Annotated in this window: 56 protein-coding genes; 26 read left to right on the forward strand and 30 right to left on the reverse strand. The window is 73.1% G+C overall.

Going from position 1 to position 55,569, the window contains the following annotated elements; translation table 11 throughout:
* Positions 1-222: 222 nt before the first annotated feature.
* Together ABD211_RS21980 and ABD211_RS21985 are read right to left on the reverse strand one after the other, a co-directional pair.
* A complete protein-coding gene (locus tag ABD211_RS21980) occupies positions 223-351 on the reverse strand; it encodes a hypothetical protein (protein WP_344135070.1) in 129 nt (42 codons plus the stop codon).
* Complete coding sequence (locus tag ABD211_RS21985; protein WP_344135073.1) at positions 333-1,187, reverse strand: alpha/beta hydrolase; 855 nt, start codon at positions 1,185-1,187, stop codon at positions 333-335. Before ABD211_RS21985 ends, ABD211_RS21980 begins: the two co-directional genes overlap by 19 nt.
* A 178-nt stretch (positions 1,188-1,365) precedes the next feature.
* Here ABD211_RS21985 and ABD211_RS21990 point away from each other — a divergent pair, with 178 nt between their 5' ends.
* Genes ABD211_RS21990 through ABD211_RS22000 form a run of 3 tightly spaced genes read left to right on the forward strand, consistent with a single transcriptional unit; the run spans position 1,366 to position 4,868 of the window.
* A complete protein-coding gene (locus ABD211_RS21990; RefSeq protein ID WP_344135076.1) occupies positions 1,366-1,920 on the forward strand; it encodes a TetR/AcrR family transcriptional regulator in 555 nt (184 codons plus the stop codon).
* A gap of 30 nt (positions 1,921-1,950) precedes the next feature.
* On the forward strand, positions 1,951-2,367 hold the full coding sequence (locus ABD211_RS21995) for a hypothetical protein (protein ID WP_344135079.1): 417 nt from the start codon (positions 1,951-1,953) through the stop codon (positions 2,365-2,367).
* Positions 2,367-4,868: a DUF7737 domain-containing protein gene (locus ABD211_RS22000; protein WP_344135228.1), complete on the forward strand. Its 2,502-nt coding sequence runs from the start codon at positions 2,367-2,369 to the stop codon at positions 4,866-4,868. Before ABD211_RS21995 ends, ABD211_RS22000 begins: the two co-directional genes overlap by 1 nt.
* On the opposite strand, the gene ABD211_RS22005 is transcribed toward ABD211_RS22000, so the two are convergent.
* From ABD211_RS22005 to ABD211_RS22015, 3 genes are all read right to left on the reverse strand, one after another.
* Complete coding sequence (locus ABD211_RS22005) at positions 4,852-5,706, reverse strand: HEAT repeat domain-containing protein (protein WP_344135081.1); 855 nt, start codon at positions 5,704-5,706, stop codon at positions 4,852-4,854. The genes ABD211_RS22000 and ABD211_RS22005 overlap by 17 nt on opposite strands.
* Positions 5,707-6,086: 380 nt before the next feature.
* On the reverse strand, positions 6,087-7,874 hold the full coding sequence (locus tag ABD211_RS22010) for an ATP-binding cassette domain-containing protein (protein ID WP_344135083.1): 1,788 nt from the start codon (positions 7,872-7,874) through the stop codon (positions 6,087-6,089).
* Positions 7,874-9,727 (reverse strand): ABC transporter ATP-binding protein, encoded by a 1,854-nt coding sequence (locus ABD211_RS22015; protein ID WP_344135085.1) that lies wholly within the window; start codon positions 9,725-9,727, stop codon positions 7,874-7,876. The genes ABD211_RS22010 and ABD211_RS22015 overlap by 1 nt, the downstream gene beginning before the upstream one ends.
* A gap of 256 nt (positions 9,728-9,983) precedes the next feature.
* On the opposite strand from ABD211_RS22015, the gene ABD211_RS22020 reads away from it, so the two are divergent.
* Together ABD211_RS22020 and katG are read left to right on the forward strand one after the other, a co-directional pair.
* Positions 9,984-10,400, forward strand: coding sequence for a Fur family transcriptional regulator (locus ABD211_RS22020; RefSeq protein ID WP_344135087.1), 417 nt, complete (start codon positions 9,984-9,986; stop codon positions 10,398-10,400).
* Positions 10,401-10,434: 34 nt separating this feature from the next.
* On the forward strand, positions 10,435-12,654 hold the full coding sequence (katG, locus tag ABD211_RS22025) for a catalase/peroxidase HPI (protein ID WP_344135089.1): 2,220 nt from the start codon (positions 10,435-10,437) through the stop codon (positions 12,652-12,654).
* Positions 12,655-12,701: 47 nt separating this feature from the next.
* Here the strand turns inward: katG and ABD211_RS22030 are convergent, their stop codons facing one another.
* Positions 12,702-13,190, reverse strand: coding sequence for a VOC family protein (locus tag ABD211_RS22030; RefSeq protein WP_344135092.1), 489 nt, complete (start codon positions 13,188-13,190; stop codon positions 12,702-12,704).
* Positions 13,191-13,410: 220 nt separating this feature from the next.
* On the opposite strand from ABD211_RS22030, the gene ABD211_RS22035 reads away from it, so the two are divergent.
* Positions 13,411-14,109: a helix-turn-helix domain-containing protein gene (locus ABD211_RS22035; protein ID WP_344135231.1), complete on the forward strand. Its 699-nt coding sequence runs from the start codon at positions 13,411-13,413 to the stop codon at positions 14,107-14,109.
* Positions 14,110-14,165: 56 nt separating this feature from the next.
* On the opposite strand, the gene ABD211_RS22040 is transcribed toward ABD211_RS22035, so the two are convergent.
* Positions 14,166-19,079, reverse strand: coding sequence for a hypothetical protein (locus ABD211_RS22040; protein WP_344135095.1), 4,914 nt, complete (start codon positions 19,077-19,079; stop codon positions 14,166-14,168).
* A gap of 185 nt (positions 19,080-19,264) precedes the next feature.
* Here ABD211_RS22040 and ABD211_RS22045 point away from each other — a divergent pair, with 185 nt between their 5' ends.
* Complete coding sequence (locus tag ABD211_RS22045) at positions 19,265-19,642, forward strand: ADP-ribosylation/crystallin J1 (RefSeq protein ID WP_344135098.1); 378 nt, start codon at positions 19,265-19,267, stop codon at positions 19,640-19,642.
* On the opposite strand, the gene ABD211_RS22050 is transcribed toward ABD211_RS22045, so the two are convergent.
* Positions 19,611-20,321 carry a DUF4386 domain-containing protein gene (locus ABD211_RS22050; protein ID WP_344135101.1) on the reverse strand — a complete coding sequence of 237 codons (711 nt, stop codon included), beginning with the start codon at positions 20,319-20,321 and terminating at the stop codon, positions 19,611-19,613. The genes ABD211_RS22045 and ABD211_RS22050 overlap by 32 nt on opposite strands.
* 102 nt (positions 20,322-20,423) lie before the next feature.
* Between ABD211_RS22050 and ABD211_RS22055 the strand changes: the two genes are divergently transcribed.
* Positions 20,424-21,131: a TetR/AcrR family transcriptional regulator gene (locus ABD211_RS22055; protein WP_344135104.1), complete on the forward strand. Its 708-nt coding sequence runs from the start codon at positions 20,424-20,426 to the stop codon at positions 21,129-21,131.
* Here the strand turns inward: ABD211_RS22055 and ABD211_RS22060 are convergent.
* Positions 21,128-22,093, reverse strand: a complete 966-nt coding sequence (locus tag ABD211_RS22060; RefSeq protein ID WP_344135107.1) for a helix-turn-helix domain-containing protein — start codon at positions 22,091-22,093, stop codon at positions 21,128-21,130. The two genes, ABD211_RS22055 and ABD211_RS22060, sit on opposite strands and share 4 nt — an antisense overlap.
* 125 nt (positions 22,094-22,218) lie before the next feature.
* Between ABD211_RS22060 and ABD211_RS22065 the strand changes: the two genes are divergently transcribed.
* Positions 22,219-23,013: an alpha/beta hydrolase gene (locus ABD211_RS22065; RefSeq protein ID WP_344135110.1), complete on the forward strand. Its 795-nt coding sequence runs from the start codon at positions 22,219-22,221 to the stop codon at positions 23,011-23,013.
* Complete coding sequence (locus ABD211_RS22070; RefSeq protein WP_344135113.1) at positions 23,010-23,801, forward strand: MBL fold metallo-hydrolase; 792 nt, start codon at positions 23,010-23,012, stop codon at positions 23,799-23,801. The genes ABD211_RS22065 and ABD211_RS22070 overlap by 4 nt, the downstream gene beginning before the upstream one ends.
* Positions 23,802-23,879: 78 nt before the next feature.
* Here ABD211_RS22070 and ABD211_RS22075 read toward each other — a convergent pair whose 3' ends face one another.
* The gene (locus ABD211_RS22075; protein ID WP_344135116.1) at positions 23,880-24,617 is read right to left on the reverse strand and encodes a class I SAM-dependent DNA methyltransferase; all 738 of its coding nucleotides are present in this window, start codon (positions 24,615-24,617) and stop codon (positions 23,880-23,882) included.
* Positions 24,618-24,743: 126 nt separating this feature from the next.
* On the opposite strand from ABD211_RS22075, the gene ABD211_RS22080 reads away from it, so the two are divergent.
* Complete coding sequence (locus tag ABD211_RS22080) at positions 24,744-25,730, forward strand: hypothetical protein (RefSeq protein ID WP_344135119.1); 987 nt, start codon at positions 24,744-24,746, stop codon at positions 25,728-25,730.
* On the forward strand, positions 25,727-26,995 hold the full coding sequence (locus ABD211_RS22085; protein WP_344135122.1) for an ABC transporter substrate-binding protein: 1,269 nt from the start codon (positions 25,727-25,729) through the stop codon (positions 26,993-26,995). The genes ABD211_RS22080 and ABD211_RS22085 overlap by 4 nt, the downstream gene beginning before the upstream one ends.
* 4 nt (positions 26,996-26,999) lie before the next feature.
* On the opposite strand, the gene ABD211_RS22090 is transcribed toward ABD211_RS22085, so the two are convergent.
* The 5 genes from ABD211_RS22090 to ABD211_RS22110 are packed head-to-tail and all read right to left on the reverse strand — an operon-like array spanning position 27,000 to position 28,893.
* Positions 27,000-27,245, reverse strand: coding sequence for a hypothetical protein (locus tag ABD211_RS22090; protein WP_344135125.1), 246 nt, complete (start codon positions 27,243-27,245; stop codon positions 27,000-27,002).
* Entirely contained in the window at positions 27,242-27,649 is a 408-nt protein-coding gene (locus ABD211_RS22095) for a MerR family transcriptional regulator (protein ID WP_344135128.1), read from the reverse strand. Before ABD211_RS22095 ends, ABD211_RS22090 begins: the two co-directional genes overlap by 4 nt.
* Complete coding sequence (locus ABD211_RS22100) at positions 27,646-27,969, reverse strand: hypothetical protein (RefSeq protein WP_344135131.1); 324 nt, start codon at positions 27,967-27,969, stop codon at positions 27,646-27,648. The genes ABD211_RS22095 and ABD211_RS22100 overlap by 4 nt, the downstream gene beginning before the upstream one ends.
* Positions 27,970-28,019: 50 nt before the next feature.
* Positions 28,020-28,589, reverse strand: coding sequence for a mycothiol transferase (locus ABD211_RS22105; protein ID WP_344135135.1), 570 nt, complete (start codon positions 28,587-28,589; stop codon positions 28,020-28,022).
* Positions 28,590-28,605: 16 nt separating this feature from the next.
* Positions 28,606-28,893 (reverse strand): DUF1905 domain-containing protein, encoded by a 288-nt coding sequence (locus tag ABD211_RS22110; protein WP_344135138.1) that lies wholly within the window; start codon positions 28,891-28,893, stop codon positions 28,606-28,608.
* A gap of 39 nt (positions 28,894-28,932) precedes the next feature.
* On the opposite strand from ABD211_RS22110, the gene ABD211_RS22115 reads away from it, so the two are divergent.
* Positions 28,933-29,916: an aldo/keto reductase gene (locus ABD211_RS22115; protein ID WP_344135141.1), complete on the forward strand. Its 984-nt coding sequence runs from the start codon at positions 28,933-28,935 to the stop codon at positions 29,914-29,916.
* Positions 29,913-30,098, forward strand: coding sequence for a rhamnogalacturonan lyase family protein (locus ABD211_RS22120; RefSeq protein WP_344135234.1), 186 nt, complete (start codon positions 29,913-29,915; stop codon positions 30,096-30,098). The genes ABD211_RS22115 and ABD211_RS22120 overlap by 4 nt, the downstream gene beginning before the upstream one ends.
* 172 nt (positions 30,099-30,270) lie before the next feature.
* Here ABD211_RS22120 and ABD211_RS22125 read toward each other — a convergent pair whose 3' ends face one another.
* Complete coding sequence (locus tag ABD211_RS22125) at positions 30,271-30,801, reverse strand: GrpB family protein (protein WP_344135144.1); 531 nt, start codon at positions 30,799-30,801, stop codon at positions 30,271-30,273.
* Between the two features lie 122 nt (positions 30,802-30,923).
* On the opposite strand from ABD211_RS22125, the gene ABD211_RS22130 reads away from it, so the two are divergent.
* Genes ABD211_RS22130 through ABD211_RS22145 form a run of 4 tightly spaced genes read left to right on the forward strand, consistent with a single transcriptional unit; the run spans position 30,924 to position 34,177 of the window.
* Positions 30,924-31,697, forward strand: coding sequence for a DsbA family protein (locus ABD211_RS22130; RefSeq protein WP_344135147.1), 774 nt, complete (start codon positions 30,924-30,926; stop codon positions 31,695-31,697).
* On the forward strand, positions 31,697-32,308 hold the full coding sequence (locus ABD211_RS22135) for a vitamin K epoxide reductase family protein (RefSeq protein ID WP_344135150.1): 612 nt from the start codon (positions 31,697-31,699) through the stop codon (positions 32,306-32,308). Before ABD211_RS22130 ends, ABD211_RS22135 begins: the two co-directional genes overlap by 1 nt.
* 43 nt (positions 32,309-32,351) lie before the next feature.
* The gene (locus tag ABD211_RS22140; protein ID WP_344135154.1) at positions 32,352-33,230 is read left to right on the forward strand and encodes an aminoglycoside phosphotransferase family protein; all 879 of its coding nucleotides are present in this window, start codon (positions 32,352-32,354) and stop codon (positions 33,228-33,230) included.
* Positions 33,227-34,177 (forward strand): aminoglycoside phosphotransferase family protein, encoded by a 951-nt coding sequence (locus ABD211_RS22145; RefSeq protein WP_344135157.1) that lies wholly within the window; start codon positions 33,227-33,229, stop codon positions 34,175-34,177. The genes ABD211_RS22140 and ABD211_RS22145 overlap by 4 nt, the downstream gene beginning before the upstream one ends.
* Here the strand turns inward: ABD211_RS22145 and ABD211_RS22150 are convergent.
* Positions 34,110-34,994, reverse strand: a complete 885-nt coding sequence (locus tag ABD211_RS22150) for a DMT family transporter (RefSeq protein ID WP_344135159.1) — start codon at positions 34,992-34,994, stop codon at positions 34,110-34,112. The two genes, ABD211_RS22145 and ABD211_RS22150, sit on opposite strands and share 68 nt — an antisense overlap.
* A gap of 472 nt (positions 34,995-35,466) precedes the next feature.
* Here ABD211_RS22150 and ABD211_RS22155 point away from each other — a divergent pair, with 472 nt between their 5' ends.
* On the forward strand, positions 35,467-36,387 hold the full coding sequence (locus ABD211_RS22155; RefSeq protein ID WP_344135162.1) for a hypothetical protein: 921 nt from the start codon (positions 35,467-35,469) through the stop codon (positions 36,385-36,387).
* On the opposite strand, the gene ABD211_RS22160 is transcribed toward ABD211_RS22155, so the two are convergent.
* The 6 genes from ABD211_RS22160 to ABD211_RS22185 all read right to left on the reverse strand — a co-directional run bounded on the left by ABD211_RS22160 (position 36,373) and on the right by ABD211_RS22185 (position 42,379).
* Positions 36,373-36,921, reverse strand: coding sequence for an NUDIX domain-containing protein (locus ABD211_RS22160; protein WP_344135164.1), 549 nt, complete (start codon positions 36,919-36,921; stop codon positions 36,373-36,375). The genes ABD211_RS22155 and ABD211_RS22160 overlap by 15 nt on opposite strands.
* Position 36,922: 1 nt before the next feature.
* Positions 36,923-37,729 carry a sigma-70 family RNA polymerase sigma factor gene (locus tag ABD211_RS22165; RefSeq protein WP_344135167.1) on the reverse strand — a complete coding sequence of 269 codons (807 nt, stop codon included), beginning with the start codon at positions 37,727-37,729 and terminating at the stop codon, positions 36,923-36,925.
* A 9-nt stretch (positions 37,730-37,738) separates the two neighbouring features.
* Positions 37,739-38,875, reverse strand: coding sequence for a DUF5925 domain-containing protein (locus tag ABD211_RS22170; RefSeq protein ID WP_344135170.1), 1,137 nt, complete (start codon positions 38,873-38,875; stop codon positions 37,739-37,741).
* A 115-nt stretch (positions 38,876-38,990) separates the two neighbouring features.
* Positions 38,991-40,208 (reverse strand): ATP-binding protein, encoded by a 1,218-nt coding sequence (locus ABD211_RS22175; protein ID WP_344135173.1) that lies wholly within the window; start codon positions 40,206-40,208, stop codon positions 38,991-38,993.
* The gene (locus ABD211_RS22180; RefSeq protein WP_344135176.1) at positions 40,205-41,410 is read right to left on the reverse strand and encodes a tetratricopeptide repeat protein; all 1,206 of its coding nucleotides are present in this window, start codon (positions 41,408-41,410) and stop codon (positions 40,205-40,207) included. Before ABD211_RS22180 ends, ABD211_RS22175 begins: the two co-directional genes overlap by 4 nt.
* Before the next feature lie 51 nt (positions 41,411-41,461).
* Positions 41,462-42,379 carry an EamA family transporter gene (locus ABD211_RS22185; RefSeq protein ID WP_344135179.1) on the reverse strand — a complete coding sequence of 306 codons (918 nt, stop codon included), beginning with the start codon at positions 42,377-42,379 and terminating at the stop codon, positions 41,462-41,464.
* A gap of 71 nt (positions 42,380-42,450) precedes the next feature.
* Between ABD211_RS22185 and ABD211_RS22190 the strand changes: the two genes are divergently transcribed.
* Positions 42,451-43,347: a LysR family transcriptional regulator gene (locus ABD211_RS22190; protein ID WP_344135182.1), complete on the forward strand. Its 897-nt coding sequence runs from the start codon at positions 42,451-42,453 to the stop codon at positions 43,345-43,347.
* Position 43,348: 1 nt separating this feature from the next.
* Here ABD211_RS22190 and ABD211_RS22195 read toward each other — a convergent pair whose 3' ends face one another.
* Positions 43,349-44,143 carry a class I SAM-dependent methyltransferase gene (locus ABD211_RS22195; protein ID WP_344135185.1) on the reverse strand — a complete coding sequence of 265 codons (795 nt, stop codon included), beginning with the start codon at positions 44,141-44,143 and terminating at the stop codon, positions 43,349-43,351.
* Between the two features lie 52 nt (positions 44,144-44,195).
* Here ABD211_RS22195 and ABD211_RS22200 point away from each other — a divergent pair, with 52 nt between their 5' ends.
* On the forward strand, positions 44,196-44,999 hold the full coding sequence (locus tag ABD211_RS22200) for a putative protein N(5)-glutamine methyltransferase (RefSeq protein WP_425560489.1): 804 nt from the start codon (positions 44,196-44,198) through the stop codon (positions 44,997-44,999).
* Positions 44,996-45,475: a class I SAM-dependent methyltransferase gene (locus ABD211_RS22205; protein ID WP_344135191.1), complete on the forward strand. Its 480-nt coding sequence runs from the start codon at positions 44,996-44,998 to the stop codon at positions 45,473-45,475. Before ABD211_RS22200 ends, ABD211_RS22205 begins: the two co-directional genes overlap by 4 nt.
* 163 nt (positions 45,476-45,638) lie before the next feature.
* Here ABD211_RS22205 and ABD211_RS22210 read toward each other — a convergent pair whose 3' ends face one another.
* Positions 45,639-46,574, reverse strand: coding sequence for a S66 peptidase family protein (locus ABD211_RS22210; protein WP_344135194.1), 936 nt, complete (start codon positions 46,572-46,574; stop codon positions 45,639-45,641).
* On the opposite strand from ABD211_RS22210, the gene ABD211_RS22215 reads away from it, so the two are divergent.
* From ABD211_RS22215 to ABD211_RS22230, 4 genes are read left to right on the forward strand one after another with little or no spacing between them, the layout of a single operon-like run.
* Positions 46,573-47,385 carry a type 1 glutamine amidotransferase gene (locus tag ABD211_RS22215; RefSeq protein WP_425560490.1) on the forward strand — a complete coding sequence of 271 codons (813 nt, stop codon included), beginning with the start codon at positions 46,573-46,575 and terminating at the stop codon, positions 47,383-47,385. The genes ABD211_RS22210 and ABD211_RS22215 overlap by 2 nt on opposite strands.
* Positions 47,386-47,387: 2 nt before the next feature.
* A complete protein-coding gene (locus ABD211_RS22220) occupies positions 47,388-50,357 on the forward strand; it encodes a bifunctional [glutamine synthetase] adenylyltransferase/[glutamine synthetase]-adenylyl-L-tyrosine phosphorylase (protein ID WP_344135200.1) in 2,970 nt (989 codons plus the stop codon).
* A gap of 9 nt (positions 50,358-50,366) precedes the next feature.
* Positions 50,367-51,035 (forward strand): DNA alkylation repair protein, encoded by a 669-nt coding sequence (locus ABD211_RS22225; RefSeq protein WP_344135203.1) that lies wholly within the window; start codon positions 50,367-50,369, stop codon positions 51,033-51,035.
* A 43-nt stretch (positions 51,036-51,078) separates the two neighbouring features.
* Complete coding sequence (locus ABD211_RS22230) at positions 51,079-52,032, forward strand: acyltransferase domain-containing protein (RefSeq protein WP_344135206.1); 954 nt, start codon at positions 51,079-51,081, stop codon at positions 52,030-52,032.
* Here ABD211_RS22230 and csrA read toward each other — a convergent pair.
* From csrA to flgN, 5 genes are read right to left on the reverse strand one after another with little or no spacing between them, the layout of a single operon-like run.
* Positions 52,021-52,248 carry a carbon storage regulator CsrA gene (gene csrA / locus ABD211_RS22235; RefSeq protein ID WP_344135209.1) on the reverse strand — a complete coding sequence of 76 codons (228 nt, stop codon included), beginning with the start codon at positions 52,246-52,248 and terminating at the stop codon, positions 52,021-52,023. The genes ABD211_RS22230 and csrA overlap by 12 nt on opposite strands.
* Before the next feature lie 10 nt (positions 52,249-52,258).
* Positions 52,259-52,687, reverse strand: a complete 429-nt coding sequence (fliW, locus tag ABD211_RS22240) for a flagellar assembly protein FliW (protein WP_344135212.1) — start codon at positions 52,685-52,687, stop codon at positions 52,259-52,261.
* Positions 52,688-52,698: 11 nt separating this feature from the next.
* Positions 52,699-53,592: a flagellar hook-associated protein FlgL gene (gene flgL, locus ABD211_RS22245; protein ID WP_344135215.1), complete on the reverse strand. Its 894-nt coding sequence runs from the start codon at positions 53,590-53,592 to the stop codon at positions 52,699-52,701.
* A 17-nt stretch (positions 53,593-53,609) separates the two neighbouring features.
* Entirely contained in the window at positions 53,610-55,001 is a 1,392-nt protein-coding gene (gene flgK, locus ABD211_RS22250; protein WP_344135218.1) for a flagellar hook-associated protein FlgK, read from the reverse strand.
* Positions 55,001-55,483 (reverse strand): flagellar export chaperone FlgN, encoded by a 483-nt coding sequence (flgN, locus tag ABD211_RS22255; RefSeq protein ID WP_344135222.1) that lies wholly within the window; start codon positions 55,481-55,483, stop codon positions 55,001-55,003. Before flgN ends, flgK begins: the two co-directional genes overlap by 1 nt.
* Between the last annotated feature and the right edge of the window lie 86 nt (positions 55,484-55,569).

The raw sequence follows: 55,569 nt of genomic DNA on the forward strand, positions 1-55,569 counted from the left end.
ACCCCACCACTTGATCACGAAAAGTGCGAAAGTCGAGACGTTGCTATGGCAGCACTTTCGTCCCAAGGTCTACTGTGCGTGCGGCGGGTTGGATGGGGATTTCCAGGGTGGTGGCGCGGGTACCGTCGGCGTCCGTCAGGTGTTCCTCCAGCGTTGGGCCCGCGACCGTCAGGTGCCGGTGATGGAGCCAGGCGAACAGATCGCGGCCCGTGCACCTGCCGGTCATGGCGTGGTGGGCGGTCGTGGCAGTCCGAGCAGCTCGCGCGCGTCCGCCCCGAGCCCGGTGATAGTCGCCCCGCCCGCGACGCCGGGCCAGTCCGCGCGGCGCAGCGTCAGGTTGACCTGCTCCACGCATCGGCCCTCGGCCGCCCGGGTGGTGGTGCCGTTGGGTTGGTAGCCCAGGGCGCGTCCCCGACGAGGACCAGCTTCTTGGCGGGCGCCTCGACGTCGTCGAAGAACTCCACCGCGGGGCCGGTCAGCGTGACCACGTCGCTCGCGCCCTGGACCAGGTGGAACGGCACCTCGAAGCGGGTGCCGAGCGAGCGCGCGTCGAATGCCATGAACTGCTCGAACATCGCCTGGTTGATCGCGCCGAACCCCTTGAGCCAGTGCAACGCGTCCACGAGCGAGTAGTCCGGGTTGCGCAGCAGCAGCGGCATGATCAGCTTGACGACCATGTTGGGGCTGACCGGGTCGGTGCCCATCGACCAGCGCATGCGGGTGGTCCACTGCGCGAAGTCCCAGCGGGCCGGGTCCTCGTCGATGCCCTCGAGCGCGGCGACGCCGCGCCGGTTGCCGGCCGCGCGCAGCCGGTCGAGGGTGTCGCGCCGGCCGACGCGCTCGTTGTCGACCATGTTCACGTAGAAGTCCGTGCCGACGTAGGCGGCGAACAGGTCGGGGCGGCGCTGCGCCATCGGCAGGCCGATGATCGTCCCCATCGAGCCGGCCAACAACACGATCTTCGGAGTACGGAAGTGGTCGCGCAGGTACTCCGCGACCTCGATGCCGTCCTCGACCAGGCGGTCGAAGGTCAGCTCGTCGGCACCCGGGTGCCCGTTGCGGCGCCGCGTGCGGCCGCAGCCGCGCCGGTCCCAGTGCACGACGGTGAACTCCTTCTCCCATGCGCGCAGCACGGGCGTGAACACCGAGTACGGCGAGCCGGGGCCGCCGTGCACCACCAGCAGCACCGGGTTGGCCCGGTCCTCGCCGCGGATCTGGAGCCACTGCTCGACGCCACCGATGGGTGACGTACCGGTCGTCGCGGATCATCGCGTTCCTCCTCATCGAGGCGTGTGCCATCGATGGTACGAACGTCTTAGACATTTGTGCAAGACATATTTCTGAGACGGTGCTACGGTCCGACGCGTGGGCAATCGGGAGAAGCTTCTGGACGGCGCGCTGACCTGCCTCCTGCAGAAGGGGTACGCGCGCACGACCGCGCGCGACATCGCCACGACCGCCGGGGTGAGCCTGGCCGCGATCGGCTACCACTTCGGCACGACGGAGGCGCTGCTCAGCGCGGCGCTGTTCCAGGCGATGGGGCGCTGGGCGGAGCAGCTCGAACAGGCCCTTGTGGACGATGGCGACAAAGGGCTGCCGCCGGTCGAGCGCCGGGCGGCCGTCTGGCGGCGGGTGATCGACTCGGTGCGGGCCGACCCCGCGCTGTGGGCGGTGCAGTTCGAACTGGTCACCGAGATCCAGCGCCGGCCCGAGTTGCGCGAGCAGCTCGCGGGCGCCCAGGTGGCGGCCCGCGAGGGCCTGGCCGAGCTGTTCGAGGGCATCGACCCGGCCGCCGAGCCGGACCGCGCCCACCGCGTCGGCGCGCTCTACCAGGCGCTGCTCACCGGCGTCGTGGCTCAGCACCTGGTCGACCCGACGCACGCGCCCGGCGCGGCGGAGCTGGCGCGTGGGCTTCCGTGAATGTCGGTCAGGCGTCCTAAGGTGACGGTCGTGCGCACTGAGGTACGTTGCCGCATGCCGGGGCGCGACGCCGGCATGCCGACCGTGACGGTCGAGTTGGCGGAGGAGTCGACGACGCTGCGCGAGGTGATCCGCCTCGCGGTGCGCGAACAGGTGGCGTCGCTGGGCGACGACCAGGGTCGGTGCCGGTCGCTGCTCGATCGGCACTACCTGACCGAGGCGGAGATCCGGGCCGGCGCCGCGACGGGCGCCGTCAAGCTTCCGTCGCGCCTCGACACCCTGCCCGAACTGGACGCCGAGATCGAGCGCGCGCTGCGGGCCTTCGAACGGCGGGCGTTCGTGGTCTTCGTCGGCGGCCGCCAGATCGAGCGGCTGGACGACGCGGTGACCGTGCGTCCCGGCGAGCACGTGGTGTTCCTGCGGCTCGTCGCGTTGGTGGGTGGGTGATGGAGCCGCTGCTGCTGGACGTGCCGGAGCAGTTCCACGACGTCGTCCGGGCCGAGCGCGCCGTGCTGCGCGAGCTGGCCGACACCGCCTGCCGGTTGGCCGGCGACGGCGACCTCGACGCACTCCGGGCGCTGGCCGAGCAGATCCCGCCGCAGGTGACCGCCGGCGACCGGCGCTCAGGCGGTCACCTGCGCCGGCACTGGATCGACATCGAGTCGGTGCTGGACGAGCTGTTCGACAAGGTCTTCCCCATGCGTGACCCGACCGACCCGGCCGACGTGCTGGACGGGCCGTGGTCGACCCGGTCCCGGACGGTCGCGCTGACGCGGCTGACGGAGCGGTACACCTTCGGCCGGGATTCCCTGGTCGAGCGGGCCGTCGCCGCGGCCGACACGCGGCTGCTGCGGCTGGTCGTGCTCTCCCCGGTCGGCGGGGTGTCCCGGGGTGAGGTGACCCGGGCGCTGGACGCCCTGGCCGCCGCCGACGCGCTCGACGCCGAGGTCGTCGAGCACGCGTTCCTGGACGACCTCGCGCTGGGGTACGCCATCACCGGGCGGCGGCCGTACAGGACCGAGCAGGGCGAGCCGGCCGCGTGCGCCGAGGCCGTCCGGCCGTACTTCGATGAGCTTGTCTGGCGGCTGACCGGGGCGCCCGACGTCAGCATGGACGCGGTGCCCGGCGTCCTGGCGCCGCGAGGGCTGCGCTTCGTGCTGCGCGCGCTGACGTGGGCCGGCGACGCGCGGGTGGCCGGGTTCCTCGGCGCCGCGGACCTGACCGACACCGAGCGGCAGGCGCTCGCCCGGCACCTGCGCGACCGGCCCGTCGACGAGCGTCGGCGCGCGTTCGACCTGCGTGGCCCCGCCGGCGACGCCGAGGTGGTCCTGCCGCTGCTCGGGCTCGGGGACACCACCGCGCTGCTGCGGCTCGTGCGGGCCACGAGCGGCGACTACGGGGCGGTCCGGCTCGATCGCGCCGCCATCCTGGAGGCCGCCGCGCAGGCTGGTCCGAACGAGGTGCGCCGGCTGCTGCAGCTGAGCCCGAGCGAGCCGATCTCCGCCGCGTTGGGCCTCAACCGGCCCGCCGTCGAGAAGCGGGTCAAGCACAACGCGCTGGCCGGGATCGCCGCCTATGGCCTGCTGCCGCTGGCCGGCGGCGAGACGGCGCTCGACCGCTACCTCGCGCTGCGCGAGATCGGCAAGCGCGGCGCGAAGCTCGGCCCGAACCGCAAGATCAGTCACGCGGCGGCGGTCGACGTCGCCATCGACCATCTCGCGCAGGTGGTGGGCGTGGACCCCGGCCGCCTGGAGTGGGACTGCGAGGCGCGCATCGCCACCGAGGCCCCCGGCGAGTGGACCATCGACGGGTACACGGTCGCCGTTCGCGCGCAGGGGGCCGACGCGGTGATCAGCGTGAGCCGCGACGGCAAGGAGCTGCGGTCCGTGCCGGCGGCGGTGCGCGCCCATCCGTCCTACGTGGAGTGCCGCGAACAGCAGAAGCGCCTCAAGGCCCAGGCCGGACGCATGCGTACGCGGCTCATCGAGCGCCTCGTCGCCACCGGAGCCGTCGTCGAGCCCGACGAGCTGTCCCGGCTGCGGAGCCTGCCCAGCGGGGCGGCGATGCTGCCCGCACTGATCTGGCGCGACCTTGCGGGCACCGTCGGCCTGCTCGACGAGGTCGACTCGACCGGCCCGCTCACCGTCATGCACCCTCACCACCTGTTCGAACTGGGCCTGTTGGGCCACTGGCAGGCGGAGGTCGTGCGGCGGCGGCTCACCCAGCCCGTCAAGCAGGCGTTCCGGGAGCTGTATGTGCTCACCCCCGCCGAGCGGGAGGCGGTCGACGTGTCCGCGCGGTTCGCCGGGCACGTCGTCAACGGCAAGGTCGCGGCCCAGCTGCTCGGCGGACGCGGTTGGTCGGTGCTGGGGCAGGACGACGACCACCAGGCGACCCGGCCGCTGGCCGGCGGTCTGACCGCGGCCCTGCGCTGCGACGTGTACGGGTACTTCGGCATGGACAACGTGACCGTCGGCGAGGTCCGGTTCCTTGCCGGGCGGCGCGACGTCGTCCCGCTGGCCGACGTGCCACCCATCGCGTTCTCCGAGGCCATGCGGGATCTCGACCTCGTGGTGTCGGTCGCGAACACCGAGCCGGACGTGTACTTCTCGCCCACCCGCGCGGAGAGCCGGGCGCAGCTGCTCGGGGCGCTGGTCGGCGACCTCGGCCTGGCGCGCGTCACTGTCGAGGGCACCGCGGCCGTAGTGCGCGGCACGCGGGCGACGTACCGGGTGCATCTCAACAGCGGCAGCATCCACGTCGAGCCGGGCGGCTACCTCTGCGTCGTGCCCGCCACGTTCGGCACGACCGCCCACCGCCGGCTGTTCCTGCCGTTCGCCGACGAGGACCGGATGACGAGCGTCGTTCTCAGCAAGATCCTGCTGCTCGCCGAGGACGAGAAGATCACCGACCCGTCGATCCTGTCCCAGCTCAACCGGCTGGGCTGACCGCCGCGCAGCGGGCCATGGCGGCCCGCAGATCCGTGGGCAGCTCCTCGTAGGGGCAGTCGGCGAGCCAGGCGACCCGCCGCGCCTCGACGTGGGGGCACAGGCGCGGGTCGCCGGTCGACGCGACGAGGACGAACAACGCCTCGTCGACGAGATTGCCATCGACGTCCCCGTCCGCCGCGTCGAGCACGGTGAGGGAGTCGAGCAGGGCGGGCAGCGCACGGGGATCGCGTCGGGTCGCCAGCCCGTGGATCGCCTCGACGCGGGTGTCGAGATCGGCGTCGCCCGCGCGGGCGGCCAGGGCGTCGCGGAGCTCCGGGAAGTCGGCGTCGGTCATGCGGGCCAGGCCGAACGTCGCCCAGTGCCGCACGCCCGACTCGGGGTCCGCCGACAGCGCGATCAGGATGTCGTTCGCCGCCCGCTCGGGGAGGTCCAGCAGGCCGAACGCGACGGCGTCGCGTACCTCGGCGGCGGGATGCGACCGGAGGCGGGCGAAGACCGGAATGGCGCGGGCGTCGGCCCGGTGGCCGAGCGCGACGGCGATGGCCCGCAGCACGGCCGGGTCCTGCTCGTCACGCGCCGTGTCCAGCAGCGCCCGCACGGCGGCGTAGCGGAGCGGACCTTTGCTGCCGCCGACCTGGCTGAGGATGTCGGCGCCCAGTTCGCGGTGTGCCGCCTGTTCGTGGCCGCACAGTTCGCGCGCGGCGTCGAGCGCGGGCTGGCCGCCTTCGCCGTGGAGGTGGGTGACCACCTGCCAGCGACCGTCCTCGTCCCCGGCCGCCACCGCCCGCAGGGCGAGCCCGACAAGGTCGGCCACCTCCTGATCCGTCAGTGACATGCCGGCCATCGTGACACCCGACCCGACAGCCTGTCCTCTCCAAGAGACACTGGATCTTGGGGGCCTTACCCTCCCGTAGGACGGCAAGGCCCCCAAGTTTCAAAACGACGCCGGCGGCGCTGGTGGAGCTGGCGCGGACGCGACGCGGACGGTGGTTGTCCAGCGGCACCACGACCTGCATGGTGAGTGTCGGAGTTCGGCTGGGCTCAACGTCCTGTTGTCGGGCGCGGGTTTGACGACCGCGGCGCAGGTGACGAACCCGTGCCAGCGGCCGATCGTCAGGCTGCGCATCCGTGCGCCGGGCGGCCGCCGCCACCGTGCCGCGACGTGGCGGTCATGCCGGTAGAACCGCTGTCCGCGTCTCCAATGAGCGATCATGGTCATCCCTTCTGGGACAGGTCGTAGGCCGTGGCCTGGATGCCGTACAGGTCCGCGTAGCGGCCGTCGGCCGCGAGCAGCTCGGCGTGGGTGCCCTGCTCGGCGAGTCGGCCCTCGTGCAGCACGAGGATCCGGTCGGCGCCCGCGACGGTCGAGAACCGGTGCGACACGATGACCGTGACCGCACCGGTCCGGTCGGCCAGCTCCCGCGCCCGGGCCAGGTAGCGCTCGAAGATGTGGTGCTCGCTCGGCGCGTCCAGCGATGCGGTCGGCTCGTCGAGCACGAACAGCAGCGGGTCGGTCCGCATCGACGCCCGGGCCAGCGCCGTGCGTTGCCACTGCCCCTCGGACAGCTCGACCCCGTCGAACTGCCGCCCGAGCTGCGTGTCCAGCCCGTCCGGCAGCCGGTCGACGAGCGTCCGACTGTCGGCCGCGTCGACCGCGGCCAGCACTCGGGCACGATCCGACAGGCCGCTCAGGTCACCGATCCCGACCGTCTCGCCGAAAGCGATGTGGAAGCGGCCGAAGTCCTGGAAGGCCGCCGCGACCCGGGCCCGCCAGGCAACGGGGGACAGGTCGCCCAGGTCGAGGTCGTCGACCCGGATCCGGCCGCAGTCCGGCCGGTAGAGCTGGGTCAGCAGCTTGACCAGCGTCGTCTTGCCGGACCCGTACTCGCCGACGATGGCGACCACGGACCCGGCCGGCAGTGACACGCTGACGTTGGAGAGCGCGGCACGCGTCGTGCCCGGATAGGTGAAGCTGACGCCGTCGAGCGTGATGCCGTCGCGCAGCCGCGCCGGCGGCGACGCGTGCGCCCGGCTGCGCGTGGCGCGGACGTACGACCGCAGCCACAGCAGCGGCTCGACCTGGACCCGCCCGCCGACCGTGTGGCTCACGGCGGTCAGCGTCTCCTGGATGGCGTTGCGCAGCGTCACCGCGACGGTGACGGCCAGGACGAGGTCGCCGACGGTCGCCGCACCCCGCGCGGTGAGGTCGACGAGCACCAGCAGCCCGCCCGTGAACCCGACGGTGAACACCGTCCACCCGGCCAGCGTCCACAGCGCGGCGCGCACCCGGGCCCGGAACCGGCCCGCCACGGCGAGATCCCAGGCGTGGCGCTGCCGGCGCGCGAGGGACGGCCCGGCGCCGCTGACCCGCAGCTCCTTGCCGCCGGCCGCCTCGGTGGCAAGGTTGAACAGGTGCCGCTGCAGCCGGAACTGCTCGGCGGTGTCCGTCTCGGCGGCGAACACCGACCGCTGCCCGCGCTGGTCGAACCAGAGCGGGGCGGCGGCAAAACCGATCAGGAGCAGCAGCCACGGCGTAACGGTGGCCAGCAGCAGGAGCAGCAGGCCGAGCCGCAGCGCGTCGCACACGGCGGCCACCGCCTGCCACGGCGCGTGGTTGAGCTGCCAGGACGCGTTGCGCAGGACGGTGACGCGGTCGAGCAGGTCGGTACGTTCGAGATGGTCGAGGCCGTCGAGCCGGGCGAGTTGCTCCTCGACGTGCCGCCGGATGTGCAGGGTGCCGATCCGGTCGGCGAGCATGCCCACCAGGGTGTAGTCGAGGCTGCCGAGATAGCGGCCGAGGGCGTAGGACAGGGCCGCGACGGCCGCGCCGACGGCGGCGGCGCGCGGGTCGTGACGCAGCATCGCGTCGACGGTGTCGCGCAGCGCGAGCGCGAGCACGGGGGTGGTGACCACTACGGCGAGGCGCAGCGCCAGCAGCGCGGCGGTGGGCAGCGGGTGCAGCCGCCAGGACAGCCGCAGCAGTTCACAAAGGAGCCGGACCATCAGGCGATATCCCCCTCGTCGAGGCGGTCGTCGTAGCCGCGTTGGAACCGCCGGGCCTGGATGGTGAACATCTCCGCGTACCGTCCGCCGGCGGCCATCAGGTCGTCCTGCGTGCCCGACTCGGTGACGCGGCCGTCGCTCAGCAGCACGATCCGGTCCGCCTGGCGCACGGTGGACAGCCGGTGCGAGATGAGCACCACCGACGCGTCGCCCCGGTGGGCGGCGAGCCGGTCGAACACCTCCCGCTCCGTGCGCACGTCCAGATGGGCGGTCGGTTCGTCCAGGACGAGCACGCGGGCGCCGGTGCGCGCCGCGAACAGCGCCCGGGCCAGCGCGACCTGTTGCCACTGACCACCGGACAGGTCGACCCCGCCGGTCCGGTCGCGGGCCAGCGGCGTGTCCCAGCCGTTCGGCAAACCGGCCACGACCTCGGTGAACCCGGCGTCGCGCGCCGCGCCCTCGATGGCCGCCCGGTCGGGCGCCGCGAGCGCGTTGCCCAGGGCCACGTTGTCGGCGGCGGACAGGTGGTACCGCACGAAGTCCTGGAACACCACGGACAACCGCGCCCGCCAGGCCTCCGGTCCGAGGTCGCGGATGTCCACCCCGTCGGCGGTGATCCGCCCGGCGGTCGGCTCGTACAACCCGGCCAACAACTTGATCAGCGTCGACTTGCCGGCGCCGTTGGCCCCCACGATCGCGAGCAGCTCACCCGGCCGCACCTCAAGATCTAATTCATCGAGTACGGGCGACGACAGGCCGTCATAGGAGAACCGCACCCCCTCGAAGCGCACGAGCGGCGGCTTGTCCGGAACCTCCCCGGCGCCCGCCCGCTGCGCCGGCACCCGCGTGGCCGGTCCCGCGAGCCGCGCGCGTACGTCCTCGAACGCCCGGACGCACGTGACCGCGTTGATGGTGGCCCGGGGCGCGTCGTTGAACGCCTCGAAGACCGTGGTGGCGGCGACCAGCGCGGCCGTGGCCATCGCGACGGGCGCGCCGCCCCGGGCGGCGTCGAGCGCTACCGCGACGAGAACGACGCCCAGCGGGACGAGCACGGCGACCAGCTGAAGCCACTTGTCCGCGAGGATCCGCCTGCCCACCGGCCAGTGTGGATCGAAGGCCTCCCGCAGGTGGCCGTCGACGCGGTCCAGCGCCCAGTCGCCGAGTCCGAAGATCCGGATCTCCTTGCCGGCGCCCTGCGAGACGATGGCGTCGGACCACACCTGGGCGCGCATGACGGGCCGCAGCGCGGGCCGCCACACCCGCCGCCACCGCCGGCCCTCGTGCCAGCCCAGCTGGTGCACGGCCGCGGCCGCCGCGACGAGCAGCGGCACCGCCCACCAGGCGGTCGCCGCGAGCACGAGCGCGGCGCCGACGAGCGCCAGGGACCGGCCGATCAGGTCGAGTTGGGCGAGCACGCCGGCACCCGGGGTGCCGTCCATGAAGCTCTCCGGGTCGGCCCGGGCGCTGCGGATGAGCGTCTGGACCTCGGCGCGCTCCAGCGCGTCGATCGTCGGGCTGGTCGAGGCGAGCCGGGCCAGCTCGGCCCGGTGCCGCCCGTCCACGCGGGCCTCGGCGAGGTAGTACAGCGGGCCCTGCGCGGCGCGGACGGCGTGCCCGGTGAGCAGGGCCAGCGCGTACATGGCCAGCAGGCCCGCGACGGCGTCGGCGTGGGCGAGTCCGCTGATCAGAGCGCCGACGGCGAGGGCCGTCGCGGCGGGCACGGCGCTCGCGAGCACCGTGAGGCAGATCAGGGCGGTGAGCAGGCCGGGGCCGACCCAGCCGAGCCGGGACAGGAGGGACAGGCGGTCGCGCGCGGCGGCGCGCACGGCCGCGTGGAGCCGTGTTGATGACATGAGGAGGTACTCCCTGGACGCGTCTGCGGATGACGGATGGTCATGCGGAGGCAACCCGCGGCCGTTTCGGCGCTGCGGGTGATGACGGCATCGGCCAGGGTCAGTACATGTCCGGCATCCTCGCGGTTGCGGAATCGGACGCGCAAGCCTTTTTCGTCCGTACAATATGTGAGGTTTTGATAGGTTTTTGAGAGGCCGACGTGACGTGGGGCCCATATTCTTGACTCATTCCAGAAAACGGACCAGACTGCGGGGTGTGGCCACGACACTGGACTTCCCGCACCTGTTGCGCGAGGCCGCGTTGCGCGTGACCCGTCCTCGGGTCGCGGTGCTGGACGCGGTGTTCGCGCACCCGCACGCCGACACGGAGCTGATCATCGGTGCCGTGCGCCGCGAGCTGCCCGAGGTGTCCCGCCAGGCCGTCTACGACTCGCTGCACGCGCTCACCGCCGCCAGGCTGGTGCGGCGCATCCAGCCGGCCGGCTCCGTGGCCCGCTACGAGTCGCGGGTGGGCGACAACCACCACCACGTGGTGTGCCGGTCGTGCGGCCGGGTCGCCGACGTCGACTGCGCCGTCGGCCGGGCCCCGTGCCTGACCGCGTCGAACGACAGCGGCTTCACGATCGACGAGGCCGAGGTCGTCTACTGGGGCCGGTGCCCCGACTGCTGGTGAACCATCTGATCTGCACAGTCACGGAAGGAATCTGATGTCCGAGAGTCCACTGTCCGAGCACCACGAGCCGATCGTCCACGACGCCGAGGTGGGCGCCGAGTCGAAGTGCCCGGTCGCGCACGGGCGTGCCCCGCACCCGACCCAGGGTGGCGGCAACCGCGGCTGGTGGCCGGAGCAGCTCAATCTCAAGATTCTCGCGAAGAACCCGGCCGTGGCCAACCCGCTCGGCGAGGCGTTCGACTACGCGAAGGCGTTCGGCACCCTCGACCTGCCCGCCGTGAAGCGGGACATCGCCGAGGTGCTGACGACGTCGCAGGACTGGTGGCCGGCCGACCACGGCCACTACGGCCCGTTCATCATCCGGATGGCGTGGCACAGCGCCGGGACGTACCGCGTCAGCGACGGTCGCGGCGGGGCCGGGGCCGGGCAGCAGCGGTTCGCGCCGCTCAACAGCTGGCCGGACAACGCCAACCTGGACAAGGCCCGCCGCCTGCTGTGGCCGGTCAAGAAGAAGTACGGCCAGGCGCTGTCCTGGGCCGACCTGATGGTCCTCGCCGGCAACGTGGCGCTGGAGTCGATGGGCTTCAAGACCTTCGGCTTCGGCGGCGGTCGCGCCGACGTGTGGGAGCCCGACGAGGACGTCTACTGGGGCCCGGAGACGACGTGGCTGGGCGACGCCCGCTACACCGGCGACCGCGACCTGGAGAACCCGCTCGCCGCGGTCCAGATGGGTCTGATCTACGTCAACCCGGAGGGCCCGAACGGCAACCCGGACCCGATCGCCGCCGCGCGCGACATCCGCGAGACGTTCGGCCGGATGGCGATGAACGATGAGGAGACCGTCGCGCTGATCGCCGGCGGGCACACCTTCGGCAAGACCCACGGCGCCGGCCCGGCCGACCACGTGGGCGTCGAGCCGGAGGCGGCCCCGATCGAGGCCCAGGGCATCGGCTGGAAGAGCACGTACGGCACGGGCAAGGGCGCCGACACGATCACCAGCGGTCTCGAGGTGACGTGGACGGACCAGCCCACGCGGTGGGGCAACCGCTTCTTCGAGATCCTCTTCGGGTACGAGTGGGAGTTGTCCGAGAGCCCGGCCGGCGCGCACCAGTGGGTCGCGAAGGACGCCGAGGCGATCATCCCGGACGCGTACGACCCGACGCGTAAGCACAAGCCGACGATGCTGACGACGGACCTGTCGCTGCGCTTCGACCCGATCTACGAGCCGATCTCGCGGAACTTCCTCGAGAACCCGGCCGCGTTCGCGGACGCGTTCGCCCGCGCGTGGTTCAAGCTGACCCACCGCGACATGGGCCCGGTCGCGCGCTACCTCGGCCCCGAGGTGCCCTCCGAGGAGTTGCTCTGGCAGGACCCGCTGCCGACCCGCGACTACGAGCTCATCGGCGACGCGGACGTGGCGGCCCTCAAGGAGCGGATCGCCGCGTCCGGGCTGACCGTCGCACAGCTTGTGTCGACCGCGTGGGCGGCGGCCTCGTCGTTCCGCGGCAGCGACAAGCGGGGCGGCGCCAACGGCGGCCGCATCCGCCTGGAGCCGCAGAACAGCTGGGAGGTCAACGAGCCCGACCAGCTGGCGGTCGTGCTGCGTGCGCTGGAGGGGATCCAGTCGACGTTCGGCAAGAGGGTCTCGCTGGCCGACCTGGTCGTCCTCGGCGGCGTCGTGGGCGTCGAGCAGGCCGCCCGGGCGGCGGGCTTCGACGTGACGGTGCCGTTCACGCCGGGCCGGGTCGACGCGTCGCAGGAGCAGACGGACGTGGAGTCCTTCGCCGCGCTCGAGCCGACCGTGGACGGGTTCCGCAACTACCTGGGCAAGGGCCACCGCCTGCCGGCCGAGTTCCTGCTGGTCGACAAGGCGAACCTGCTCACGCTGAGCGCGCCCGAGCTGACCGTTCTCGTCGGCGGCCTGCGCGTCCTGGGTGCCAACTACAAGCAGTCGTCGCTGGGCGTCTTCACCGACACGCCGGGGTCGCTGACCAACGACTTCTTCGTGAACCTGCTCGACCTCGGCACCGAGTGGGCGCCGACGGCCGAGGACGGCATCTACGAGGGTCGCGACGCCGCCACCGGCAAGGTCAAGTGGACCGGCACCCGCGCCGACCTCGTGTTCGGCTCGAACTCCGAGCTGCGCGCGCTGGCCGAGGTCTACGCGAGCGACGACGCCAAGGAGAAGTTCGTGCGCGACTTCGTCGCGGCGTGGGTCAAGGTCTCGAACCTGGACCGCTTCGATCTGGTCTGATCACTGAGACCTGTGGGCCGGCCCTTGGGGGCCGGCCCACAGGCGTGTCAGGACAGGCTCCTCGCCCACTCGGCGACGCGCTCGGCGCTCTCCTTCTCGGACAGGTCCTCGACCCGCGTCATGACGGCCCACCGCACCCCGAACGGATCGCGGATGCTCGCGTAGCGGTCGCCGGAGACGAACGTCGCCAACGGCTCACGGATGATCGCGCCGGCGGCCTCGGCGCGGGCGACCTTGTCGTCGACGTCGGGGCAGTAGTGCACCAGGGAGTAGCAGGCGCCATCCCCGTCGGGCGGGGGCACCAGGCCGAAGTCGGGCATCGGCTCGCCCAGCTGCAGCAGGCCGTCGCCGAAGTCGAGGACGGCGTGCGCGACCCGCCCGGCCATCTCCGTCACGTCCACCACGCGCGCGTCGAAGACGTCCCGGTAGAACCCGATCGCCCCGCGCGCGTCGGGGATGACGAGGAACGGGGTGAGGCTCGTCGCCCCGTGCGGGGTTCCGTTGGTGGTGTACTCGCCATCGGCAGGTGTTGTCATGCCGTCACCTCCGCTGCGCTCCGGCGCCGCCATGACCTATTCACCGAGCTGATGATTCGCTCGCTCCGCTCGCTCATGCCCCCGACGTTAGGCACCCGTCCCAGCCAGGGCTTGGAGATTCGCGACAGGTGCGTAGGCTCGGCCGGTGGACCCGACCGAGCGGGGCGTGCTCTACCCGGCGCGCCTGCCCATCATGGTGCGGCTGGCGGCGCCCGGGCGCGTGGCGGCGCTGGTGCGGTGGTTCTGGATCCCGGAGTGGCACATCGCGGCGGGCCGGACGTCGCGGCAGCACATCATCGCGTTCCCGGCCTGCAACCTCGTCGTCGAGCCGGACACCGTCGGGTTCTCCGGCCCGACCACCCGCGTCTCGCACCGCGACCTCACCGGCACCGGCTGGGCCGTGGGCGCCCTGCTGCAGCCGGCGGCCGTCCCACACCTCGTCGAGGACCCGGCCGCACTGCGCGACGGCGCGCGGCCGATGGCACTGCCCGACCTGGCCGACCCGGTGCGCCGCGCCATGGCCGGCACCGACGACCGGCACGCCCGCGCCGTCGACGCGTTCGTGGACTGGCTGGTCGCGACGGTGCCCGAGCCCACCCGCGACGGGCTGCTGGCCAACGCGATGGCCTCGCTCATCGAGACCGACGACGACATCCGGACGGTGGAGGACCTCGCCGAGCGCACGCACCTGTCCGTCCGGACGCTGCAGCGGCTCGCGCACCGGCACGTCGGGCTGCCGCCGCTGGCGATGATCCGCCGCCGCCGGCTGCAGCAGGCCGCCGAGCGCCTGCGCGCCGACCCCGGCGCGAGCCTCGCCGCCGTCGCCGCCGACCTGGGCTTCAGCGACCAGGCCCACCTCGCCAACGAGTTCCGCACCGTCCTCGGGCTCACCCCCAGCGGGTACCGGCAGGGTCGATAATCGCCCGGCGATCGGGCCCGATGAGGTCGAGGTGACCGAGGCGTTCCCCGACGGGTCTAGCCGGTGGTGTTGAGGACCACCAGGCCGTGCGCCGTGCTGACCGCGACGGTGCCCTCCCGCGCGGACAGGGCGAGGATCTCGCCGTCGACCTCGATGCGCCTGCGCTTGGCGTCGTCGAGCGTTCGTAGCTCCACTGTGGAGCCGGTGGCGACGATCAGCTGATCGGACCCGGGCGGGAGGACCAGCCCGCGCACCGGGTGCGCGAACGTCAGCTCCCGCATGATCACGGGCGTGCGCTCGCGCTTGCGCAGCCAGCCCTTGCGGCCCTGCGCGTCGAGGTCCCAGACGCGGACCGTGCGGTCCTCGCTGGCGGTGACGGCGACCGTGTGCTCGTCGAGGTGAGCGAGCACCACGGCGGTGATGGCGCCCGAGTGCCCGGTCAGCGGCTCGGCCAGCGCCGCCCCGGTGGCCAGGTCCCACAGGCGCGCGGTGCGGTCGTCGCTGCCCGAGACGACCACCGCGTGGTTGTCCAGCTCGCCCACGGCCAGCGCCTGCACGATGCCGGTGTGGCCGGTGAAAGGCTCGCCGACCGGCCGGTTCGTCGTGAGGTTCCAGGCGCGGACGGTGTGGTCGTGGCTGCCCGACACGACCACGGTGTCCTCGCCGAGCCGGCCGCACGCCACGGCGACCACCGGACCCGTGTGGCCACGCAACGGTTCCCCGATGGGGATGCCGCTGCCCAGGCTCCACACCCGTACGGTGTCGTCGTGACCGCCCGAGATGGCCACCGGGCGGCGGTCGAGGTCCCCGGTCGTCAGGGCCGCCACCGGCCCGCTGTGGCCCTTCATCGGGGTGCCGGCCGTGGCGCCGTCGGCCAGGTGCCACAGGCGCAGGACCCGGTCCTGCCCGCCGGTGACGAGCACCGGGCTGGCGTTGCGCTCACCGATGGCCAGCGCCCGCACCACGTTGCCCTCCGCGGCGGCGGTGTGCTCGATGCCGGTGCGCGTGGTGAGGTCCCAGGCGCGCAGCGTCTGGTCGTGGCCGCCGGAGACCGCGATCGGCTGCTTGTCCAGCTCGCCCACCGCGACCGCCCGCACGCCCGCGGTGTGCCCGGTCAGGGGCCGGCCGAGCGGTCGGCGGGACTCCAGGTCCCAGACGCGCACGGTGTGGTCGTCGCTGCCGGTCACCGCCACCGCAACGCCGTCGAGCTCGCCGAGCGCCACGGCCACCACGGCACCGGTGTGGCCGGACAGGGCCCTGCCGATGAGTGCCCCGGTGTTGAGGTCCCAGACGCGCACCGTCCGGTCGTCGCCGCCGGAGACGGCGACCGGCTGGTCGTTCACGTGGCCGAGTGCCACCGCCCAGACGCCGCCGGTGTGGCCCGTGAGGCGCTCGCCTATGGGATTGCCCGTGGCCAGGTTCCAGACCCGCATGCTGTGGTCGCGGCTGCCGGACACGGCGATCGCACGGTCGCCCAGGTGGCCGAACGCCACGGCGGTCACGCCGCCCGTATGCCCGATGAGCGGGTTGCCGACCGGCCGGCCGGTGCCCAGTTCCCAGACCCGGACGCTGTGGTCGTCGCTGCCGGAGACGACGACGCGTTGCCCGTCCACCTCGCCCAGCGCGACCGACCAGATCCAGCCGGTGTGCCCGGCGAACGGTTGCCCGATCGGCTGGTGTGACACCAGGTCCCACACCCGGATCCGGTGGTCGGCGCCGCCGGACACCGCTATCGGGCGGCCGCTCAGGGTGCCCGTCGCGATCGACCAGATGCCGCCGGTGTGGCCGACGAGCGGCCGGCCGATGAGATGCCCGCTGGCCACGTCCCACACGCGCAGGTCGTGGTCGGCGCTTCCGGACACGACCGCGGGCGCGTCCTCGATCTCGCAGAGCGCGACGGACATGACGGCGTCGGTATGGCCGGTGAAGGGCTCGCCGACGTGCTCGATCTCGGCCTGCCAGACCCGTACGGTGTGGTCGTGGCCGGCGGAGGCGACGACGGCCTGGCCGTCGAGGTGCGTCGTCGCCACGGCGGTGACGCCGCCCGTGTGGCCGATGAGCGGCTCGCCGAGCGGGGCGCCGGTCACCGGGTTCCAGAACCGGACGACGCGGTCCGCGCCGCCCGACACGATCACCGGGCGGCCGTCGATGTCGGCGATCGTCACGGTCGCGACGGTGTCGGTGTGTCCGTGGATGGACGTGCCGATGGGCGCGCCGGTGATGAGGTTCCACACCCGGATGGTCCGGTCGTCGCTGCCGGACACGGCGACGGGCTCGCCGTCCAGATGTCCGAACGCGACGGACGTGATCGCGCCGGTGTGACCGCCCAGCAGTTCGCCCTCGGCGCGCCGGGTGGCGAGGTTCCAGACGCGGATGACGCCGTCGCGGCCGCCCGAGATCGCGACGCCGTGGCCCTCGACCTCGCCGACCGTCACGGCGGTCACGGCGCCGGTGTGTCCGGTCATCGGACCGCCGTGCGGCGTGCCCGCGGGGACGTTCCACAGTCGTACGGTCTGGTCGTCACTGCCGGAGACGGCGATCGCCTGCGCCCCCAGCCGCCCGACCGCGAGGCAGGTCACGCCGCCGGTGTGACCGCTCATCGGGTGGCCGATCGGCTCGCCGGTGGCGAGGTTCCAGAGGTGGACCGTCCGGTCGTCGCCGCCCGACACCACGACCGGCTGATCGTCGAGCTGGTCGGTGGCGAGCGCGGTCACGGCGTCGGTGTGACCGCTCATCGGGTGGCCGATCGGCTCGCCGGTGGCGAGGTTCCAGCGACGGACGGCGCGGTCGTCGCCGCCCGCGACCACGACCGGCTGGCCCTCCAGCTGACCGACCGCCACCGCCAGCACACCGCTGGTGGGGCCGGACAGCAGGCGGTGCGGCGGTCGCCACCGTTCCCACGCCGACCAGCGCGCCGACCATGGTCGGGGCACGCCGGCGGCCGAGATGGCCCCGGCGATGTCCGGCGCCCCACCGCAGCGGGCCGCGAGTTCCAGGTAGGCGGCACGTTCGTCGGGCGACGCCGCCCGCAGGCGCGTCACCGCGTGCTGGAAGACCGCGCCCGCCGTCGTGGCCTCGGTGGAGCGCGCGGCGGCCAGCGCCGCCAGCGTGTGCTCGGGCGGCGCCGCCAACAGGAACAGTCCGTCGGTGAGTAACTCGTCCACCGCCTGCGTCCGCGCGGCGTGCGCGACCAACCGGACGCGGGTGTACGGGTGGGCGCGGGCCCAGTCCCGCCGGCCGTCCGGGCCTGTCGGGACCTGCTCGCCGAGCGTGCGGACGATCGTCGTCTGGTCGTAGGCGTGGTCGCGGCCCTCGACAAGGCACCCGGCGAGCGTGCGGTGCGCCAGCCGGTACGCCGACCGGCCCTCGACGCACGACTCCGTGACGTACTCGCCGATGGCGTCGAGCAGCCAGGCGACGTCGTCGTCGGAGTACCGGCGCCCGGGCGTGAGGGCGTTGGCCAGCCGCGGCCAGACGTCCTCCCACGGCAGGCCGGGACCTTCGGCGTACGCCAGGGGCAGCAGCAGTTCGCGGGCCCGTTCGGCCTGGTCGCCGAGCCGCTGCTCCAGCTCCAGGGGTACGGCGACCCGGATGTCCTGCGGCAGCCCGGCACGCCACTGCAGGGGACTCGTGGGCACCGGACCGGTGGCCGCCGTCCGCGCCATGACGCCGGCCATCAGGTACGACGTGCCGGCCACCTCGGCGATCGCGGCGGCGGTCTGCGTCACCAGTGGGCCCGCGGCGCTCCGGTAGGCACTGTCGGGCCGCGACTCCACCAGCACCGACCGCACGTACGCGCGCAGGCCCTCGGCGTCCAGGTACGGGCCGGCGTCGAGGTTGACCACGAGCGGATGGCCGCCGAGCGCCGCCAGCAGGGCCGGGCTCGTGGCGATGAGCAGGCGCAGCCGCCCGGTCGCGCCGACGCACAGTGGCCGCAGCACCGACCGCGCCAGCTCCGCCGGATCGACGGCCTCGTCCAGCCCGTCGATGAGGATGGTCACCGGGTCCTTCGTGCGGGGGAGCCGTCGCACGAGGTCGCCCGCGGTCGTGGCCGCCTCCCAGGCGGCCGTGGCGATGTCGGCGAACACCTCGGCGGTGAGCCGGCCGCGCGCGTCGATCAGCGCGTCGACGCGATCGGCGATGTCGGACGTGCCGGCCAGTGCCCGCAGAAGCGTGGTCTTCCCGGACCCGGCGTCCCCGACGACCACCCGCGTGCGTGCGGCGTCCTCGGACCCCTCGGCGGCGAGCCAACGGACGAGGTCGCCCAGGGCCCGTTGCCGGCCGGTGACAGCCGCTTCGGGCGGCTGCGGCTCGTAGCGCGGGTTGGGCAGGAGCCCGGCCGGCTCGTCCGGAAGCCCGACCAGGTGGTACGTCACGCTCGGCTGCGCCGCGTCGACCACCCGGACCAGCGTTTCCAGGCTGAGTTCGGGCTGCGTCCGGCCGCCGGTTGCCCGGTGCCGCGCCGCCCGTGCGAACGCGCCCGCGAAACCGGCCGGTTCGGCCCCGGTCGCGACGGCGACGACCAGGCCGGTGCGGGGGTCGGGCCGGTCCGCCGGGAGCCACCGGGGGACGTCGGCCCGGATGCCCACGGCCTGGTCATCCGGGCAGGACAGGTTGAGGATCACCGTGGCGGTGCGCAGCGAGGTCTCGGCGAGCAGCCACTCGACGAGTTGGCGGACCTTGACGGCGGGCCCGGGGCCGTCGTCGGTCCCCGCGAGCGGGCTCACGGTGGCGTCGCCGTCCGCGGTGAGCCGCCCGCGCGCGGCGAGGTAGAGGACCACCTGGTCGTCGTGGCGGCGGTCAGCCGCGGAGGCGAAGGCCCGAAGGCCGTCGCGCAGCTGTTCCGGGCCCTGCGCCAGATCGACGATCGGCGCGTGCCGGTACCCGAACGTGCCCGTGAACAGCGCGACCACCGATGCGTCCGGGTCGCCGGGCGCCGTGAGCAGGTGCCGCGTCGCGGAGTCGCTCACGGCACAGACCTCAGTCGAAGGATCATGTGGACCCCGATCGCCGCCGTCGTACCGGACGAAATTGGTCTGTTAAGTCCGAATCATGGTAGCTCGCGCGGGGTGGTGTGGCGGCGGGGTGCGCGAAACCGCCTCGCCCCTGCCGGCGGTTGCCGGGTAGCGTGCCTCGACCGGGAGGGAGTGGGGCGATGACCGCGACGATGACGTTGTGGCGGCCGACCGGGCCGGCGGAGCTGGAGCTCGTGCGCGCCGCCGACTGGCGCGCGTGGCCGCCCCGCCTGCCCGACCAGCCCATCTTCTACCCGGTGCTGAACGAGCAGTACGCGATCATGATCGCCCGGGACTGGAACGTGCCCGCCTCCGGCGTCGGGTACGTCACCCGGTTCGAGGTCGACCGCGCGTTCGCCGAGCGGTACCCCGTCCGCCAGGTCGGTGGGCGCGACATCCTCGAACTGTGGGTGCCGGCCGAGGAGCTGGACGAGTTCAACCGGCACATCGTCGGGCCGATCGAGGTCGTCCATGAGTTCCGGCCGGCTACGCCCGCTGACGACGCGCCAGCAGGATGACGCCGACGAGACCGAGCCAGACGTACCACACGGTGTAGGTCAGCGTGCCGATCGTCGCGACAGTGCCGACGTGTGAGCCCGTGAAACCGCTGGCCGCGGTGAACGGCAGCCACACGACCGCGGTCGCCGCGCCGACCGCGCCGAGCCACCTCGGCAGGAACGTGGAGCGCAGCAGGAGCACGCCGGTGCCGACGGCCCAGACGCCCTGCAGCAGCCAGCCGAGGTGCTCGCCGAGCGCGCCGCCCGCGTAGGCGTTGATCAGGTCGTACGACGCGCCGACGGCGGCGCGCTCCGGCGTGCCGGGCGCGGCGGCCAGATAGGCGTCGGCGAGTCCGGGCACCACGAGCGGCCAGCGCACCCAGCCCAGGAGCTGGGCCAGCGCCCCGGCCACGCCGAACACCGTGACCGCGCGGACCGCGGTCGAGGTGCGCCCGAGCGCGGCCGAGAAGGCGATCGCCACGGGCACCAGCGCGAGGCTGCTGAGCAGGTTCAGGTAGAAGCCGAGCCGGATCGCGGTGGCGTTCGCGGCGAACGCGGGCAGGGCCTCGGCGGCCCGGTGGTCGAGGCTCGCGGGCCAGTCGAAAGCGTCGCCCAGGATCACGCTGCCGATGGTGGCGAGCACGCCGGCCGTGACCAGCAACAGGCCCGTGGCGGGCATTCGACGGGGGGTGGCGTCCATGGCTTCTCCTCGAATCGAGAGCGGTGTTCTAATCGAGAACAGTGTTCTCGATTCGTCCCGACAATGTCAAGAGCAGTGCTCTCGTTGTGTACGGTGTTCCGCATGGCCGGCATGGGGCTGCGTGAGCGCCGCAGGGAGGAACTGCTCGGTGAGCTGCGCGCGATCGCGCGCCGGCAGCTCACCGAGAACGGCGCGGCGGCCCTGTCACTGCGGGCGGTGGCGCGGGAGGCGGGCATCGCCGTCTCGGCGCTGTACCGCTACTTCCCCGACCGCGACGGGCTGCTCACCGACCTGCTCGTCCGCGCCTTCGACGAGCAGGCCGACGAGGTCGAGGCGGCCGGCGCCGCGGCGCCCGATCCCGCCGCCGCGTTCGCAGCCGGGATCCGCGCGTACCGCCGGTGGTCGGTGGCGCATCCGGTCGAGTTCGGGCTCGCCTACGGCACGCCGGTGCCCGGCTACCGCGCGCCGGCGGAGCAGACCGTCCGCGCCGGCACCCGGGTCGGCGACTACCTGACCACCGTGCTCGCCACGGCGTACGACCAGGGCCTGGTCGATCGCGACGCGGTGGAGCGACGGGCCGCGCGGCTGACCGCGCCGACGGCCGAGCAACTGACCGTGCTCCGCCAGCGGCGGGGGTACGGCGGCCCGGTCGCCCTGACGGCGTTGGCGATGGACGCGTTCGTGACGGTGCACGGCTTCGTCGTCATGGAGGTCTTCGGCCAGCTGCGCCCGATCACGCCGGACGCCGCCGCGTACTTCGACGAGGTCGTCGACGAGCGGCTGCGCGCCATCGGCTTCGACCGGGCCTAGCCGTTCGGTTCCGTTGAGGTCAGGCGCCGCCACTCCCGGGGAGTGAGGCCGTACCTGGTGCGGAACCGGCGCGCGAAGTGGGTCGCGTCGCTGAACCCCCACCGGCCGGCGACGGTGGCGATGGTGCGGTGCCGGCTGTCCGGCCAGGCGAGCTCCTCCCGGGCACCTTGCAGCCGCTCCTCGATGATCAGCTGTTCCAGGCTGAGGTCGGCGCGGGCGCAGACCTTGTACAGGTAGCGCAGCGAGACGTTGAGCGCGGCCGCGACCGCGGCCGGGCGCAGCCCGGGGTCGGCGAGGTGCTGGCGGACGTACGCGCGGGCCTGGGTCAGCAGGGTCTCGGCCAGCGCGGCCCGGGTGGCGCGCTCGCTGTCCGCGGCCGACACGAACAGCGCCCGGGCCAGGTCGATGCTCGCGGCGCCCAGGGCCGTCGCCGTGGGGTCGGCGCTGAGCCGGTCGGCGTCGCGGGCCAGGTGCGCGACGTGGCTGGTGACCAGGTCGTACAGCGGGCTGGCGCGCAGGTTGCCGGCCGCCCGGCGGACCAGGTCGACGGGCAGCCCGAGCTGGTCGAGCGGGATCTGCAGGCACCCGGCGGCCCCGTCGCCCGACCACGAGAAGTCGTACGGCGCGGACAGGTCGACGGCCATCAGCTCGCCGGGCGTGACGACCTGGTGCCGGTCCAGCTGCTCGTGCCGGCCGTCCGCCGCCTGCTGGACCGACAGGGCGACGACCGGCGCCGCCTCGTCCCGGGCCAGCCTCGGGGTGCGCAGCAGGCGGATCCCCGAGGAGCGGGTGGTGAAGACGTTGACCGCGCCGAGATCCCAGACGCCGATGCGGGTGCGCACGTCGCCGCGCGGGTTCTCATGGATCACGTACGCGGGCGCCGAGGCGAACATCATGGCGGAGTAGACCGCCTCCACCCGATCGCTGGCCGGGAGGTCAGCCGTGTCGAGGACGAACGCCATGGTGCCACTCCACTGTGCACTGTGAGCCGACAGCCGTGCACGCACAGCCGCCCCCGATGACCTTGGGGGCGGTTAGCGTCACCTCAGTCGTACCACGGGGGTATTTCACGGAGGGGTCTACATACATGAGCGCGCCCGACACGATCGTTCTGGTCCATGGCTTCTGGGTCACCCCGCGCAGCTGGGAACACTGGATCACCCACTACGAGTCACGCGGCTTCACGGTCATCGCGCCCGGGTACCCCGGCTTCGAGGTTGAGGTCGAGGCGCTCAACGCCGATCCGACGCCCATCGTCGAGCTGACCGTCCCGAAGATCATTGAGAAGTACACCGCGGCGATCAACGAGCTGTCCTCACCGCCGATCATCATCGGTCACTCGGCCGGTGGCGCGTTCACCCAGATCCTGCTCGACCACGGCCTCGGCGCCGCGGGCGTGGCGCTCAACTCCGCGCCCACCGAGGGCGTGCGGGTCGTGCCGCTGTCGCAGCTGAAGTCGACGCTGCCCGTCTTCAGGAGCCCCGCCAACCGGCACAAGGCCGTCGGCCTCTCCTTCGAGGAGTGGCAGTACGCCTTCACGAACACGTTCACCGAGGAGGAGGGACGCGCCCTGTACGAGCGCTACCACATCCCGGCCAGTGGCGCGATCGTGTGGGGCGGGGTGCTGGCCAACTTCCAGCCCGGCCACCAGGACACGTGGGTCAACTACGCCAACGACGACCGCGCCCCGCTGCTGTTCATCTCCGGGAGCGAGGATCACATCATGCCGCCCGCCGTGCAGAAGTCGAACGCGAAGCACTACACGTCCGACACAGTCACCGAACTCAGGGAGTACGAGGGCTACGCCCACCTCCTCCCCGCCCAGGAGGGCTGGCAGGAGATCGCCGACTACGCGCTCGACTGGGCGCTGAAGCACGCGTGACCAGCGTAAGGATCACGCACATCGGCGGGCCGACCGTTCTCATCGAGGTCGAGGGCTGGCGGCTGCTCACGGACCCGACGTTCGACCCACCCGGCCGCCGGTACGGGTTCGGGTGGGGGACGTCCTCGGTCAAGCTGGCCGGACCGTCCATGCCGGCCGGGGACGTGGGCCCCATCGACGCCGTGCTGCTCACCCACGACCACCACGGCGACAACCTGGACGAGGCCGGTCGGGCTTTGCTGCCGAAGGCGGGCACGGTGGTCACCACGGTCGCGGGGGCCGCCCGGCTGCGCGACAACGCGGTAGGCCTCGAGCCCTGGGAGTCGACGCAGCTGTCGCGGTCGGACCGGCCGACGATCGTGGTCACCGCCACGCCGTGCCGGCACGGGCCGCCGCTGAGCCGCGCCATCGTCGGCGACGCGATCGGCTTCGCCCTGGGCTGGCCCGGTCAGCAGCACGGCGTGCTGTGGATCTCCGGCGATACGGTGCTCTACGAGGGCGTCCGCGACGTCACCGCGCGCCTGCCGATCGGCACCGCCCTCGTGCACCTGGGCGGCGTCCGGTTCCCGGTCACGGGCCCGGTGCGGTACACGATGACCGCCCGTGACGCCGTGGACCTGTGCCTGCCGGCCCGGCCGCGCACCATCATCCCGGTGCACTACGAAGGCTGGAGGCACTTCAGCCAGTCGCGGGCGGCCGCCGAACGCGAGTTCGCCGCGGCGCCCGACGAGGTGCGCCGCCAGGTCCGCTGGCTGCCCATCGGCGCTCCGACGGACGTCGAGGTCTAAAACGATCTCCGTGGAAATCTTGGGACGAAACCCGCGGATATTCGCGGATTCCGTCCCAAGATTTAATCGAGTGATCGACTAGTCGCCGGGCGGAATGCGGTAGATCGAGACGTGTGAGCGTGATTCGGCGGTGAACTCGGCGCCGGACCAGTCGGCGTGCCGGGACTCCAGCTCGAAGCCCGCGAGCTGGCCCATGAGGTCGAGCTCGGCCGGCCAGATGTAGCGGTGCGGGCTGCGGAACAGCCGCGCCTGCTCGGTGTCGTCGAACCCGAGGTGGTGCGACACGACGTGCTGGTTGAGCACGTCGTACGTGTCGAGCGCGATGTACCCCGGGGACACCTGCCACACCGTGGCGTCCACGCCGGGCGGCAGTTTGCGCAGCTCGGGCACCCACAGCTCGATGACGAAGCGGCCGCCGGGGCGCAGGTGCCGGGCCGCGTTGCGGAAGCACTCGACCTGCTCGGCCTGCGTGAGCAGGTTCGAGATCGTGTTGTAGACCAGATAGACCAGGGAGTACTCGCCGGGGGCGAGCGTGGTGGCCATGTCGCCCCGGACGACGGGGATCGCGGTGTTCTTCGTCCGCAGCTGGTCGATCATCGGCTGCCACAACTCGATGCCCGTGACCGGGACGCCCCGCTCGGCGAGCGGGATGGCGACCCGGCCCGTGCCGACCGCGAACTCGAGCGCCGCGCCGTCGCCCGCGAGCGCGGCGAGGCGGTCGACGGTCGGCCCGAGGACCTCGGGGGCGAACATCCCCGTGCCCGGCGTGTCATAGCGCTGGGCGGTGGCTGCGTCCCAGACCTTCTCCTCCGGCATGCCGCCCACCCTGGTCGCCGGGAATGCGCGGTGTCCACCGAATAAAGAGCGGCCGGCCGGCGCGGCCCGCTACCCGGCGTCACGACTGATGGCGCCGGGTAGCGGGGGCAGGGCATCATGGTGACGGTGACCAATCCGGGGATCGTCACGACAACCTCGACGCCGCAACGGCTGCGACGCCTGCGGGTCGGGATCGTGTCCGCGCTGGTCCTCGCGCTCGTCGGCGCGGTGTCCACGTTCCTCGTCGCGCACTCCGCCGCCGTCTCGGTCCAGTCGGCGGTCGTGCCCGCGCAGGCGGCCATCGCCGACACGTGGAACCTGCTGCACCGGGTCGACGTCGCGCTCAGCACCTGCACGACCGACCCGGCGGCCCAGCGCGGCCGCACCGACTGCGCGGTCGTGCTCGCCAACGGGGAGTACCACGGCCAGATCGCCATCGCCGTGCAGAACCTGGCCGTGCTGGCCGGGCTCGCGGTCGGGGACAGGGCCGACCGGCAGGTCATCCAGGTCGTCCAGGGGCTGCTGATCGACCATCTCGGCCTGGTCGAGCAGGCGCACTTCCACCTCGGGCAGGGCCATGCCCTGCTCGCCGAGGCGTACCTGCGCTATGCCGGCAACCTCCTGCGCGGCTCCATCCACGACCAGCTCCTCGACTTCGTCGGGCGGATCGGCGCCGAACTGGCGCGGCAACGGCAGACCCACGACAACGCGCCGGCGCTGGCGCTGCTGTGGCTCGTCCCCCTGCTCGTCGCCGTCGGCCTGCTCCTCGGCGGCCAGGTCTGGCTGACGAAGCGGTTCAACCGCTGGCTCAACGTGCCGCTGGCGACAGCCTCCGTCGGCCTGGTCGCGCTCGGCGTCGTGGCCGCGCGGCCACTCTGGGCGGGCGCGGCGCTGGCCGAGTCGACCGACGGCGTGCGCGCGCTGCTCGACGCCGGCCTGCCGCCGTCCGCGCCGGCGCTCGGGCCGGACGACCACCTGGTCGCCGTGGCGGCGACCGCCGCCCGCTCCTTCAACCTGGAGTACGTCATGCCCGTGCTCGCGATCGTCTGCCTCGCGCTGGTCATCGTCGGCTTCCAGCGGCGGCTCGACGAGTACGGAACGAGGTCCGGGTGAGCCCGCGTCGCGCGATCGTGCTGCTGGTCGTGACCGCGCTGGCGCTCGCCGGGTGCGGCGCGATCGCCGGGGCGCGGGCGAAGGTGGCGATCCTGGCGTCGTGGGCCGTCGGCAGCGGCGAGGCCGAGCAGTTCACGCGGGTCGCGGCGGCCTTCGCCGCCGCGAACGGCTTCGACATCGACTACCAGGGGGTACGGGAGGTCAACTCGGTGCTCCGCGTCGAGCTGGCCAGCGGGTCGCCCCCGGACATCGCCATGCCGTCCAGCCCGGCCGTGCTGGCCGCCTACGCGGAGTCCGGCAAGCTCGTCCTCCTTGACGGCGACACCGCCCCTCGCGGTCAACTGCTCTTCGGTCGGCGCGACCCGGGGCGCGCGTACGGCGTGGTGCTCAAGACGAGCCTGAAGAGCATGGTGTGGCGCGACGCGTCGGCCACGTCGGCGCCGCCGAAGACCTGGGACGAGCTGGTCGCGCTCAGCCGGGCCCTGCGCGCCGGGCGCACCCCGTGGTGCGTGGCTGTGGAGAGCGGCGCACAGTCAGGCTGGCCGGGCACCGACTGGATCGAGGACATCCTGCTCCACCAGTCCGGGCCCACCGCCTACCAGGCGTGGGCCACGGGACAGCTGCCGTGGACGTCGCCGGAGGTCCGCTCGGCCTGGACCGCGTGGAGCCGCCTGCTCGCCGAGTCCGGCATGGCCTCCCCGGCCGCGGCCCGCAGGATGCTGCTGACCACGTGGAGCGATGCCGTCAAGGGCGCGTGCGCGATGGAGCACCAGGGCTCGTTCGCCCGCGACATCTGGCGCGGCGCGTCCCGCGACCCGTCGTTCTTCATGTTCCCGTCGTTCAGCGGCCCACCCGACGCGGGCGTGGCGGTGGGCGTGGACGTGGCGGGCCTCTTCACCGACAAGCCCGAAGCCCGGGCACTGCTCCGGCACCTGGCGTCCCGGTCCGGGCAGGAGGCGTGGATCCGGGAGGCGGGCGGCGGGTTCTTCTCGCCGCGCACCGACCTCGACCGCGCGGCGGTGTACGGCCCGCCGAGCGCCATCGAGCGGCAGATCGCCGACCACCTGGCCATCGCGACGCGCCGCTGCGTCGACGCGTCCGACTTCATGCCCGCCACCGTGGCGGACGCGTTCTCCGCCGCGGTCCTGGAGTTCCTGTCCGACCCGGACGCGGCCCGGATACCCGGGCTGTTGCGGGGCCTGGAACAGGTGCGGGCATCGGTGACGACGGGCTGGCTGGCCGACCCCTGCACCGCGCCGCGGTGAGTGTCTAGGCGGCGCAGGAGCAACCGCCGCCGCAGCCGCACGCGGGGCGCCGACGGGCCCACCACCAGGCCAGTCCGGTCAGTGCCGCGAGCCCGACCGCGACGCCCGGCAGCACCTGACCGAAGAAGGCCCACCCACCCCCGCCGACCACCCCGGCGGCCAGGAGGAGCGGCACGACGCAGCACAGCACACAGGCGACACCCGTGAGCCCGCCCAGGCCGCCCGGGAGCAGCCGCCGTAGCCGGCTCACCGCCGCGCCCCGTCGGCGATGGGGCAGCAGTCGGTCGTGGCGCAGACGGTGAGGTCGTCACAGCCCGCGTCCAGGGCGGCCCGCAGGCTGCCGGCGATGACGTGCAGGTCAGCGATCCGGGCCTCGATCTCGCCGAGCTTGACGGCCGCCCGCCGCTGCAGACTCGTGTCGCGGCGGCGCGTGCGGAGATCGACCAGGTCGGCGACCTCGTCGAGGGTGAACCCGAGCCGCTGCGCCGTCTTGATCACGCGGAGCAGGGTCACCGTCTCGGCCGGGTACATGCGGTGCCCGCCCGGGCTGCGGGCCGGCTCGGCGAGCAGCCCGCGGCGTTCGTAGTAGCGCAGGGTCTGCGGGTTCACGCCGGCGGCCTCGGCGAGTTCCCCGCTGCGCAGCGTGCCGGTCACGCGGCGGCCCGCGTCTGGAGCGCGTCGAGGACCGCGACGTGGGCGGCGGGCACCTCGACGTCCAGCCGGACCCGGTCCGCCGGCAGTCGCGTGACGGTGAAGGCGAAGAACGAGCAGCAGCGGGTCTCCCGCGCGGTCAGGTCGCGCGCGGTGGCGGCCAGGTCGGCACCCCCCGTCAGCGTGAGCCGCAGATGGGTGGGCGACAGGCGCTCGCCCTCGTGGGCGGCCGTCGCGAAGAGGGCGTCGAACTCGGCCAGCCGCAGCGGCCGCTCGGCCGTCGGCAGCGTGCAGGCCTCGGGTGCCCAGGCAGTTTCGGTCATGACCCAACGGTAGGGCGGTACCCGGGTACCAGATGCAAGTCCGCGGCTCGCTACGGCGTGAACTGGCCCGTTACGACGTGCCAGCCTGCCGGCGGGTCCTCGCCGGTGCGGCCGTCGACCGCCTCGCGGAGCAGGTCGGCGTGGCCGGTGTGGCGCCCGTACTCCTCGATCATGTCGCAGAGGAGGCGGCGCAGGTTGGCGCGGCGGCCGTCCGGCCACGCCAGGTGGACGCTCTGGTCGAGGCCGCCGTCGGCGAGGGCGGCGGCGAGCCGGGCGCGGGCGCGCGTCACGGCGCCGTCCCACAGCGCGTAGAGCTCCTCCGGGGTGTCGTCCGCGGCCGAGCGGAACACCCAGTCGTCGCCGTCGCGCCAGATGGTCTCCCACGGCTCGCCGATCGACGCCCCGCTGAGCTTGGTGGTGAAGGTGTAGTCCTCCACCAGGGCGAGGTGCTTGAGCAGGCCGCCGAGCGTAAGCGACGAGGCGCCGACGCGGGTGTTGAGCCCGGCGGCGTCCAGGTCGTCGGCCTTGAAGCGGAATGTCGTGCGCAGCCGGTTGAGCGCCGCGAGCAGGTGCTCGGTCTCGGTGCCGGCGGGCGGCGGCTCCCATGGGTGATCAGCCATGTCGCCCACCGTAGGCCTAGCCTCCGACTGTCAGCGACACCGTCGCGATGTCGCCGACATCCAGTTGTTCGGCCTTACGCACATTGGTGCGGATCGGGACGATGTAGCGTCCGTCCTTGGGCCACAGCGAGGTGGTCCAGGTCGTAGACCCGATCCGGGCGGTCACCGGGATCATGCCCCAGCCGTAGCTGACCAGCGACGACGCGGCCTCGATCTCGTGGCACCGGTCCTCGGGCACGGTGACGAAGTGCCACGGCGCGGGGCCCCGCCAGAACCAGATCTCGCCGCTGAACTCCAGGTCCATCGCGCCAGAATACGAGCGACGCGGGCTAGGTTGGGGATCATGCGTACTACGACACTGGGCGCCCACGGTCCGTCGGTGGGCGTCGTCGGGCTGGGCTGCATGGGCATGACCCACGCGTACGACCTGGACACCCCGCGCGACGACGCCACCTCGATCGCGGTCATCCACCAGGCCATCGACCTGGGCGTCACGCTCATCGACACGGCGGACGTGTACGGCCCGTACACCAACGAGGAGCTGGTGGGCCGCGCCCTGGCGGGCGGCTGGCGCGACCGCGCGGTGCTGGCCACCAAGGTCGGCCTCGTGTCCGGCCAGCGGCCGGCGGCGGGCACGGCCAACACCTCGCCCGGGGTCGGCCGTGACGGTCGGCCCGGGCACATCCGCGCGTCGATCGACGCGAGCCTGCGCCGCCTCGGCACCGACCACGTCGACCTCTACCAGCTGCACCGGGTCGACCCGGAGGTGCCGCTGGAGGAGACCTGGGGCGCCATGGCCGAGGTGGTGGCCGCCGGCAAGGCGCGCGCCATCGGCCTGTCCGAGGTGACGGTCGACGAGATCAGGCGGGCGCAGTCGGTGCACCCCGTCGCCTCGGTGCAGTCGGAGCTGTCGCTGTGGACCCGCGACCCGCTGGCCGAGGTGCTGCCGTACTGCGCCGGGAAGGGCATCGCGTTCCTGCCGTTCTCGCCGCTGGGCCGGGGGTTCCTCGCCGGGCGGTTCACGTCCGCCGACCAGCTGCAGGACAACGACTTCCGGCGCGGGCTGCCCCGCTTCCAGCAGGACACGTTGCGGGCCAACCTGGCCATCGTCGACCGGGTACGCGCGATCGCCGACCGGCTCGGCGCCAGCCCGGCGCGGGTCGCGCTCGCCTGGGTGCTGGCTCAGGGCGGGCACGTCATCCCGATCCCCGGCACCAAGACGCCGAAGTACCTGGTGGACAACGTCGGCGCGGCCGACCTCACGCTCGACGCGGCGGACCTGGCCGAGCTCGACACCCTGCCGGCGCCGGAGGGTGCCCGGTACTGACGTGTTTCGGTTATCGGGTCAGGACGCACACCGTCTGTGAGAGGTCATCGGGCACCCGTCCCCCTCAGTACCGCGCGGCGGTTGCCTGGCAGAACACGGCCTACAACCAGCCGCCGCATGCCGGGTTCTTCATCGGCAACGGCATGAGCACCCCCGTCCAGCCCGACATCCACGTCCGATGAACCTTCATCGGGTACGGCGCGCCGTCCCCGCACCCGATGGGCGACACAGAAGGCGGCGATCTTCGCGATAGGCGACGGGTGATTTGTCGGTTATCGAGGTGCCGAGAGTAAGCGTCCGCACCGCATTCGCGATCCCTTTGGGAGTCGCGGGCGCGGCGTGTTCTCGACGCGTTCAGCGATCATGGGTGTGGCCGAGTGTGCGGAGCCGGGCCTCGATGAAGGGGGCCTTGCCGGCCCGGTAGGCGGGCCGGTCGTCGCGGTGGGCGGCGGCGAGCTCCGTCTTCAGGCGGCCGTACTCGCGGGCGTCGTCCGAGTGGGTGCGCAGGTGGTCGCGGAAGGCGAGCAACGGCCGCCAGTCCGAGGTCTCCTCCCACACATGCAGGTGGTGCGTGCGCCAGGCGACCGAGGGAAAGCAGAACGACCGGCGGCGGCGCGCCCCGTCGCCGGGCTCGGGCGCGGGCACCCAGTCGATGCCGGACAGGGCGTCCGCGACGCCTGCCGTCGTGTCGTAGTCCGCGACGAGGGCCAGCATGTCGACGATCGGCTTGGCGGGCAGCCCGGGCACCGATGTGCTGCCGATGTGCTCGACCGGGCCGACGAGCAGCGGCCCGACGGCCGCCTCGACGCGTCGCCGCTGCCGCTCGAACAGGTCGGGCCACTCCGGGTCATACGGGACTATCTGCACGGGGTCGCGGCGCTCCATGCGACCAGGCTACGGAGGGGGACCTTCGGTCGTTCCGACTCGGGACCTTCTACCTGACGGATTCACGTTCGTCTCACGAAGACTGACAGCGACGCGACGGCTGCGGACGAGGAGACGAGACGATGGGTGTCCAAGCGCGGACCCGGGCCAAGGAGATACGCGAGGCGCGGGAGGCGGAGCGGCGCCGCGCCGCGAACCGTACGCGCATGATCTCCGTGGTCGGCGGGGTGATCATCCTCGGGCTGCTCGCCGCGATCGTGATCTCGCTGGTCAACGCCGCCCGCAAGGACCAGTCGACGGCGATCCCGACCCTCCCCGCGGGTCAGACGGCCGTCGCCCCGGCCAACACCACGCCGGGCGGGGCGATCGTACTCGGCCAGCCTTCGGCGCCGGTGCGCCTGGAGGTGTTCGTCGACTACATGTGCCCGTACTGCGGGAAGTTCGAGAAGGCCAACGCGGGCGAGCTGAACCGGCTCGTCGCCGACGGGACCGTCCGCCTGGAGCTGTACCCGTTGGCGTTCCTGGACCGGATGTCGGAGGGCAGCAAATACTCCACGCGGACCGCGAGCGCGGTCGCCGCCGTCGCCGACAAGGCGCCGGACAAGGTGCTGGCCTTCAACCAGGCGCTGTACGAGCACCAGCCCGCGGAGGGCACGACCGGCCTGTCCGACGAGGAGATCGCGTCCCTGGCGCGCGGGGTCGGGGTGCCGACCGAGGTGGTCCTCGACTTCCACGAGCGCCGCTTCGCGCCGTGGGTCACCGCCTCCACGGCCAAGGTCCTGGACGGCGGCGTCAGCGGCACGCCCACCGTGAAGATCAACGGAACGGTCTTCAAGGGCGACCTGTACACGGCCGGTCCGCTGACCGAGGCGATCCTCGCCGCCAAGGGCCAGTAGTGATCGCGGGCCTGCGCCGGATCCGGCACAGCAACGGCTGGATCTTCGGCACCATGCTGTTCTCGGCGTGCCTGAGCCTCATGGCGTCGTTCGTGCTCTCCGTAGACGCGCTCAGGCTCGCCGAGAACCCGGCCGCCAGCCTGTCCTGCAACATCAACCAGGTGATCAGCTGCGGCACCGTGGGCGCGTCGTGGCAGGCGCACCTGTTCGGGTTCCCCAACGCGTACCTGGGGCTCATCGCCGAGCCGGTGGTCATCACGATCGCCGTGGCTAGCCTGGGTGGGACGCGGTTCCCCCGCTGGTTCATGTTCGCCGCCCAGGTCGTCTACACCCTCGGCGTCATCTTCGCGTACTGGCTGTTCTACCAGTCGTTCGTCAACATCGGGGCGCTGTGCCCGTGGTGCCTGCTGGTCACGGTCTCCACGACGCTGGTGTTCGCGACCCTGACCCACGTGAACATCCGCGACGGCAACCTGTACCTGCCGCAGCGGCTCGGGTCGGCGCTCGCCAACGCGGTAAGAGCTGACCTCGACGCCGTCCTCGTGACCATCTGGCTGCTGATCCTCGCGCTCGCCGTGGTTCTCAAGTACGGCTCGGCGCTGTTCGCGTAATCGCGTCGACAGGCGCGCGGGCGAGCGCCTACGGTCGGCGGCGATGCACGAGAACGAGGTCCCTACCGACGCCGACCAGGTTCGCCGCCTGGTCGCCGCCCAGTTCCCGCAGTGGGCCGGGCTGCCCGTCACCCCGGTGACGCACACGGGCACCGACCACGCCCTCTACCGGCTCGGCGACGACCTCGTGGCCCGGCTGCCGCGCATCGACTGGGCGCTCGACCAGGTCGACAGCGACCAGCGGTGGCTGCCGCGGCTCGCGCCGCACCTGCCGCTGGCCGTGCCCGCCACCCTCGCGGTCGGCGAGCCGGGGGAGGGCTACCCGTGGCGCTGGTCCGTCGTGCCCTGGCTGCCCGGCGAGAACCCGACCAGCGACAATCTGGACATGGACGCCGCCGCCGTCGACCTGGCGCGCTTCGTCACCGCGCTGCACGCCGTCGACCCGATGGGCGGCCCGGTGAAAACCGGCACCTATCGGGGCGTTCCGCTCGCCGCCCGCGACGGGCTCACCCGGTCCGCCATCGAGGAGCTGGGCGACCGGATCGACGCGCCGCGGCTCACCGCCGCGTGGGAGCGGGCGCTGGCCGCCCCGGTCTGGGACGGTCCGCCGGTGTGGATCCACGGCGACCTGCAGGCCGGCAACCTCCTGGCGCACGAGCGGCGCCTGTCGGCCGTCATCGACTTCGGCGCGCTCGGCCTCGGCGACCCGGCCGTCGACCTGATGCCCGCCTGGAACCTCTTCTACGACCCGGCGGCGCGCGCGACGTTCCGCGCGGCCGCGGGCTACGACGACGCCGCGTGGGAGCGGTCGAAGGGCTGGGCGCTGTCGACCGCGCTGGTCGGGCTCCCGTACTACTGGGACACCGCGCCGGAGTTCATCGCCGAGGCGTGGCAGAAGATCGACGCGGTCCTGCGCGAATGAACGTTCCCGAGACGGTGCGCCGCACCGCGCAGAGCAGGGGGCCCGGCTGGCAGGCGTGGCTCGACGGCCTGCCGGGCGTGGTCGACGGGCTCGCGCGGGCCTGGTCGCTGACCGTCGGCGACGTGCTGGAGGGCGGCTCGTGGGCGCTCGTCGTGACCGTCCGGCGCGCCGACGGCACCGACGCCGTGCTCAAGCTCGCCCCGCCCGACGGCCTGCTCGCCGGCGAGGTCGCCACGCTGACGGCCGCCGACGGCCACGGCTACGCGCGCGTCCACGCCTACGACCCCGACCGCCGGGCCGTGCTGCTGGAGGCCCTCGGCCCGCCGATCCCGACCGACGGGCCGGAGCGTGTTCTCGACGTGTCGGCGGCGACCCTGCGCGCGGCCTGGCGCGCGCCGATCCTGGGCGAACCCGGCCCACACAAGGCCGCCCGCCTCATCGAGCTGATCGGGACGCTCTGGGCGGAGCTGGGCGAACCCTGCCCACGGCCGTTGATAGACCAATCCATCGGGTACGCCCGGCGGCGCCTCGACGCGGCGCCCACCGCGCCGCGGGTGTGGTGCCACGGCGATCCGCATCCGGCCAACCTGCTCGCCGTGCGCGCGCCCAGGCCGGGCGCCGGCAGCGGCTACGTCTTCGTCGACCCCGAGGGGTTCGCCTGCGAACCGGCGTACGACCTGGGTGTTGTTGTGCGCGACTGGGTGGGTGAGGTGCTCGCGGCGGGTGATCCGCGCGGCCTTCTGCGCTCCTACTGCGCGCGGCTCGCGGACGCGACCGGGGTGCCGGCGGCGGCGATCTGGGAGTGGGGGTTCGTCGAGCGGGTGTCCAGCGGGCTCTACCTGTTGAGCCTCGGGCACGCGGACGAGGGGCGCGGGTTCCTCAGGTCGGCGGAGCTGCTGCTGGCCGGCGCGGGAACAGGCCCAGGACCAGCGCGCAGCCCGCGATGATGATGGCGCCGCCGACGAGCTGGACGACCGACAGGTGCTCGCCGAGCCACAGCGCGCCCACCAGCACCGCGATCACCGTGACGACGAACTCGACGCTGATGGCGATCGTCGCGCCGGCCTCGGCGACGAGGCGGAAGTAGAGCACGTACGCCAGGGAGCTGCACAGGATGGCGAGCAGCGCGAGGTAGCCGTAGTCGAGGGGCGCCGGGCGGTCCGGCACCGGGACCACGACCAGCATGGGCAGCATGAACGCGCCGCCGAAGAAGAACGCGCCGATGGTCTGCTCCCACGACCCGACCGCCTTCAGGTGGCGGCTGGCCAGGTTGCTGCCGAGCGCCGCGCACGCCGCCCCGAACAGCGCGATACCGCAGCCGGCGAGAAATCGTGCGGATACCGGTACGGCGGGGAAGCCGACGAGCAGGATGATTCCGGCGAAGCCGGTGAGTAGGCCGATCCTGGCCGTCCTGCCGACGCGTTCGATGCCCCACAGCTGGCCGATGACCATCGAGAAGAGCGGGATGGTGCCGACGAAGATGGCCGTCATCGCGGTGCCGATGAGCGGGGTGGCGATCGACAGGCCGATCAGCTGGCCGGCCACGGTCGTGGCGCCGACCAGGGCCAACGGCTTCCAGGGGCCGAACCGCAGGCGTCGTCCCGTCGCCCACGCGAGCGCGGCGAGCACGCCGCTCGCGATCAGGGCGCGGAAGGCGATCGCCCCCACCCACCCGAACCCCTGCACCACTTTCAACAGCAGCAGGAACGACAGCCCCCAGATCAGGGCCATGCTGACATAGTCGAGAACCTGCCGGGGACGCATCGGGCGAGAATAACCCGATCTTGCGCCCCCACCACCTCCCCACCTGCCGCCGGTTGTCCCGCCTCCTGCCTCCTGCCGCCTGCCGTCCGCCGCCCCGCGCCCGCCGCCCACCGCCCCGCGCCCGCCGCCCACCGCCCACCGCCCACCACACCTGAGCGACAAATCGGATATGTCCACTGCTGTCTTCTGTTGCCTGTGGATTCGTGCGGGTGGCTGGCCCCCTTGGCGGCGGGAATCCCGCATGAATCCACTATGGATGATCGCCGCGCGATGGCGAGACGGGTTGTGGCGAGTTGTTTCAGGCGTTATGCGACCATCTGGTCGCCCGTCCGGACTTGCGATGGTGGTTGTCCAGTGTGGATGCGGGGTCAGGGCACCTCAATCCGCCCACAAATATACAGTGGACAGATCTAATTGCGTCATTTGTTTCTGTTGAGCCCTATTTATGCGAAGGGGTTGTACGCTCGGACCGGTGGATGGCGGGTCGCTGGCGGCGGCGCGGGACAGGGTCAGGCGGCATGAGGACGCTCTGCGGCGACGGGCGGCCATCGAGCGCCGGCTCGCTGAGGTCAGCCGCGAGCTGCCGCCGCTCGCCGACGCGGCGGCCGCGCGGCGGCGTGACGTCGACCGCCTGGGCCTGGCCGGCGTCGCCGCCCTGCTCGCCCGCCTCGCGGGCGGTTACCTGGCCAGGCGAACACGCGCGGTCGCGGTCGCCGAGGTGGCCGACCGGCTGTTGGCGGAGCGGCGGGCGCGGCGTCGGGAGCTGATCGCCGAGCGGGCGACCGTCGACCGCGAACTGGCCGGACTGCGCGACGTCTTCGTGGAGTACGAGCGGGCCGTCGCGGACGCCGAGCGGGACCTCGCCGGGGATCCGCGTGGCGCCGAGCTTGTCGCGCTCAACGACCAGGTCGCGGACCTGCGCGCCGTGCTGCACCGGTACGACCGGGCGCTGCGCGCGGGTCACGGCGCGTTGACCGCGCTGGACGCCGTGCTGTTGCCGTTGGGGCGGGCCGAGCTGCTGTCGAAGGTCGACCTGTTCGTCGGTGGCATCATCGACATCTGGGAGCACGAACAGCTCGCGGTGGCGAAGGCGGCCGCCTGGGCCGCGCAGCGGTCGCTCGACCACTTCGCCAGCGAGCTGGCCGACCTCGGCCGGCCCGCCGACCCGCCGCCCATGGGCACCATCAGCGCCCGGTGGTTCGTCGACATGTTCCTCGACGGCATCGTGGTCGACCTGGTCAAACACGCGCGGATCGAACGCGCCCAGGACCGGGTGGGCGCCGCGCGGCGGTGGGTCCTCGTCGGCACCACCCGGCTGGAGATCGACCGGAAGGCGGCCGCCCGGGACCTGGCGCGGCTCACGGCCGATCGCGACCGCCTACTCGCCGCGTAGGTCCGCCCGGTGGCGCTGGAACAGCGCGAGCGCGGCGAGCGACGAGCCGTCCTTGAACCGGCCCTCGGCCACCAGCCGCCACAGCTCGGCCTCGGCGAACCAGCGGCTCACCAGCCCGGTCTCCGTGTCGTCGAGGCTGGGCTCGCCGGCCGTCAGGTCCGTCGCGAGGACCACGTGGAAGCCCTGGGTCGAGAAGCCGTACCCCTGGAAGATGTGGCCGAGCACGGTGCACGTCGCGGCCCGCAGCCCGGTCTCCTCGGCCAGCTCGCCGACCGCCAGCTCCACGGGGTCCGCGTCGGGCCTGTCCTCCCAGGAACCCTGCGGAAACTCCCAGTACCGCCCCCGCACCGGGTAGCGGTACTGCTCCACCAGGTGGAAACCCCCGTCCGAGTACGGCATGACGAGCGCGAAGTCGGGCTTCTCGACGACCCCGTAGATGCCCTCGCGCCCGTCGGCGCTGACCGTCGCGTCCTCCCGGACGGTCATCCACCGGTTGCGGTAGACGACGGTGGAGCTGGTCGCGGCGAGTTCCACGTTAGTGCGCCAGCAGGTCAGGGTCGGTGCCCAGGCGGGTGCGCAGCGTGGCCAGCGCGCGGGCGCTGCGGGTGCGGACCACCTCTTCCCGGATGCCCAGCGCCTCGGCCGTCGCGGCGACCGACTGGTCCTCCCAGTAGCGCAGCACGACGATGGCCCGGTCGCGCGGCGGGAGCGTGCCCAGGGCGCTGAGCAGCGTGATCCGGGTTGCCGGTTCGGGCTCCTCGGCGATGCCGGGCGGCCAGGCGTTGGTGTCCGCCACCACCTCCGACGAGCGGCGCAGCCGCTTGTGGTCGAGCAGCAGGCGGAGCAGGACCGTGCGCGCGTACGGGTACCGGTCGTCGCCCGCGCGGCCCGTCCGGGCCCAGGTCAGGTAGATCTTGATGAGGGTGGCCTGGGTCAGGTCCTGAGCGAGGTGCCAGTCGCGGCACATCAGGTACGCCGCCTGCTCCAGGCGGTGCGCGCTCGCCTTCGCGAATGCCACGAAGTCCGCCTCGTCGTCGCGCTTCCCGCGTCGGGGAATCGCCTCGGGGCCTCCCTCACCAGGCAGGATGCCCTGGGTCGGGCGATCGTCGGGTTGATCGGGACGGCCGCGCCGCAGCAGCGGAGCGAGCGCCGGGACAACCGACAGCACCGCTTCGGTCAGCCTGGTCCGCCGCGCGCGGCGGCGCCCGCGGGCGGCATGGCCCGCCCGCAGGGCGTCGCCGGCGTGGTCGCGTGGTGGCGCCGGGTGCCTGCCCAGCTCCCGCCGCGCCAACTCGTGGAAGGCGTCGTTCACATCATCCATAGGGGTCGGCGCGGCGGTCATGAGACAGTTCTACAGGTACTGGCCACTGGGCAGCGGCTCGCGCTCCAGGTTCGTGTGCCCGTCGCGCAGCGCGTACAGCTCGGCGAGCGTCGCGCCGTCGACCGGCACGCCCGCCGACGTGCCCAGCCAGTCGCGGGCCTCGCCGAACGGCAGCGCCGGCACCTCGACGCGGGCCAGGCAGCGGCCCGGGCGCACGACGGCCGGGTGCAGCCGCGCCAGGTCCTCGTTGGTGGTGATCGCCACGAGCACCTTGCGCCCCTGCCCGAGCAGGCCGTCGGTGAGGTTGAGCAGCCGGGACAGGGCCTGGCCGGTGGCCATCTTCGCCTCGCCGCGGATCAGCTCGTCGCAGTCCTCCAGGAGCAGCAGCCGCCACTTCTCGTGCTTCTTGTCGGCGCACTGGCAGTCGCCGGTGCGGTCGAGCGCGACCTGCATCAGGTACGACGGGCTGTTGAACAGCGCCTCCGGGTCGAGCACGCAGTCGAACTGGCACCAGTCGCGCCACGCGTGCGCGAGCGCCCGCAGGACCGTGGTCTTGCCGGTGCCCGGCGGGCCGTGCAGCAGCATGAGCCGGCCGTGCACGCCGTCGCGGTCCAGCTCGAACAGCCGGTCCAGCCGGGTGGCCGCGGTCGTGGCGTAGTTGCCCCGGATGTCGTCCCACGTCGTCGTGGTGATCGGGCGCGGGTTGCGCGTCGGGCCGTGACCCGCCACGTACCAGAAGCCCATCGACACCGAGTCGTCCGCCGGCGGCGGCTCGGTCACGTCGTGGCCGGCCAGCCGCAGGATCTCGGAGCCGAGCTCCTCGGTGACGGCCGTGACGATCAGGGTGGCGTTCTTGGCCCGCGTCCAGCGCACGACGCGCAGCGTCCAGCCCTCGCCCACGGCGAGGACGGCGCGCTCGTCGTCGGTGACGGTCTCCCGCAGCACGGTCACGTCGGGCGGGAGCAGGCTCGCGTCCGCGCGGACGTTGCTCAGCTCGACGGTCTTCGCGAACGGCTGGTGGCCCGCCGCGAACGGGGCGAGCGCCAGGGCGTCGATGACATCACGGGGGGAGTCGGTGTCGTCCAGGGTCATGACAATGGGCAGCACCGACTCGGGCGCGGCGCCGTGGGCGCCGAGCTCAGGGGAGAACTGCCGGGGAGTACGCACGACATAGATGATCGGCGCAGGACGCCTTATCGGACAACGTATTTCGCGGGGGTCCTACCCTCGGCGACATGGCAGCGACGCCGGCGGTCGACGGAAAGAACCGTGGTGACGCTCCCTAGTGGAGCCTGTGCTGCTTGAGATAGGCGATCAGGTCGTCGTAGGCGCCGGCGTCGTTGCCGAACATGGCCACGTTGCGGGCGGACTTCAGCCACGGGCCGGTGGTCGCCCGCACCTCGCGCAGCGCCGCGTCGAAGTCCCGCTGCTCGATCATGCGGACCGTGCCGGAGACGATCGACTCGGCCATGGCGAACTCGGCCGCGCTCTCGCAGAGGTGGGCGAGGTCCGCGCCGGAGAACAGGTCGGTGGCCGCGACGATCCGGTCGAGGTCGATGCCGGCGATCGGCCGGTCGCGCAGGTGGTAGGTCAGGATCGCCGCGCGGGCGGGCGCGTCCGGCGGCACGACGAGCACCGTGCGGTCGAGCCGGCCCGGCCGGCGCAGCGCGGGGTCGATGTCCCAGGGCGCGTTGGTGGCGGCGAGCACGAACACGCCCTCGTTGGTGCCGTCGACGCCGTCCAGCTCGGCGAGGAGCTGGTTGGCGGTCGTGCGCATGCTGGTGGACTGCATGTGGCTGCGCTTGTGGCCGAGCGCGTCGATCTCGTCGATGAACAGCACGCACGGGGCGTTGCGCCGGGCCGCCTCGAAGATGCCGTGGAGGTTGCGCTCGGAGCTGCCGAGCCACATGTCGAGCACGTCGACGACGGACACGGAGATGAACCTCGCGCCCATCTCGCCCGCCACCGCGCGGGCCAGGAACGTCTTGCCGCAGCCGGGCGGGCCGTAGAGCAGCAGGCCGCCGCGCAGGCTCTTGCCGAACATCGCGCGCAGCTTCTCGTCCCGCAGCGGGGCGAGGAAGGCAAGCTCGAGCCGGCGCTTCACGGCGTCCATGCCGCCCACGTCGGCGAGCCGGACACCGGAGGTCTCGACGTCGACGATCCGGTCCTCGTCCCCGGCCACCGGGTCGGGCGTCGACCCGGCGGAGACGAACCGGGGCGGAACGGCGTCGGCGAACTGCGTCTCGAGCGACGCCCAGTCGACCTCGGCGGCCTTGGGAGGCTCGGCGGCCGGGGTCACGGCCGAGCTCAGGGCCCGGGTCATGAGCGCGACGGCCTGCGGATGGCGCGGGTCGTGCTGGAGCGCCACGCCCAGATGCGCCACCGCCTCCGCGTTGCGTCCGGCCGCCAGGAGCAGTTCGGCCAGGTGCAGGCGCAACGGCAGGTCATCGGGGCGCGCCTCGACCGCCTGGCCGATGCTGTCGATGAGGGGATCGCTCATGCTGGGCCATTATGCTGCTCGACCCCGGCGCCGGGTGCCCTGGTGACCTGGTCGTCGCGGGGCGTGGTGTCCGTGTCGTGCCAGGCGTCGCGCAGGCTGGCCCGGGTCTGACGCCACCACCGGCGCAGTTCGGCGACCCAGTCGCGTAGGTCGGCGCCGAACGCGGCGCGGATCTCGGGCTCGTCGTCCAGCCGGCCCCAGTAGTCGACGAGCTTCGCGGGCCACAGTCCGGCCGCGGCGACGACGGCGAGGGTCACGACCGGCCACCGGGGCGCGACTGCTGCGAACGTGGCGAGACACACGACGGTCAGCCCGGTGCACGCCAGGCCGCTGACGATCGCGCGGCGTCGCCACCGCGACACCGTCCGTAAGGCGTGCCACGGCGCCGGACCGGCAGCCGCGAAGATCCGGAGGACCATGGCGGTGGCCGCGAGCACGATGACCGTGCCGCCGATCCGCGCCCCGACAAGCACGGACGGCATCCCGACGTTCGTGGCGATCAGCACGAGCAGGGCGGCCGGCGCCAGCCACCAGCGCAGCCCGAACGCGCCGGCCTCCAGCGGCCACAGCAGGTAGCCGGGGCGCTCGGTCGGTTGCTCGCCGGCGACCTCGGTGAGGGCGCGCACCGAGCGCCGCACGCGCCACCGCTTCGCGTCGATCATCGCGAGCAGCCAGCGGCCCTGCGCGTTGGTGGGGGACAGCTCCAGCCCACGTCGCGCGGCGCGTTCGGCCTCGGCCAGGCGGCGCGCGTTCCACTCCACGCCGGCCAGCACGAAGTGGCCCTGGGCGTGCCGCGGGTCCAACGCGATGGCGGACTCCGCGACGCGGCGGGCCTCGTCGTGCTGGTCGCGGTCGGACAGCGCCCGGGCGAGCAGCAACTGCTCGCGCGGGCGCTGCGGCGCGAGGCGCACCGCCTCCCGGGCCGAGTCCAGCGCGTGCCGGAAGCGGCCCAGCTCGAGCAGGGCCTCGCCGCGCTGCAGGTGCGGCTCGGGGTCGTCCGGCGCGATGGCGATGGCCTCGTCGGCGACCCGCCGGGCCTCGCGGTAGCGGCCGAGCTGACGCAGCACATAGGACAGCAGGGCGAGCGTGTGCGCGTCGGCGGGTCGGGCGGCGAGCACCTCCCGCAGCAGCCGCTCGGCGTCGGCGTTGCGGCCGATCTCGGCGAAGTTGCGGGCGTGGACCAGCCTCGGGTCGGCGGGCATCAGCGGGTGCGCCGCGCGACCAGGATCAACATCGCGACAGCATATCCGTACTCATTGCGGTTGAAGTTCTGGTTTTGTTACGCGGAGCCGCACCGCCCCGGCCAGCACGCCGCCCACGACCAGCAGGCCGCCCACGACATCGGTGGCGTGGACCGGTTCGCCGAGCAACAGCGCGGTCGACGCCACCCCGAAGAACGGCACGAACATGGAGAACGGCGCGACCGCCGAGGCGCCGTAGCGGCGGATCAGCGCGCCCCACGCCGCGAACCCGGCGAGCGTGGAGATCCCCGCGATGTAGAGCAGCGCGCCCGCGCCGGTCCAGTCGATGCCGCGCAGCGCCGCCAGGTCCGCGGCCGGACCCTCGGTGAGCAGCGACAACGCCAGCAACGGCAGGGGTGCGGTGGCGCTGACCCAGACCATGAACGCCAGCGTGTCCGGCGGCGCCGCGCGGCGCATCGCGACGTTGGCCACGCCCCAGCACACCGCCGCGCCCAGCACCATGGCGAACGCCCCCGCCGGCCGGTCGGGCCCCAACCGGACCGCGACCACCGCGATGCCCGCGGTGGCCACCCCGAGCCCCGCGACCTGCCGCCGCGTCGGCCGTTCCCCCAGCAGGAGTACGGCGAAGAGCACGGTGAAGATCGCCTGACTCTGCAGGACCACGGACGACAGCCCGGCCGGCATGCCCGCGTCGATGCCGAGGAAGAGCAGCGAGAACTTCGTCACCGCGAGCGATGCCCCGACGGCGAACACCCACCGCCACGGCACCCCAGGCGACCCCACGAGCAGCACGGCCGGGAACGCGGCGAGCGCGAACCGCAGCGCGGAGAACAGCAGCGGCGGGAACTCGTCCAGACCGACGTCGATGATGACGAAGTTGAATCCCCACGCGGCGGCGACCGCGACGGCGAGGGCGATGTGCCTTGGTCTCATGCCGACGCTGATGATTCGCTCGCTTCGCTCGTTCATGCCGTCACTGTGTGACCGGCGATCGTTAAGCACCAGCGCGTTGTTCTTTACGGACGATGTAGCGTCGCTGCATGATTGACCTCGCCCGGTTGCGCGCGCTGCACGCCGTCGCCACGTACGGCACCGTGACCGGCGCCGCCCGGGCGCTCTACCTCACCCCGTCGGCCGTCTCGCAGCACCTCGCCAAGCTGGAGCGCGAGACAGGCAGCGCGTTGCTCGAGAAGGACGGGCGCGGGCTGCGGCTCACCGAGGCGGGCCGGGTGCTCGTGCGGCACGCGGCCAACGTCCTCGCCGCCGTGGAGGAGGCCGAGGCCGCGCTCGCCGCGCACCACGACACCGTCACCGGGCGGCTCGTCATCGCCGCGTTCCCGACCGCGTGCCGCAGCCTCGCGCCCGTCGCCCTGTCGCGGCTGCTCGGCGAGCACCCCGGGCTGGAGCCGGCGCTGCGGGAGTGCGGCAACGCGATCAGCCTGGACCTCGTGGCGCGCGGCGAAGCCGACGTGGCGGTGATCGACGAGTGGCCGGAGGCCCGGATTTCGCTGCCGGCCGGTGTTTCGCAGTCGGAACTGGGCCCGGACGTCGCCGACCTCGTGGTGCCCGTGGGTCACCCGCTCGCGGGCGGCGGGCCGGTGCGGCTGACCGACGTGGTGGGACAGCGGTGGGTCGCGTCGACGCCCGGCTCCATCTGCCACGACTGGTTCACCCGGGTTATGCCCGACGTGTGGCCGGCGTTCCACGTCGACGAGTTCGAGACGCAACTGACGCTCATCGCGGCCGGGCTGGGTGTGGCCGTCATCCCGCGGCTCGCGCGCACCAGCCTGCCGGCCGGCGTCGCCGTCGTGCCGGTCGAGCCGGTGCCGACGCGGCGGGTCGGGGTCGCCTGGCGGACCGCGTCCGGCGCCCGACCCGCGATCAACGCGGCCATCGAGGCGCTGCACCACGCCTGGCGGCACCGCGCCACCGGCTGACCTAGCGGCAGGTCAGCACGGACGCGCGGCTGGTGAGGTCGAACGTCGGGCGGTCGGCGAAGTGGGCCGCGACGGCGCGTTCCGTCTCGGCCAGCACCGCCGACCAGGTCGGCCCGGCGGTCAGGCCCACCGCCTCCGGCGGCCAGCTCGCCGCGTAGCCCCGGATGAGCGCCTCGTCCGGGACGACGGACGTGCCGACGTGCTCGTGCACGTCCACCTCATCGAACGCCCCCGCGAGCGCCGCGCGGGCGTGTCCGGTGTTGAAGCGGGTGTTCGACCACTCGAGGGTCGCGTCGACGCCGACCACGGCGCGGACCGCTTCGGCGAGGATCAGCCGGATCTCGTCGGCGTGCCCGTCGCCGTTGGTCGCCACGACCACCGTCCCGCCGGGGCGGACGACGCGGCGCAGCTCGGCGACGGCCCGGCCGATGTCCGGCACGTGGTAGAGCATGTGCAGGCACAACGCCACGTCGACGCTGTCGTCGCGCAGTGGCAGCGCCTGGGCGTCGGCGACCGCCGTCGACGCGTACGCCGCCGAGGCGCGGGCCATGCCCGCCGAGTGGTCCAGGCCGAGCAGCGGCCCGGTGTGGCCCCGGCGGCGCAGGTCGGCGAGGAACCGGCCGTTACCGCAGCCGACGTCGGCGACCGTCGCCCCCGGGCGAGGAGCCGCGCGGTCGAGGATCGCGTCGAGGAGCGACGGTCCCGTGCGGAACTGCCACACCGCCTGCCGGGCCGACAGCCGCGACGGCTCGGCATACTGGTCGTGCAGCACCCGCGGGTCAACTGACGCGGTCATGCCGCCACCTCGCTCCGCTCGGTCATGCCGCCACCTTACGGCTGGAGTAGCGTTGGCGGCGGTGTCACCGTCATCCGAAACCCTGTCCGACCTGGTCGCCGTGTTGCGGGCGGCCGGCTGCGTGTTCGCCGAGGAGGAGGCCGCGCTGCTGGTGGCCGCCGCGTCCAGTGGGGCGGACCTCGCCGCCATGGCCGCCCGGCGGGTTGCCGGCGAGCCGCTGGAGCACGTCGTGGGCTGGGCGGAGTTCCGAGGGCTGCGCGTCGCGGTCGCTCCCGGCGTGTTCGTGCCCCGGCAGCGCACCGCCTTCCTCGTCGAGCGGGCGGCGTCCGTGACGCGGCCGGGCGCCGTGGTGGTGGACCTGTGCTGCGGCTCGGGGGCGATCGGCGCCGCGCTCGCGACAATGGTGGCCGGCGTCCAACTGCACGCCGCCGACGTCGACCCGGCGTCCGTGCGGTGCGCGCGGCGCAACCTGGCCGGCGTCGCGGCCGGCGTCTATGAGGGTGACCTGTTCGGCGCGCTCCCGGCGACGCTGCGCGGGCGGGTCGACGTGCTCGTCGCCAACGTGCCGTACGTACCCAGCGACGAGGTGGCCCTGATGCCGCCGGAGGCGCGCGACCACGAGCCGCGGGTGGCCCTCGACGGCGGCGACGACGGGCTCGACGTGCTGCGGCGGGTGGCCGACGACGTGTCCTTGTGGCTGGCGCCGGGCGGGCACCTGTTCGTGGAGTCCAGCGAGCGCCAGGCGGCGACCGCCGTCGGCATCATGGCGCGCGCCGGCCTGCGCGCGGCGACGGCCACGTCCGAGGACCTCTACGCGACGGTCATCTCCGGCACGAACGGGCCAGTGCCCCGGTGATCCACCGTGTCTATAGTGGACGGGGCGAGCTGCCCGTCCTCGGATCGTTCGACGTGGTGACCGCCGTGTGGCTGCTCGGCTACGCGCCGGGCGTCGAGGCGCTCGACTTCATGCTCGGCAAGCTGGTCGCCAACCTGGCGCCGGGCGGCACGTTCGTCGTCCTCGTCCCCAACCCGGAGATCGACTGGGACGGCCTCGACATCCTGCCGGCGTACGGCATCTCGGCGACGAGGACGGCCGAGTCCCTCGGCCGCCAGGGGTACGCGGTGCACATCCCCGGCGACCCGCCGATCGACTTCGAGGGCTTCACCTGGCCGCCCGGCGCCATCGAGTCGGCCCTCGACCGCGCCGGCCTCACCGACGTCCGCCGCGTGCCGACGACGATCACCGACGACCTGATCGCCGAGAAGGGCGCCGCCTACTGGACCCCCCTCCTGTCCAACCCCACCTTCGCCGTCTACACCGCCACCCGCTAAGGGCTGACCCACAGGACCTGCCAGCGTTTGGACCGTTACGCCTGGAACTCAGCGCGAAATTACCTGCCTCGCGGTCCAAACGTCGGCTTGCTGGGACAGGCGGTGATTGGACCGCACGTTCGTACCGGAGACAACGATCTCCGGACCAGGACGGCCAGCGGCGTCAGTGGATGGCGGGGGTGACCGTCAGGGTCGCCGTCGTCGTGTCCAGGGTTGCCGGCGTGCCGAAGGGGACGGCGATCTGGTCGCGGCCGTGGCCGATCGGGAGGCCGCCCAGGACCGGGACGCCCAGCGGGGACAGCCGATCGAGCAGGCAGTCGACGATCGTGGTGGACCAGTCGTCGGCGCAGTCGGTGAACTGGCCGACCGCCACGCCCGCCACGCCGTCCAGCACGCCGGCGCGGCGCAGGTGGGTGAGCATCCGGTCGACCTTGTACGGCGGCTCGGCCACGTCCTCGACCAACAGGATCGCGCCGGACAGGTCCGGGAAGTCGGGGGTGCCGAGCGACGCCGTCAGCAGGCACAGGTTGCCGCCGAGCAGGGGACCGGTGACCGGCGCGCCGGGAACGCGTACCCCCGAAGTCTCCTCGTCGGGGCGCGCGGAGATCTCCACGGGAGTCGGGTCCATGAGCGCGTGGCGCAGGGCGGCGACGGAGTCGGGGCCCGTGCGTTCCTCCAGCCAGGCGGCGCCGGGGCCGTGGACGCTGGCCAGCCGCGCGCCGCGCCAGAGGGCGAGCTGGAGCGCGGTGATGTCGGAGAAGCCGACGACGATCTTGGGGTCGGCGCGGACCGCCGCCATGTCGATGCCGTCGACGATGCGCTGCGCGCCGTAGCCGCCCCGGGTGCAGACCACGCCGCGCACCTCGGGGTCGCCGAGGGCGGTCATCAGGTCCGCCAGCCGCTCGGCGTCGGAGCCGGCGAGGTAGCCGGACCGGGCGTAGACATTCGGTGCGACGGCGACCGACAGGCCCCATTCGGTGAGCAACTCGACGCCCCGCGCCACCCGCTCCGGCCGCGTCGGTCCGGAGGGTGAGACGAGCATGACCCGGTCACCCGGACGCAGAGCGGCCGGCCGGACGGCGGTCGTGAGGTCGGCCATGGCGCCGAAGCTTAATCTCGATAGCCTTTGCACCATGACCGGCCTGACTCTGGTGATCGAGAACGACCCGACCGACGACGTGCGGCGGCTGGGCGACTGGCTCACGGCCGCGGGCCTCACCCTCTCGGTGGTACGCCCGCACGCCGGCGACCCGCTGCCGGCCGACCTCGACGGCGTCGCCGGCCTGGTGGTGCTCGGCGGCGAGCAGAGCGCCTACGACGACCCGGACGCCGACCCCGCCGCGGCGTGGTTCCCGGCGCTGGAGTCGCTGCTGCGCAAGGCGGTCCGGCACAGCGTGCCGACGCTCGCGGTCTGCCTCGGCGCGCAGTTGCTCGCCCAGGCGCACGGCGGGGTGGTGGAGCCCGCGGCGGCCGGCCCCGAGATCGGGCCGCGACTCGTCGCCAAGCGGGACAAGGCCGACGACGACCCGCTCTTCGCGAGCACGCCGATGCTCATGGACGTGCTTCAGTGGCACACCGACGAGATCGTCGCGCTGCCCGTCGGGGCGACGCTGCTGGCGGCCTCGACGAACTACGCGAACCAGGCGTTCCGGCTGGGCGACAAGGCATGGGGCGTGCAGTTCCACATCGAGTGCGACACCCAGATGGTGGCCTCCTGGGCCCTGGACTCGATCGGGCTGTTGAAGGAGTGCCGCATCGACCCGGAGGGGCTGCTGGACCGCACCGAGGCGGCCATGGTCGACCTGGAGGAGGCCTGGCGCCCGTTCGCGGAACGGTTCGCCGCGGTGGTTCGTGGGGAGCTGGCCGGCGCCTCGGTGACCGGCCGGCCGCTGCCGCTGCTGGGCCACTGAACGTGACTCGACCCACCAGCGCCACTGGCCGGCTGGCCCGGTACGGCTTCGCCGATGCCGTTCTCGCCGCCCGGTCGCTGGCCAGCGGCGGGCTCGGGCTCTGGGACGAGGCGGAGCAGCGGCCCGTCGACGCCGCGGCCGGCGACGTGCTGACCGCGTTGGGCGCGGCTGCCGACCCCGACCTGGCGCTGCGCCAGCTGGTCCGGCTGGCCGAGATGACCACCCGGCTGGGGCTGGCCCCGCCCGTCGAGGCGCTGCGCGCGGACGAGCGGCTGCGCCGGCGCGTCACGGCCGTTCTCGGGGCGTCCACGGCGCTGGGCGACGACCTCGTCGCCAACCCCGGCGAGCTCGGCCTGGTCGCCGCGCCGGACCGGACGCTGGACAGCGACCCGTTCGCCGGGTCCGCCATCGACTCGCCGGCCGCGCTGCGGCGGGCGTACCGGGGCGCGGTGCTGCGCATCGCCGGCGCCGACCTGACCGGCGCGGCCGACCTGGAACAGTCCATGGCCCGGCTCTCCACGCTCGCCGACGCGACGTTGCGCGCCGCGTACCTGCTGGCGGTGTCGGAGCGTGGTGGCCGGGCGCCGCGACTGGCCGTGGTGACCATGGGCAAGTGCGGCGGCCGCGAGCTGAACTACGTCAGCGACGTTGACGTGATCTTCGTCGTGGCCGGCGACGACGACCTCAGCGCGGGCCAGGCGATCGCGAGCCGGCTCATGGTGATCTGCGGTCAGGTGGCCTGGCAGGTCGACGCGAACCTGCGGCCCGAGGGCAGCCGCGGCCCGCTGGTGCGCACGCTCGCCTCGCACGTGGCGTACTACAAGCGGTGGGCGCGCACCTGGGAGTTCCAGGCCCTGCTCAAGGCCCGCCCGGCCGCCGGTGACCTGGCGCTGGGCGCCGAATGGCTCGAGGCGCTGCAACCGTTGGTGTGGCGGGCCGCCGAGCGTCCCGACGTGGTCGAGGACGTGCGCGCCATGCGCCGGCGCATCATCGAGAACGTACCCCGCAAGGAGCTCGACCGGGAGATCAAGCGCGGCCCGGGCGGGCTGCGCGACATCGAGTTCGCGGTGCAGCTGCTGCAGCTGGTGCACGGCCGGGCCGACGAGTCGCTGCGCTCACCGTCCACGTTGGACGCGCTGCGCGCGCTGACCGGCGGCGGGTACGTCGGCCGGGCCGACGGCGACGCCCTGGTCGAGGGTTACCGGTTCCTGCGCACCGTCGAGCACCGCCTGCAGCTGCAACGCCTGCAGCGCACGCACACCGTGCCGACCGATCCGGAGGCGCTGCGCTGGCTCGCGCACGCGCTGGGCTACCGCACCGACCCGCACGCCGACGCCGTCGAGCAGTTCCGCACCGCGTGGGTCACCCACGCGCAGGAGGTACGCCGGCTGCACTCCAAGCTGGTCTACCGGCCGCTGCTGGAGGCGGTGGCCCGGGTCCCCAACGAGGATCTGCGGCTGACCCCCACGGAGGCCGGCGCGCGGCTGGAGGTGCTCGGCTTCGCCGACCCGTCCGGCGCGCTGCGCCACCTGGAGGCGCTCACCGGCGGCGTGTCCCGCTACGCGGCGATCCAGCGCACGCTGCTGCCGGTGCTGCTGAGCGAGTTCGCCGACGCGCCCGAGCCCGACCGGGGCCTGCTCGCCTACCGGCAGGTCTCCGACACGCTGCGCGGCACGCCGTGGTACCTGCGGCTGATGCGCGACGGCGGCCCGGTGGCGCTGCGCCTGGCCCGGCTGCTGAGCCTGTCGCGCTACATCACCGAGCTGCTGGTGCGCGACCCGGAGGCGCTACGGTTGCTGGCCGACGACGGCGAGCTGGCCGCGCGGACCCGCGAGTCGCTGCTGGACGGCTTCTTCGCCGCCGCCGACCGGCACTTCGGCGCGGGCGCGTCGGTCAGCGCGGTGCGCGCCCTGCGTCGCCGCGAGCTGTTCCGTATCGCCTGCGCGGACATCCTCGGCGGCCTCGCGGCGGGCGCGCCGCCCAACGGCGCGCCGCTGTCCACGGTGCGGCTCGACGCCGCCGAGGTGGGTCAGGCGCTCGCCGACGTCACCGACGCCACGCTCGCGGCCGCGCTGCGGGCCACCAAATCCAGGGTACGAGCCTCCGACCTACCCTTCGCGATCATCGGCATGGGGCGCCTCGGCGGGGCCGAGATGAGCTACCCCTCCGACGCCGACGTGCTGTTCGTCTACGAGCCGCTGCCGGGCATGGCGGAGGACGCCGCGAGCGGCCATGCCCTGGCCATCGCCGAGGAGCTGCGCCGGCTGCTGTCCGCCCCGGCGCCCGAGCCGCCGCTGGGCATCGACGCGGACCTGCGGCCCGAGGGGCGGCAGGGGCCGCTGGTGCGCAGCATGGCCGCGTACGAGCGGTACTACGCCAAGTGGTCGCGCGTATGGGAGGCGCAGGCCCTGCTGCGGGCCCGGTTCGTCTGCGGCGACGAGGAGCTGGGCGCCCGGTTCCTGGCGCTGGCCGACCGCGTGCGCTTCCCGGACGCCGGCCTCAGCCACGAGCAGATCGTGGAGATCCGCCGGATCAAGGCGCGGGTGGACACCGAGCGGCTGCCGCGCGGCGCCGACCCGGCCACGCACGCGAAACTGGGCCGGGGCGGCCTCGCCGACATCGAGTGGACGGTCCAGCTCCTGCAACTGCGGTACGGGCACTCGGTGCCGGGCCTGCGGAGCACCCGTACTCTCCAGGCTCTCGCGGCGGCCCGGCTGGCGGAGCTGGTGTCCGAGGCGGACGAGGTGGCCCTGAGCTCGGCGTGGACCCTGGCGACCCGGGTGCGCAACGCCCTCATGCTGGTCCGGGGACGGCCGACCGACCAGCTGCCGCGGCAGGGCGCCGAGCTGGCCGCCGTGGCCCGGGTGCTGGGCCGGCCGGCGGGCTCGGACCCGGGGGAGTTCCTCGACGAGTACCTGCGCGTGACCCGGCGGGCCCGGGCCACGGCCGACCGACTGTTCCACGCGCCGTAGGAGGTTGAGGTGGCTGATACCACGGTGACCGGACTGCTCGCCGAGCTGGCGGCGCTCGAGGACCCGAAGATGCGCGCGGTGAACGAGAAGCACGGCGACGACCACGGGGTGAACCTCGGCCAGTTGCGCGCGATCGCGAAGCGGCTGAAGACGCAGCAGGACCTCGCCCGCGAGCTGTGGGACACCGACGACAGCGCGGCACGGCTGCTGGCGCTGCTGATCTGCCGCCCCAGGGCGTTCGACCGGGCCGAGTTGGACGCCATGCTGCGCGCGTCGCGCACCCCGAAGGTGCACGACTGGCTCGTGAACTACGTGGTGAAGAAGAGCCCGCACGCGGAGGAGCTGCGCGTGGCCTGGTTCGCCGACCCGGATCCGGTGATCGCGAGCGCCGGCTGGGCGCTGACCACCGAACGCGTCGCGAAAAAGCCCGAGGGACTCGACCTCGACGGGCTCCTCGACACCATCGAGGCGGAGATGAAGGACGCCCCGGACCGGCTGCAGTGGGCGATGAACCACTGCCTGGCCCAGATCGGCATCGACCACGTCGGGCTGCGTCCCCGGGCGATCGACATCGGCGAGCGGCTGGAGGTCCTCAAGGACTACCCGACGCCGCCGAACTGCACGTCCCCGTTCGCGCCGATCTGGATCGCCGAGATCGTGCGTCGGCAGCAGGGCTAGCGGATCATGGTTGTGCGCCCCCGGGTCCGGTAGGGTCGTCGGCGTGGATCCAGCCGACGTCGCCGCCCGGCTCGGGGTGCCTGTCGAGGACGTCGACCGGGTGCACCGGCTCGCCGGCGACCGGCCGTCGGCTCCGCTGCCCGCCAGGGCCGACGCGCCCGCGATCCTCGACCGGCTCGCGGTGCGGCCGGACGACGCCGCCGAGATCATGGCGGGCTGGCCGGACCCCGACTCCCCGCTGTGGACCCCGGAGCTGCGCTGGCTGCTCGACCGCTCGATCGCCCTGGTCCGCGCCGACCTCGGGGGCCACGGCTGGCTGGCGCCCGGTCCGGAGCTGCCGCGTGACCGGGGCCCCGCCTGGCGGCATCTCTACGTGTACGCCTACCTGGCCCTGACCGACGTCGTCAGGGAGTATCACCGCGACCACGGCGTGACCGACGAGGTGTCCTGGATGACCCTCGCGGACCTGGGCCGCAATCTCGCGATCGACCGGCGGATGCGCGGCGAGGGCTGGCCCGTCATGCAGGCCTGGCTGACGCTGCACGCGCGCGGCGGCCTCTACGAGCTGGGCCGGCTGCAGCACCACCGCGGTGACGGCACCGAGATCGGCCTGCACATCCCCGAGTCGGGGCCGTTGACCCCGGAGGCGATCGACGCGTCGCTCGACGCGGCCCGCGCGTTCTTCCCGCGCCACTTTCCCGACGAGCGCTACACGGCGTTCGCGTGCGGCTCGTGGCTGCTCGACCCGCAGCTGCGGGAGTACCTGCCCGAGGACAGCAACATCGTCCGGTTCCAGCGGAGGTTCGAGCTGGAGCCCTACGAGCAGCCGGAAGGGATCGACTGTGACGTCGAGGTCCTGCGGTTCACGTTCCGCAGCCTGACCACGCCGCTCGACCAGTTGCCGCGTCGCACCGTGCTCGAGCGCGCGGTCGTCGACCACCTGAAGGCCGGCCGCCACTGGCAGTGGCGGCGCGGCACGTTCCCGCTAGGGGCGTAGGAGCTGGGACAGGCTGTCCACGGCGGCCTTGCTGGGGGAGGCGGCCTCCCGGTTGGCCGCCTGCAGCTCGCGGTAGATCTCCTCGCGGTGCACCTGGACGCTGCGGGGCGCGGCGATGCCCACGCGGACCACGTCGCCGCGCACCTCCAGCACGGTGATCACCACATCGTCGCCGACCATGATGCTCTCGCCGGGGCGGCGGGTCAGGACGAGCATGTCCGCGACCCTACGCCGCGGACCGCAGTGGCGCGCGCACCGGATTGTCCGTGCCGGCGAGGATGACCTGCAGGGCCCGTAGCCGCACGGGGTCGATGAGGATCGGGGCGAGCAGGTTCGCCGTGGTGCGCGACGGGGTCGACCCGACCGTCACCACGAGCAGCGTCAGGAGCTGGTCGACCTCCGCCGCCGTGATCCCGAGCAGCTCGAGCGACTCCTCGGATACCTCCGGGGTGTACTCGGGGAAGAACGGCGCGGGAGGCACCACCACGAAGCGCAGCTCCGGATCGTCGACGCTGGCCAGCTCGTAGAGCAGGCCGTCGTCGTCGAGCCGGACGAGCATGAAACTCCGGTGCCGGGGGAATCCCGGCAGCGGGGTCACGAACTCGATCACCGGCAGCGTCGTGGTGGTTTCCTCGGAGATGGTGGTGCTCCTCACCGAACTGTTGGTCACCGCAGGAAGTCGACCAGGGAGGTCTGCACCACCTTGGCGGTGGCGGCGAGTGCCGCCTGGTACGCCGTCTGCTGCAGTTGGACTTCCATGATCGTGTTGGGCAGGTCGATGTCCTCAAAGTCGGACAACTGCGACTTCAGCGTAATAATACGCTCAGCCCCGGTGTCCCGCATGGTCGTCAACCGGTTGTACCGGGCGCCGACCTCCGCGAGCTGCGTGGTGATGGTGGTCCGCGTGTTGTCGAGAGCGTCCAGGCTCGAGCTCAGGCTCTCCGGAGCCGTGCGCAGCTTGTCCGCGATATCGGTGAGCATGGTGAACATGTTGTTGCCGTTCGCGCCGAAGACCTCGGTCGCGTCGAGGTTCACCTGCACCTTGGCGTTGTCGCCGATCCGCCGCTCAACCACGCCCGGCGTGCCGGTGAAGTCGTACGGGCTGCTGGCGTCGAACGCGACGGTGCCCGTGGTCGTGCCGCCGAAGATCGGCCGGTCCAGGTACCGGGTGTTGGCGAGGTTGATCAACGAGTCGCGGATCTGCTCCACCTCGGTGGCCAGCGCCTCGCGCGAGTCGACGGTGTTGGCGGCGCCGGTCGACTTGCCCTGCAGGACCAGGTCGCGGACCCGGTTGAGCTGCGGGAGGGTGCCGGTGAGCGTCTGGTCCGCCGTCGACAGCCAGCCGAGGCCGTCGTCGATGTTGCGGGCGTACTGCTCGGCCGTGCGGATGTCCGTGCGCAGGCGCATCGCGGCGACCGTACCGGTCGGGGAGTCCGACGGGCGCGCGATGAGCTTGCCGCTGGAGAGCTGCTCCTGCAGCCGGCCCATCTTGTTCAGGTTGGCCTGCAGGCCGGACAGCACGCGGGCCGAGATCGAGCTCTCGGTAATGCGGTTCTGCATGATCGTTAGTCCTTCGCTCAGCCGGTCCGGTTGATGAGGGTGTCGAGGGTCTCGTCGATGCTGTTGAACACGCGCGACGCGGCCTCGTACGCCCGCTGGTAGGCCAGCAGGTTGGTCATCTCCTCGTCGAGGTTCACACCCGACTGCGAGCTGCGCGCAACGTCGATCTCGGTCTCCACGGCGGCCTGGATCTCGGCGCGGCGGGCCGCGCTCTGCGACTGCACGCCCAGGCCGGCCACGAGCCGGCGGTAGGCCGAGTCGGCGCCGTCGGTCTTCTGACCCAGGGCGGCCAGGGCGTCGGCGTTGCCGGCGTCGAGGTTGGGGGCGCCCGCCTGGGACGACGCGGCGACCAGCATCGGGTCGTCGATGGCGACCTTGATGGTGCTCGCGGTGGTGCCCGTGAAGAAGGCGGTGCCCGGGTTGCCGTTGAGGTCGTGGCCCTGCCCGTGGGCGAGGTTGACCGACGACGCGAGGGAGGCCGCGATGGCGTCCAACTGGTTGGCGTAGTCCGGCAGGATCGTGTTGAGCGACTGCAGGTGGGCGGCGACCCTGCCGTCCGTGGCCGTGGCCGTCCGGCCGTTGTCGGCCCACTGCAGCGACACGCGCTGCCCGGTCGGGTCGGTGACGAGGTCCTCCAGGCGGGTGCCGCCGCCGACCTTGAGCTCCCGCGAGCTGGATCCGCTGACCAGTGTCGAGCCGCCGAGCAGCACGTCCATGGTGCCGTCCGGGCGGGCGATCGCCGTCGTGCCGGCCACCTCGGCGAGGTGCATGAGCTGCAGGTCGCGCTGGTCGGCCAGCTCGTTCACCGGCAGGCCGGCGGCCTGGGCCCGGTTGATCGACTGGTTGAGCTCGGCGATCGTCTTCGTCGTGGTGTTGATGTCGGTCGCGAACGCCTCGAGCTGGCTGCGGCTGATCGTGAACTCGGCGCCGAGCTGGTCGAACGCCCGGCTCAGACCGTCGGTGACCACCCGGCCGCGCTCCAGCAGCTGGTTGCGCGCGGCGAGCAGGCCCGGGTTGTTCGCGACGTCGTGCCACGCGGCCCAGTAGTCGTCGAACTGCGACTGCAGGGCCGTGTCGCTGGGCTCGGTGAAGATCGACTCCACGCTGCCGAACACCTGCTTCTGCACGTCGAGGTACGCGCCCTGGGCGTGCTCGGCCCGGCCCCGGGCCTCGAGGAAGGCGTCGCGCGCCCGGCTGATCGCCGTGACGTCCACGCCCGCGCCGGCGCCACTCCATACGGCGTGGACGGCGGGCACCTGCTGGGACGCGATGGCGCGCATGTCGACGCGCTGGCGCGAATAGCCCTCGGTGTTGGCGTTGGCGATGTTCTGGCCGGTCACGTCCAGGCCCCGACGCTGCGCGTAGAGCGCGCTCAGGGCGGTGGACAGGCCGCTGAAGGTGCTGGTCATTACAGTGCCTCGTCGATCAGGCTGGGACGGCGGGCGCCGGCGACGGTACGCCCCTGAGGGCTGTAGGTCTCCACGGTGCCGGCGACCACGAGCAGCGCCTCGCGCGCGGCCCGCTGGCCGGCGGAGAGCATCTCGCGGTTCGTCGCGGCGAGCGCGGTGATCTCACCGGTGAGGGTGAGGAACGCGCGGCGGTGGTCGAGCAGGAGGTCGTTCCACGGTTCGGGGGCAGCGTCGGCGATCTGGGCCAGGCTGGCGTCCGGCGGCAGCTGCAGCGCGAGCGCGACGGCCTGCGAGTGCGCGGACCGGGCGACCTCGCCCGCGCGCAGCTCTTCCAGAACGACCTCAACCTCACGCGTAGCGTGCGCTAACCAGCGGGACGGGCCCGCGGCGAGCAGCAGCTGCTCCTCCTCCAGCTTGAACAGGAGCAGCTCGAGCAGTTCTCGGGTACGCCAGAGAATGGTGGACAACTCGTACAGGCTCACCGTTCACCTCCTTCGGGGTTTGCGTGCGCTGCACTGCGCACTTCTCGTCGACAGTTCCGGTCGGCAGGCGGGCCGGGCATCTGAGG

Origin of the sequence: Luedemannella flava (assembly GCF_039528515.1) — a bacterium.
Classification (GTDB): Bacteria; Actinomycetota; Actinomycetes; order Mycobacteriales; family Micromonosporaceae; genus Luedemannella; species Luedemannella flava.

Excerpts from the sequence above, each read along its gene's own strand:
- ABD211_RS22100 (WP_344135131.1), bottom strand. The coding sequence starts at position 27,969 with ATGACCGAAACTGCCTGGGCACCCGAGGCCTGCACGCTGCCGACGGCC.
- ABD211_RS22175 (WP_344135173.1), bottom strand. The coding sequence starts at position 40,208 with ATGAGCGATCCCCTCATCGACAGCATCGGCCAGGCGGTCGAGGCGCGC.
- flgL (WP_344135215.1), bottom strand. The coding sequence starts at position 53,592 with ATGCAGAACCGCATTACCGAGAGCTCGATCTCGGCCCGCGTGCTGTCC.
- ABD211_RS22000 (WP_344135228.1), top strand. The coding sequence starts at position 2,367 with ATGGAGCCGCTGCTGCTGGACGTGCCGGAGCAGTTCCACGACGTCGTC.
- katG (WP_344135089.1), top strand. The coding sequence starts at position 10,435 with ATGTCCGAGAGTCCACTGTCCGAGCACCACGAGCCGATCGTCCACGAC.
- ABD211_RS22185 (WP_344135179.1), bottom strand. The coding sequence starts at position 42,379 with ATGAACGAGCGAAGCGAGCGAATCATCAGCGTCGGCATGAGACCAAGG.
- ABD211_RS22045 (WP_344135098.1), top strand. The coding sequence starts at position 19,265 with ATGACCGCGACGATGACGTTGTGGCGGCCGACCGGGCCGGCGGAGCTG.
- ABD211_RS22195 (WP_344135185.1), bottom strand. The coding sequence starts at position 44,143 with ATGACCGCGTCAGTTGACCCGCGGGTGCTGCACGACCAGTATGCCGAG.
- ABD211_RS22005 (WP_344135081.1), bottom strand. The coding sequence starts at position 5,706 with ATGTCACTGACGGATCAGGAGGTGGCCGACCTTGTCGGGCTCGCCCTG.
- ABD211_RS22140 (WP_344135154.1), top strand. The coding sequence starts at position 32,352 with ATGCACGAGAACGAGGTCCCTACCGACGCCGACCAGGTTCGCCGCCTG.
- ABD211_RS22180 (WP_344135176.1), bottom strand. The coding sequence starts at position 41,410 with ATGCCCGCCGACCCGAGGCTGGTCCACGCCCGCAACTTCGCCGAGATC.
- ABD211_RS22050 (WP_344135101.1), bottom strand. The coding sequence starts at position 20,321 with ATGGACGCCACCCCCCGTCGAATGCCCGCCACGGGCCTGTTGCTGGTC.
- ABD211_RS22015 (WP_344135085.1), bottom strand. The coding sequence starts at position 9,727 with ATGTCATCAACACGGCTCCACGCGGCCGTGCGCGCCGCCGCGCGCGAC.
- ABD211_RS22110 (WP_344135138.1), bottom strand. The coding sequence starts at position 28,893 with ATGGACCTGGAGTTCAGCGGCGAGATCTGGTTCTGGCGGGGCCCCGCG.
- ABD211_RS22130 (WP_344135147.1), top strand. The coding sequence starts at position 30,924 with ATGGGTGTCCAAGCGCGGACCCGGGCCAAGGAGATACGCGAGGCGCGG.
- ABD211_RS22010 (WP_344135083.1), bottom strand. The coding sequence starts at position 7,874 with ATGGTCCGGCTCCTTTGTGAACTGCTGCGGCTGTCCTGGCGGCTGCAC.
- ABD211_RS22145 (WP_344135157.1), top strand. The coding sequence starts at position 33,227 with ATGAACGTTCCCGAGACGGTGCGCCGCACCGCGCAGAGCAGGGGGCCC.
- ABD211_RS22210 (WP_344135194.1), bottom strand. The coding sequence starts at position 46,574 with ATGGCCGACCTCACGACCGCCGTCCGGCCGGCCGCTCTGCGTCCGGGT.
- ABD211_RS22055 (WP_344135104.1), top strand. The coding sequence starts at position 20,424 with ATGGCCGGCATGGGGCTGCGTGAGCGCCGCAGGGAGGAACTGCTCGGT.
- ABD211_RS22215 (WP_425560490.1), top strand. The coding sequence starts at position 46,573 with ATGGCGCCGAAGCTTAATCTCGATAGCCTTTGCACCATGACCGGCCTG.
- ABD211_RS22115 (WP_344135141.1), top strand. The coding sequence starts at position 28,933 with ATGCGTACTACGACACTGGGCGCCCACGGTCCGTCGGTGGGCGTCGTC.
- ABD211_RS22165 (WP_344135167.1), bottom strand. The coding sequence starts at position 37,729 with ATGACCGCCGCGCCGACCCCTATGGATGATGTGAACGACGCCTTCCAC.
- ABD211_RS22075 (WP_344135116.1), bottom strand. The coding sequence starts at position 24,617 with ATGCCGGAGGAGAAGGTCTGGGACGCAGCCACCGCCCAGCGCTATGAC.
- ABD211_RS22105 (WP_344135135.1), bottom strand. The coding sequence starts at position 28,589 with ATGGCTGATCACCCATGGGAGCCGCCGCCCGCCGGCACCGAGACCGAG.
- ABD211_RS22125 (WP_344135144.1), bottom strand. The coding sequence starts at position 30,801 with ATGGAGCGCCGCGACCCCGTGCAGATAGTCCCGTATGACCCGGAGTGG.
- ABD211_RS22150 (WP_344135159.1), bottom strand. The coding sequence starts at position 34,994 with ATGCGTCCCCGGCAGGTTCTCGACTATGTCAGCATGGCCCTGATCTGG.
- ABD211_RS22065 (WP_344135110.1), top strand. The coding sequence starts at position 22,219 with ATGAGCGCGCCCGACACGATCGTTCTGGTCCATGGCTTCTGGGTCACC.
- flgK (WP_344135218.1), bottom strand. The coding sequence starts at position 55,001 with ATGACCAGCACCTTCAGCGGCCTGTCCACCGCCCTGAGCGCGCTCTAC.
- ABD211_RS22190 (WP_344135182.1), top strand. The coding sequence starts at position 42,451 with ATGATTGACCTCGCCCGGTTGCGCGCGCTGCACGCCGTCGCCACGTAC.
- ABD211_RS22060 (WP_344135107.1), bottom strand. The coding sequence starts at position 22,093 with ATGGCGTTCGTCCTCGACACGGCTGACCTCCCGGCCAGCGATCGGGTG.
- csrA (WP_344135209.1), bottom strand. The coding sequence starts at position 52,248 with ATGCTCGTCCTGACCCGCCGCCCCGGCGAGAGCATCATGGTCGGCGAC.
- ABD211_RS22030 (WP_344135092.1), bottom strand. The coding sequence starts at position 13,190 with ATGACAACACCTGCCGATGGCGAGTACACCACCAACGGAACCCCGCAC.